This is a genomic window from Streptomyces odonnellii, assembly GCF_000981895.1.
Classification (GTDB): Bacteria; Actinomycetota; Actinomycetes; order Streptomycetales; family Streptomycetaceae; genus Streptomyces; species Streptomyces odonnellii.
The window spans coordinates 1-44,600 of sequence record NZ_LATD01000287.1 but is presented as its reverse complement, the minus strand read 5'-3'; the positions used below and the strand labels follow the sequence as shown (position 1 = coordinate 44,600).

39 protein-coding genes and 1 tRNA gene are annotated in these 44,600 nt (G+C 71.0%); 23 read left to right on the top strand and 17 right to left on the bottom strand.

Going from position 1 to position 44,600, the window contains the following annotated elements; genetic code table 11:
• The first annotated feature begins 153 nt into the window (after nucleotides 1–153).
• Together WH07_RS25180 and WH07_RS25175 are read left to right on the top strand one after the other, a co-directional pair.
• The gene (locus WH07_RS25180; RefSeq protein WP_046504388.1) at nucleotides 154–1,542 is read left to right on the top strand and encodes an NAD(P)/FAD-dependent oxidoreductase; all 1,389 of its coding nucleotides are present in this window, start codon (nucleotides 154–156) and stop codon (nucleotides 1,540–1,542) included.
• Between the two features lie 346 nt (nucleotides 1,543–1,888).
• Nucleotides 1,889–3,235, top strand: a complete 1,347-nt coding sequence (locus WH07_RS25175) for an SAM-dependent methyltransferase (RefSeq protein WP_046504385.1) — start codon at nucleotides 1,889–1,891, stop codon at nucleotides 3,233–3,235.
• 133 nt (nucleotides 3,236–3,368) lie between these two features.
• Here the strand turns inward: WH07_RS25175 and WH07_RS25170 are convergent, their stop codons facing one another.
• Both WH07_RS25170 and WH07_RS25165 read right to left on the bottom strand, forming a co-directional pair.
• Nucleotides 3,369–5,927: an ABC transporter permease gene (locus tag WH07_RS25170; protein WP_046504383.1), complete on the bottom strand. Its 2,559-nt coding sequence runs from the start codon at nucleotides 5,925–5,927 to the stop codon at nucleotides 3,369–3,371.
• Between the two features lie 86 nt (nucleotides 5,928–6,013).
• A complete protein-coding gene (locus WH07_RS25165; protein WP_046504380.1) occupies nucleotides 6,014–6,784 on the bottom strand; it encodes an ABC transporter ATP-binding protein in 771 nt (256 codons plus the stop codon).
• A 439-nt stretch (nucleotides 6,785–7,223) separates the two neighbouring features.
• Here WH07_RS25165 and WH07_RS25160 point away from each other — a divergent pair.
• Nucleotides 7,224–7,306 (top strand) — tRNA-Leu (locus WH07_RS25160).
• A gap of 188 nt (nucleotides 7,307–7,494) precedes the next feature.
• Nucleotides 7,495–8,358 (top strand): Bax inhibitor-1/YccA family protein, encoded by an 864-nt coding sequence (locus WH07_RS25155; RefSeq protein ID WP_046504378.1) that lies wholly within the window; start codon nucleotides 7,495–7,497, stop codon nucleotides 8,356–8,358.
• 82 nt (nucleotides 8,359–8,440) lie between these two features.
• On the opposite strand, the gene WH07_RS25150 is transcribed toward WH07_RS25155, so the two are convergent.
• Complete coding sequence (locus WH07_RS25150) at nucleotides 8,441–8,671, bottom strand: DUF4287 domain-containing protein (protein ID WP_046504375.1); 231 nt, start codon at nucleotides 8,669–8,671, stop codon at nucleotides 8,441–8,443.
• 156 nt (nucleotides 8,672–8,827) lie between these two features.
• Here WH07_RS25150 and WH07_RS25145 point away from each other — a divergent pair, with 156 nt between their 5' ends.
• Nucleotides 8,828–9,148 (top strand): hypothetical protein, encoded by a 321-nt coding sequence (locus WH07_RS25145; protein WP_046504408.1) that lies wholly within the window; start codon nucleotides 8,828–8,830, stop codon nucleotides 9,146–9,148.
• A 68-nt stretch (nucleotides 9,149–9,216) separates the two neighbouring features.
• On the opposite strand, the gene WH07_RS25140 is transcribed toward WH07_RS25145, so the two are convergent.
• The 3 genes from WH07_RS25140 to WH07_RS25130 all read right to left on the bottom strand — a co-directional run bounded on the left by WH07_RS25140 (nucleotide 9,217) and on the right by WH07_RS25130 (nucleotide 13,542).
• The gene (locus WH07_RS25140; protein ID WP_456300499.1) at nucleotides 9,217–10,173 is read right to left on the bottom strand and encodes a hypothetical protein; all 957 of its coding nucleotides are present in this window, start codon (nucleotides 10,171–10,173) and stop codon (nucleotides 9,217–9,219) included.
• 303 nt (nucleotides 10,174–10,476) lie between these two features.
• A complete protein-coding gene (locus WH07_RS25135; protein WP_046504369.1) occupies nucleotides 10,477–11,697 on the bottom strand; it encodes an acetyl-CoA C-acetyltransferase in 1,221 nt (406 codons plus the stop codon).
• An 849-nt stretch (nucleotides 11,698–12,546) separates the two neighbouring features.
• On the bottom strand, nucleotides 12,547–13,542 hold the full coding sequence (locus WH07_RS25130) for an SGNH/GDSL hydrolase family protein (RefSeq protein ID WP_046504365.1): 996 nt from the start codon (nucleotides 13,540–13,542) through the stop codon (nucleotides 12,547–12,549).
• A 184-nt stretch (nucleotides 13,543–13,726) separates the two neighbouring features.
• Between WH07_RS25130 and WH07_RS25125 the strand changes: the two genes are divergently transcribed.
• Nucleotides 13,727–15,115 carry a cystathionine beta-synthase gene (locus WH07_RS25125; protein ID WP_046504362.1) on the top strand — a complete coding sequence of 463 codons (1,389 nt, stop codon included), beginning with the start codon at nucleotides 13,727–13,729 and terminating at the stop codon, nucleotides 15,113–15,115.
• 320 nt (nucleotides 15,116–15,435) lie between these two features.
• Here the strand turns inward: WH07_RS25125 and WH07_RS25120 are convergent, their stop codons facing one another.
• Together WH07_RS25120 and WH07_RS25115 are read right to left on the bottom strand one after the other, a co-directional pair.
• Nucleotides 15,436–15,852 carry a hypothetical protein gene (locus WH07_RS25120; RefSeq protein WP_046504360.1) on the bottom strand — a complete coding sequence of 139 codons (417 nt, stop codon included), beginning with the start codon at nucleotides 15,850–15,852 and terminating at the stop codon, nucleotides 15,436–15,438.
• Nucleotides 15,853–16,005: 153 nt separating this feature from the next.
• Nucleotides 16,006–17,037, bottom strand: a complete 1,032-nt coding sequence (locus WH07_RS25115; RefSeq protein ID WP_079023545.1) for an ABC transporter substrate-binding protein — start codon at nucleotides 17,035–17,037, stop codon at nucleotides 16,006–16,008.
• Here WH07_RS25115 and WH07_RS39950 point away from each other — a divergent pair.
• Nucleotides 17,024–17,179, top strand: a complete 156-nt coding sequence (locus WH07_RS39950) for a hypothetical protein (protein WP_157877429.1) — start codon at nucleotides 17,024–17,026, stop codon at nucleotides 17,177–17,179. The two genes, WH07_RS25115 and WH07_RS39950, sit on opposite strands and share 14 nt — an antisense overlap.
• Here WH07_RS39950 and WH07_RS25110 read toward each other — a convergent pair.
• The 3 genes from WH07_RS25110 to WH07_RS25100 are packed head-to-tail and all read right to left on the bottom strand — an operon-like array spanning nucleotide 17,143 to nucleotide 19,652.
• The gene (locus WH07_RS25110; protein ID WP_046504357.1) at nucleotides 17,143–17,808 is read right to left on the bottom strand and encodes an ABC transporter permease; all 666 of its coding nucleotides are present in this window, start codon (nucleotides 17,806–17,808) and stop codon (nucleotides 17,143–17,145) included. The two genes, WH07_RS39950 and WH07_RS25110, sit on opposite strands and share 37 nt — an antisense overlap.
• A 6-nt stretch (nucleotides 17,809–17,814) precedes the next feature.
• Nucleotides 17,815–18,495 (bottom strand): ABC transporter permease, encoded by a 681-nt coding sequence (locus WH07_RS25105; protein ID WP_046504354.1) that lies wholly within the window; start codon nucleotides 18,493–18,495, stop codon nucleotides 17,815–17,817.
• A complete protein-coding gene (locus tag WH07_RS25100) occupies nucleotides 18,492–19,652 on the bottom strand; it encodes an ABC transporter ATP-binding protein (RefSeq protein ID WP_046504351.1) in 1,161 nt (386 codons plus the stop codon). Before WH07_RS25100 ends, WH07_RS25105 begins: the two co-directional genes overlap by 4 nt.
• Before the next feature lie 141 nt (nucleotides 19,653–19,793).
• Here WH07_RS25100 and WH07_RS25095 point away from each other — a divergent pair, with 141 nt between their 5' ends.
• From WH07_RS25095 to WH07_RS25085, 3 genes are all read left to right on the top strand, one after another.
• Entirely contained in the window at nucleotides 19,794–21,509 is a 1,716-nt protein-coding gene (locus WH07_RS25095; protein WP_046504403.1) for an aromatic amino acid ammonia-lyase, read from the top strand.
• Nucleotides 21,506–22,342 carry a MurR/RpiR family transcriptional regulator gene (locus WH07_RS25090; protein WP_046504349.1) on the top strand — a complete coding sequence of 279 codons (837 nt, stop codon included), beginning with the start codon at nucleotides 21,506–21,508 and terminating at the stop codon, nucleotides 22,340–22,342. The genes WH07_RS25095 and WH07_RS25090 overlap by 4 nt, the downstream gene beginning before the upstream one ends.
• A gap of 197 nt (nucleotides 22,343–22,539) precedes the next feature.
• A complete protein-coding gene (locus tag WH07_RS25085) occupies nucleotides 22,540–23,100 on the top strand; it encodes a hypothetical protein (RefSeq protein ID WP_046504347.1) in 561 nt (186 codons plus the stop codon).
• A gap of 86 nt (nucleotides 23,101–23,186) precedes the next feature.
• Here the strand turns inward: WH07_RS25085 and WH07_RS25080 are convergent, their stop codons facing one another.
• Entirely contained in the window at nucleotides 23,187–24,653 is a 1,467-nt protein-coding gene (locus tag WH07_RS25080) for a type III PLP-dependent enzyme domain-containing protein (RefSeq protein WP_079023544.1), read from the bottom strand.
• 117 nt (nucleotides 24,654–24,770) lie between these two features.
• Here WH07_RS25080 and hutU point away from each other — a divergent pair, with 117 nt between their 5' ends.
• The 4 genes from hutU (at nucleotide 24,771) to hutI (ending at nucleotide 30,680) form a co-directional block, all read left to right on the top strand.
• Entirely contained in the window at nucleotides 24,771–26,483 is a 1,713-nt protein-coding gene (gene hutU / locus WH07_RS25075; protein WP_046504345.1) for a urocanate hydratase, read from the top strand.
• 140 nt (nucleotides 26,484–26,623) lie between these two features.
• The gene (locus WH07_RS25070) at nucleotides 26,624–27,826 is read left to right on the top strand and encodes an allantoate amidohydrolase (protein WP_046504343.1); all 1,203 of its coding nucleotides are present in this window, start codon (nucleotides 26,624–26,626) and stop codon (nucleotides 27,824–27,826) included.
• Nucleotides 27,823–29,388, top strand: coding sequence for a formimidoylglutamate deiminase (locus WH07_RS25065; RefSeq protein WP_232789053.1), 1,566 nt, complete (start codon nucleotides 27,823–27,825; stop codon nucleotides 29,386–29,388). Before WH07_RS25070 ends, WH07_RS25065 begins: the two co-directional genes overlap by 4 nt.
• An 86-nt stretch (nucleotides 29,389–29,474) precedes the next feature.
• Complete coding sequence (hutI, locus tag WH07_RS25060) at nucleotides 29,475–30,680, top strand: imidazolonepropionase (protein ID WP_079023542.1); 1,206 nt, start codon at nucleotides 29,475–29,477, stop codon at nucleotides 30,678–30,680.
• A 107-nt stretch (nucleotides 30,681–30,787) separates the two neighbouring features.
• Here hutI and WH07_RS25055 read toward each other — a convergent pair whose 3' ends face one another.
• Nucleotides 30,788–32,206: a hypothetical protein gene (locus WH07_RS25055; protein WP_046504334.1), complete on the bottom strand. Its 1,419-nt coding sequence runs from the start codon at nucleotides 32,204–32,206 to the stop codon at nucleotides 30,788–30,790.
• Between the two features lie 131 nt (nucleotides 32,207–32,337).
• Here WH07_RS25055 and WH07_RS25050 point away from each other — a divergent pair, with 131 nt between their 5' ends.
• Entirely contained in the window at nucleotides 32,338–32,733 is a 396-nt protein-coding gene (locus WH07_RS25050) for a DUF6415 family natural product biosynthesis protein (RefSeq protein WP_157877428.1), read from the top strand.
• 211 nt (nucleotides 32,734–32,944) lie between these two features.
• Here the strand turns inward: WH07_RS25050 and WH07_RS25045 are convergent, their stop codons facing one another.
• On the bottom strand, nucleotides 32,945–34,231 hold the full coding sequence (locus tag WH07_RS25045; protein WP_046504331.1) for a cytochrome P450 family protein: 1,287 nt from the start codon (nucleotides 34,229–34,231) through the stop codon (nucleotides 32,945–32,947).
• 326 nt (nucleotides 34,232–34,557) lie between these two features.
• Here WH07_RS25045 and WH07_RS25040 point away from each other — a divergent pair, with 326 nt between their 5' ends.
• Nucleotides 34,558–35,505 carry a GNAT family N-acetyltransferase gene (locus WH07_RS25040; protein WP_232789052.1) on the top strand — a complete coding sequence of 316 codons (948 nt, stop codon included), beginning with the start codon at nucleotides 34,558–34,560 and terminating at the stop codon, nucleotides 35,503–35,505.
• Here WH07_RS25040 and WH07_RS25035 read toward each other — a convergent pair.
• A complete protein-coding gene (locus tag WH07_RS25035) occupies nucleotides 35,477–36,475 on the bottom strand; it encodes an RNA polymerase sigma factor SigF (RefSeq protein ID WP_046504329.1) in 999 nt (332 codons plus the stop codon). The two genes, WH07_RS25040 and WH07_RS25035, sit on opposite strands and share 29 nt — an antisense overlap.
• A gap of 248 nt (nucleotides 36,476–36,723) precedes the next feature.
• Between WH07_RS25035 and WH07_RS25030 the strand changes: the two genes are divergently transcribed.
• From WH07_RS25030 to WH07_RS25015, 4 genes are all read left to right on the top strand, one after another.
• Nucleotides 36,724–37,092 carry an STAS domain-containing protein gene (locus WH07_RS25030; RefSeq protein WP_046504326.1) on the top strand — a complete coding sequence of 123 codons (369 nt, stop codon included), beginning with the start codon at nucleotides 36,724–36,726 and terminating at the stop codon, nucleotides 37,090–37,092.
• A 250-nt stretch (nucleotides 37,093–37,342) separates the two neighbouring features.
• Nucleotides 37,343–37,798, top strand: a complete 456-nt coding sequence (locus tag WH07_RS25025) for an ATP-binding protein (RefSeq protein WP_046504324.1) — start codon at nucleotides 37,343–37,345, stop codon at nucleotides 37,796–37,798.
• A gap of 240 nt (nucleotides 37,799–38,038) precedes the next feature.
• Nucleotides 38,039–38,716, top strand: a complete 678-nt coding sequence (locus WH07_RS25020) for a response regulator transcription factor (protein WP_046504321.1) — start codon at nucleotides 38,039–38,041, stop codon at nucleotides 38,714–38,716.
• 42 nt (nucleotides 38,717–38,758) lie between these two features.
• Nucleotides 38,759–40,033: an ATP-binding protein gene (locus WH07_RS25015; protein ID WP_046504318.1), complete on the top strand. Its 1,275-nt coding sequence runs from the start codon at nucleotides 38,759–38,761 to the stop codon at nucleotides 40,031–40,033.
• Between the two features lie 20 nt (nucleotides 40,034–40,053).
• On the opposite strand, the gene WH07_RS25010 is transcribed toward WH07_RS25015, so the two are convergent.
• Nucleotides 40,054–40,593 carry a GtrA family protein gene (locus WH07_RS25010; RefSeq protein ID WP_046504316.1) on the bottom strand — a complete coding sequence of 180 codons (540 nt, stop codon included), beginning with the start codon at nucleotides 40,591–40,593 and terminating at the stop codon, nucleotides 40,054–40,056.
• 205 nt (nucleotides 40,594–40,798) lie between these two features.
• Here WH07_RS25010 and WH07_RS25005 point away from each other — a divergent pair, with 205 nt between their 5' ends.
• The 3 genes from WH07_RS25005 (at nucleotide 40,799) to WH07_RS24995 (ending at nucleotide 43,820) form a co-directional block, all read left to right on the top strand.
• On the top strand, nucleotides 40,799–41,950 hold the full coding sequence (locus WH07_RS25005; protein WP_046504313.1) for a 5-(carboxyamino)imidazole ribonucleotide synthase: 1,152 nt from the start codon (nucleotides 40,799–40,801) through the stop codon (nucleotides 41,948–41,950).
• Complete coding sequence (gene purE, locus WH07_RS25000; protein WP_046504310.1) at nucleotides 41,947–42,522, top strand: 5-(carboxyamino)imidazole ribonucleotide mutase; 576 nt, start codon at nucleotides 41,947–41,949, stop codon at nucleotides 42,520–42,522. The genes WH07_RS25005 and purE overlap by 4 nt, the downstream gene beginning before the upstream one ends.
• A 122-nt stretch (nucleotides 42,523–42,644) precedes the next feature.
• On the top strand, nucleotides 42,645–43,820 hold the full coding sequence (locus tag WH07_RS24995; protein WP_046504389.1) for a dipeptidase: 1,176 nt from the start codon (nucleotides 42,645–42,647) through the stop codon (nucleotides 43,818–43,820).
• A gap of 356 nt (nucleotides 43,821–44,176) precedes the next feature.
• Here WH07_RS24995 and WH07_RS24990 read toward each other — a convergent pair whose 3' ends face one another.
• On the bottom strand, nucleotides 44,177–44,548 hold the full coding sequence (locus WH07_RS24990) for a VOC family protein (RefSeq protein WP_046504307.1): 372 nt from the start codon (nucleotides 44,546–44,548) through the stop codon (nucleotides 44,177–44,179).
• Between the last annotated feature and the right edge of the window lie 52 nt (nucleotides 44,549–44,600).

The following is a 44,600-nucleotide window of genomic DNA, read 5'->3' as shown; positions in this document are numbered from 1 at the left end:
CACAAGGGGTGGGCAACGACCGGGCGGGGGGCGTGGTTCCCCGGGGTCGGCATGATGTCGATCACGTGAGCCGCGCAGTGTAGCACCATAGAGCGATGACCTTGTGAAGGGGCTCACGAGCACCCCCTCCGAGGGGGGTGGATACTCGATGGCATGAGCACCACGGAGCGTCCCAGGATCCTCGTTGTAGGCGGTGGGTACGTAGGCCTGTACGCAGCTCGTCGCATTCTGAAGAAGATGCGCTACGGGGAGGCGACCGTCACGGTCGTGGACCCACGCTCGTACATGACGTACCAGCCCTTCCTTCCCGAAGCCGCCGCCGGCAGCATTTCGCCTCGGCATGTCGTCGTACCGCTGCGACGCGTGCTGCCCAAGGCTGAGGTGCTCACCGGCCGAGTCACCACCATCGACCAGGACCGCAAGGTCGCCACGGTCGCCCCGCTGGTCGGCGAGGCGTACGAGCTGCCCTTCGACTATCTGATCGTGGCGCTCGGCGCGGTCTCCCGTACCTTCCCGATCCCCGGTCTCGCCGAGCAGGGCATCGGTATGAAGGGGATCGAGGAGGCCATCGGGCTGCGCAACCACGTTCTGGAGCAGCTCGACAAGGCCGACTCCACCACCGACGAGGAAGTCCGCCGCAAGGCGCTGACCTTCGTCTTCGTGGGCGGCGGCTTCGCCGGCGCGGAGACCGTCGGCGAGGTCGAGGACCTGGCGCGCGACGCGGCCAAGTACTACACCAGCGTCAAGCGCGAGGACATGCGCTTCCTGCTCGTCGATGTCGCCGACAAGATCCTTCCCGAGGTCGGCCCGAAGCTGGGCACCTGGGGCAAGGAGCACCTTGAGAGCCGCGGTGTCGAGGTCTACCTCAAGACCGGTATGGACTCCTGCGTCGACGGCCACGTCGTGCTGAACAACGGCGTGGAGGTCGACTCCAACACCATCGTGTGGACGGCCGGCGTCAAGCCCAACCCGGCGCTCACCCGGTACGGTCTGCCGCTCGGCCCGCGCGGCCATGTCGACACCAGCGAGAAGCTCCAGGTGCGCGGCACGGACTACATCTGGGCCGCCGGCGACAACGCCCAGGTCCCGGACGCCGCCGCCCGCCGGGCCGGGGTCGAGAACGCCTGGTGCCCGCCGAACGCGCAGCACGCTCTGCGCCAGGCCCGGGTGCTCGGCGACAACGTCATCTCCGGTATGCGGGGCTTCCCGCAGAAGGAGTACAGCCACGCCAACAAGGGCGCCGTCGCCGGTCTCGGTCTGCACAAGGGCGTCGCGATGATCGTCATGGGCAAGATGAAGATCAGGCTCCGCGGCCGTCTCGCGTGGTACATGCACCGCACCTACCACGGTCTGGCCATGCCGACCTGGAACCGCAAGATCCGGGTCTTCGCCGACTGGACGCTGGCGATGTTCCTCAAGCGCGAGGTCGTCTCGCTGGGCGCGATGGAGACTCCGCGCGAGGAGTTCTACGAGGCCGCCAAGCCCAACCCGCCGGCCGTCGCCGCCGTCACGCAGACCCCGGAGAAGGCCAAGGCGTCCTGACGCCTGACGCCGGATCCGGCGATCGCGTACGGCACAGCAGCCAACAGCGCGTACGGCACAACAACCGGCATGCGAGTACGAGAAGGGCCGCCCGCCATCCGTGGTGCGGGCGGCCTTTCTCGTGTCCGCCCCGTATTCCGACTCGCGGCCGCCTCGCATCCGCCTCGGATTCGCCTCGCGTCCGGACGCCGTGGCGGGGGACAAACGGCACACACCACGACGAAAGTGTGTGGTGCGTGCAGCCACTTTGCCCGCCCATTGCGAGCTGCCGGGACTGCATCCGTACCCGACCGGTGTTTACGTGGTGTTGAGCATGTCCGTATTCGCCACCACGGAGGTGTGCGCCATGGCCGACGCCGCGCTGCGGCTGACCACTCTCGCCGAAGAGCTGCTGGGGGCCCCGCTCCCGGTCCGTATCCGTGCCTGGGACGGCAGCGAATCGGGTCCCCCGGACGCCCCGGCCCTGATCATCCGTAACCGCCGTGCGCTGCGCCGGCTCCTGTGGAAGCCGGGCGAGCTGGGGCTCGCCCGCGCCTGGGTGGCCGGTGAGATCGATGTGGACGGCGATCTGTACGTGGTCCTCGACCGGCTCGCCGGGTTCCTCTGGGAGCGCGGCCCGGACTCCAAGGAGGCGGTCCACCCCGTGCGCGACCCCCGGATGCGTGCCGCCGGGGCCGAACTGCTGCGGATCGCGGGACCCTGGCCGCCGCCCGCCCCGCCGGCCGAGGAGGTACGGCGGCGCTCCGGTGCCCTGCACACCAAGCGCCGCGACAAGCAGGCGATCAGCCACCACTACGACGTGGGCAACGACTTCTACGAGCTGGTGCTCGGCCCGTCCATGGTCTATTCGTGCGCCTACTGGGACAACGGCGGCAGTGGCGGCAGCAGCAGCGACGACGGCGGCGAGGGAGCCGGCGGCCGGGAGTTCACCCTCGAAGACGCACAGCGCGACAAGCTCGACCTGATCTGCCGCAAGCTCGCGCTGGTGGAGGGCCGGCGGCTGCTCGACGTCGGCTGCGGCTGGGGCTCGATGGCCATCCACGCCGCCCGCGAGTACGGCGTACGCGTCACCGGGGTCACGCTCTCCCGGGAACAGGCGACCTACGCGCGCAAACGCGTCGCGGAGGAGGGGCTGGCCGACCTGATCGAGATCCGCGTCCAGGACTACCGGGACGTCAGGGACGGCCCGTACGACGCGATCTCCTCCATCGGCATGGCCGAACATGTCGGCTCCGTCCGTTACCGGGAGTACGCCGACGATCTCCACGCCCTCCTCAAGCCGGGCGGACGGCTGCTCAACCACCAGATCGCCCGCCGTCCGGAACCGGACGAAGAGGCCTACCGCATCGACGAGTTCATCGACGCGTACGTCTTCCCCGACGGCGAACTGGCCCCGCTCGGGCGGACCGTGGCCACGCTGGAGGAGGCGGGCTTCGAGGTCCGCGACGTGGAGTCGATCCGCGAGCACTACGCGCTGACCCTGCGCCGCTGGGTGGCGAACCTGGAGAAGCACTGGGACCGAGCGGTACGGACCACCTCCCCCGGCCGCGCCCGGGTCTGGCGCCTCTACATGGCCGCCTCCGCGGTCTCCTTCGAGCACAACAGGATCGGCGTCAACCAGATCCTGGCCGTGAAGACCCCGGAGAGCGGGGTCTCCGGGATGCCGCGGCGCGCCCGCGTCTGGGGGGCTTAGCCAAGGGGGCGCCGGCCGGGGGCACAGCCGGAAGGGCCGGATCCCGCACGGGGATCCGGCCCTTCGTACCGCGCGCGGTCCGTCGGCGCCTGGTACCGGCCGCCGGCTGTTCCGCTGTTCCGCTGTTCCGCGCCTACTCCGTCTTGATCGCCGTCAGCATGTTCAGCTTCGCGGCGCTGCGCGCCGGCCAGAGCGCGGCCAGCACCCCCACGACCCCGGCCAGCACCAGGAAGATCCCGATCCGGTCCCACGGGATGACCAGGGCGTACCCCGGCACATCGTCCTTGAAGGTCTCGCCGACCGCCCAGGCCAGGAAGGACCCGAGCCCCACCCCGATCACCGCGCCGAAGAGCGAGATCACCACGGCCTCCAGCCGGATCATCCGCTTGACCTTGCCGCGGTCCAGGCCGATCGCCCGCAGCATGCCGATCTCCTGCTGCCGCTCGAAGACCGACATCGCCAGGGTGTTGATGACTCCGAGGACCGCGATGATCAGGGCCATGGCCAGCAGGCCGTACATGATGTTCAGCGCGGTGTTGATGAAGCCGCCGAAGGTGTTCCTGATGTCCTGCTGGTCCTTGAAGTCGATGCCCGGGTTGTCGCCCAGCGCGTCCACCAGCGCCTGCTCATGCGCGTCGTTCGCGCCCCCGTCCATCTTCACCCAGACCTCGGGAATGTACGGCTTGGTCTCGTGCGGGGCGATCAGATCGCGGGGGACCAGCACCGGCGAGAGGAACTCGTTCGACTCGTAGACCGCGCCGATCCTCAGCCGGGCGGACTCGCCGTCGCGGTACGTCACTTCGACGGTGTCCCCGGCCTTCCAGCCGTTGGACTCGGCGCTCTTGTCGGCGACCGCGATCGCGCCGTCCTTCAGGGAGTCCAGCGAACCGGAGACGCCGTTGAAGGTGAAGACCTGCTCGATGTCCCCGGGGGTGACCCCGGAGGCGGCGCGGAACTGCCCCTTGATCTCCAGGGAGGTGGCCTGCTGCGGGGAGACCGCGGTCACTCCGGGGGCCTTCTCCAGCGCGGCCACCGCCGACTGGTCCAGCGGGCCGCCGCTCGCCATGGTGACCATGTAGTCGGCCTTGATGTTGTCCGTGGTCATCTTGTCCACGGCCTGGCCGATGGTGACACCGATCACCGTGAGAGCGGTGACGAGGGTGAGCCCGATGGCCAGTGCGGAGGCGGTGGCTCCGGTACGGCGCGGATTGCGGACCGCGTTCTGCCCCGCCAGCTTGCCGGCGACCCCGAACACCCGGTTCAGGAGCGGCTGTACGAGCGCGATGACGGGCCGCGAGAGCAGCGGGATCAGCACGATGACACCGATCATCGTCAGGAACGCGCCGCCGCCGATCAGCAGCCGGCCGTTGTCGGCGCCCGCCGCCGCGCCCCCGACGATCAGGGCCGCGCCGAGCAGGGTCAGCACCCCGCCGATCGAGTTCCGTACCACCAGCGACCGCGTGGTGGCCACCGCGTGCACACTGCTCATCGCCGCCACCGGCGGGATCTTCGCGGCCCTGCGGGCGGGCAGCCATGCGGCGAGCAGGGTGATCAGCACACCGACCGCGAAGGCCGCGCCGACCGCGGTCGGCGAGACCACCAGCGGCCCTGCGGGCATCCGGGCGCCGAACGCGCTCATCACGGACCCCAGTCCGCCGGCCAGACCGAGACCGAGCAGGAAACCGACCGCCGAGGCGATCACGCCGACGACCGCCGCCTCGGCCAGCACCGAGCGCTTGACCTGGCGGCGGGAGGCGCCGACGGCGCGCAGCAGAGCCAGCTCCTTGGTGCGCTGGGCGACCAGCATGGTGAAGGTGTTGGAGATCAGGAACACCCCGACGAACAGGGCGATGGCGGCGAAGGCGAGCAGCATCTGATTGAGGGCGGAGAGCCCCGACTCGATGTCCGCGGCCTGCCGGTCGGCGAGCTCCTTGCCGGTCTGCGCGCTGGCGGTGTCGCCGATCAGGCCCTTGACCTGGCTCAGGATCGCGCTGTCGGAGGCGCCGGGCGCCGCGGTGACCGTGGCGTTCAGGTAGTAGCCGGGCTCCAGATAGAGCTTCTGCGCGACGGCGGTGTCGAAGAGCACGAGGCTGCCGCCCGCGTTGACCGCGCCGTCCTCGGTGGTGAAGATTCCGGCGAGGGTGAACTCCCGTACCGGACCGTTGGTGGCGACACGCACCCGGTCGCCGACCTTGTACTCGCCCTTCGTGGCCGTGGCCTCGTCGAGCGCGATCCGGTCGTCGCGGACGGGGCCCGAGCCGGTGGTGAAGGTGTACGCGGGGTCCTTGCCGTCCGCGCCGGGCGCGAAGTTGCCGCCGGTGGTGGACCAGCCGTTGCCGATGAGCTTGCCGTCCGGGTCGGCGACCCCGGCGAAGCCGTCGACGCGGCCGGTCACCGAGGCGACGCCCTCGACGGCACGCATCTTCTCCAGCGTCTGCTCGCTCAGGCCGGGGCTCTTCTCCTCCTTGCCGTTCTGCTCGCCGTTGACGGGGCTCTTGCCGTTGTCGTGCGACGAGACGGCGACGGCGACGTCCTTGTAGCTCTTGGCCGACTGGTTGCGGAAAGCGTTGCCGATGGTGTCGGTGAAGACCAGCGTGCCGGAGACGAAGGCCACGCCGAGCATCACGGCGAGCACGGTCATCAGCAGTCTGGCCTTGTGCGCGAGCACAGTGCGCAGGGCGGTACGGAACATGGTGGGAGTCCTGGTGGAATGGGCCGGGCGAGTGAGGTACGGGGGAGAGCGCGCGGGTGCGCGAAGGGAGGGCGGGTGACCTGGCGTCAGCTCGTACGGCCCTTGGCGTCGAAGGCCTTCATCCGGTCGAGTACGCCCTCGGCGCTCGGGTGGAGCATCTCGTCGACGATCTGTCCGTCGGCGAGGAAGATCACCCGGTCGGAGTAGGACGCGGCGACCGGGTCGTGGGTCACCACGACGACCGTCTGCCCCAGCTCCCGTACCGAGTTGCGCAGGAAGCCCAGCACCTCGGCACCCGCACGCGAGTCCAGATTGCCGGTCGGCTCGTCGCCGAAGATGATCTCCGGCTGGGAGGCCAGCGCACGGGCGACGGCCACCCGCTGCTGCTGGCCGCCGGAGAGCTGGGTGGGCCGGTGGCTGAGCCGGCCGGCCAGACCGATCATCTCGATCACCTGGTCGAGCCACTGCTTGTCGGGCTTGCGCCCGGCTATGTCCATCGGCAGCGTGATGTTCTCCAGGGCCGTCAGGGTCGGCAGCAGATTGAACGCCTGGAAGATGAAGCCGATCTTGTCCCGGCGCAACTGGGTGAGCTGCTTGTCCTTGAGCGTCGAGAGTTCGGTGTCACCGAGCCGTACGGACCCGCTGCTGAAGGTGTCGAGACCGGCGACGCAGTGCATGAGGGTGGACTTGCCGGAGCCGGACGGCCCCATGATCGCGGTGAACTCGCCCTGGACGAAGTCCACGGTGACCCGGTCGAGGGCGACCACCTGGGTCTCGCCCTGTCCATAGACCTTCGACAGCTCGGAGGCACGCGCGGCCACCGCGGTGGCGCGGTGGGCGATCGGGGTGGTGGTCACGGGGGAACTCTCCTGTCGGATGCGCTGTGGGAACGCCTCCATCCTCTGGGGCGCCGGAGCGCGAGTCGTCCGTCCCGATGCCCGTTCCCGGGGCCCTCTTGGGTCTGACCGCCGGGGCGCCGCCCTCCTCCTGCGGTATGACACCGCCCCTGAGGCACCTTCACCCGGAGTCGCATGCCCCGTCCGGGACCGGCGGCTGCCCCCGGTGGGACCGGTGGCGGACCGGCGACTGTGCCGAATGAGTGACCGGGCGGCGACTTTTCGTCATTCCTGCGGGCCGGAGGACGAGATGACCACCCGCGTCCGGCATGTGCGGATGGCTCCGTACGTGCCCTGACGCACCCTCAGACGTCAATAAAATAAGACAACATCGGGTTGCCGCTCGGCTGTTCGAGTGGTGTGTCCCGATAGGCTCATGTGCCAACGCGGCTTCGCGCGTGCCCGGATGGTGGAATGCAGACACGGCGAGCTTAAACCTCGCTGCCCCTCGGGGGCGTACCGGTTCAAGTCCGGTTCCGGGCACACTTCCGACGTTCCGGACACGCTCCCGGCGGTGTGCCTCCGGCCCCCGGAACGGCCGGTGCGCGGGGCACGCGGGGCCGGTGTGACGTCACGATCCCGGAAAGATCCTCCCCCAGCACTAGGGCGTACCCTTTGCGTCCCTATTACTCTTGTGGCAAGGCCGCGCAGGGTGGCCATGGAGGAGTGAGATGAGGAGCAGCAACCCGGTCTTCTCGCGACGGGGCTTCAGCCGCGACAACGGTCCCGCGGGCTTCAACGCGGCGCCGGCCGGGGGCCCCGCCGTAGGAACCAACCCGTACGCGACCAACCCGTACGCCCCGCAGCAGGGCGCTCCGTACGGTGCGGGCCCGCAGGCGCCCGCGCGCACCGGCGTCATGACGATCGACGACGTCGTGACCCGTACCGGCATGACGCTGGGCACGGTCGTCCTCACGGCGGTTCTCTCGTGGGTCCTTCTGCCGGTCGACGAGGCCAACCTCGGCAAGTCCTACGGCATCGCGATCGGCGCCGCCGTGGTCGCGATGGTCCTCTCGCTGATCCAGTCCTTCAAGCGCCGGCCGACTCCGGCGCTGATTCTCGCGTACGCCGCCTTCGAGGGCGTCTTCCTCGGCGTCATCAGCAGCGCGGTGAGCACGTACATCGCGCCGGGCGTGGTGGTGCAGGCGGTCATGGGCACGATGGCGGTCTTCGCCGGTGTGCTGTTCGCGTACAAGATGCGCTGGATCCGGGTCACCCGCCGCTTCTACGGCTTCGTGATGGCCGCGGCCATGGGCTTCCTGCTCCTGATGGCCGTCAACCTGCTGTTCAGCGTCTTCGGCGGTGGTGACGGCCTCGGCTTCCGCAGCGGCGGTCTGGGCATCATCTTCGGCATCATCGGGATCATCCTCGGCGCGTGCTTCCTGGCGCTCGACTTCAAGCAGGTCGAGGACGGCATCGCGTACGGCGCTCCGCGCGAGGAGTCCTGGCTTGCGGCCTTCGGCCTCACGCTGACGCTGGTGTGGATCTACCTGGAGATGCTGCGGGTGCTGTCGATCCTGCAGGGCAACGACTGACGCGGCAACAGACCAGGAGGAAGGGGCCCGTGGGCGACAAGCCCGCGGGCCCCTTCCGCTGTCTGTCCATTGACCGGCCGGTTCAGAGCAGGCGGCGGGCCGCCCGCCTCAGGTCGTACTCATGGACGATCGCCTTCGCGTGTCCATAGGCGAGGTTGTGCTCGCTCCTCAGCCAGCTCACCTTCTCCTCGAAACGGATGAGGGCGGGGCCTTCCTCGACGGCGCGCAGCCAGTCGGCGATCTCTCGACCGGTGCAATGAGGGATGCGGGAGAGCATGTTGCGATGGGTTTCTTCGGAGAAGACAAGGGACATCGGCGCCTCCGGACGCTCTGCGCGTACTGGTCCTTAACGCCACCGTGCCCGAGCATTGGCCTGTTGGCAACAGTCCCGTAGCCGTTGGCGGCACCGGACGCCATCGGGCGGGACCGGCAGGGGCCCAGCGCGTCCCTGGCGCGTAGGGTCGGCGGCGTGCTCGATACAACGTCGCTGACGGCCGCCGTGGACCGATTCGCCGACCGGTTGCGGGCCGCTCCGCAGAGCCGGCTCCGGCGCGGGGCGGCGGCCGAGGCACTGGCTCTGGCCAGGGAACTGTCCGTACGCGCCCAGCGGCTGGACGCTCCGGGCGAGGAGCCGCGGATCATGCCGGACGCGGGGGTGTTCGCGGTCGCGGACCAGCTCACCGTCGCGGCCGGGGATCTGGCCGAGGCACTGCGGACGGCCCCGTCCGTGGAGGAACTGGACGAGGCCGTACGGTCGGTCGAGCGGGTGGCGCGCCGTGTGACGCTGTGACAGCGGGCCCGACAGCGGGCCGCGGGCCGTGCAGTCGCCCGCGGGCCGTGCACTCGTGCGGGTGATGGTCAGAGCGAGGCGATGACGCGGTCCGCGAGGACGTAGACGTGCTCGCCGGACTCCTCGCCGCCGCCGTCGGCGTGCCGGTCCGAACCGCCGCCGTACGAGAACGTCAGGGTGTACGCGCCGGAGACCCCCGATCCGCCCAGCAGATACGGGGCGTCGCCCGCGCGCACCGCCTCGGCGAGCCGTTCGGCGGTCTCGCGATGGCCGGGGGTCATACAGAGCGTCGTACCGTCGGCGAACACATAGACGTCGAGCGTGCCCAGCGGGCCGGGCCGTACGTCGGCGAGCGCGGTACGGGTCTCCGCCAGCTCTTCGAGCCGGGTGATGGTGCGCTCGTGGTCGGTGACGACGGGCGTCTGCACCGGTACGAAGTCGGGGTGCGAGGGGTGCCTGCGCCGGGCGGCGGCCAGCTCCGGTGAGTCCTCCGTGAACTCGCCGGCCTCGCCGACACCACCCGTACCGCCCACACCACTCACCTCGTTGACCTCGCTCACCTCGTTGATCTCACTGTTGATCCCGCTGAGGTCCGGATAGCCGGTGAACTCGTCCAGCGCCTCGGCGGCTTCGAGGTCCAGGGACTCAAGACCCACGAAGTCCATCTGACGCGGTACGTAGAACGGCCCGTCCTCGGCGCCCAGACCGCCGAGCCCGCCCAGCAGCGAGGGGGTGTCCGCGGCGTCCCGCGCCTCCTGCGCGGCCCAGAAGGCGCGCGCCTCGGCCAGCTCGCGTTCGCGCTCCTCGGCGAGGGCCTCGGCCACGGCGGTGCGTATGGCGTCGGTATGGCTGGCATGGGCGGCGCTTCGGGCCTGCGGTACGGAGGCGGTGGGACCGCCCGGGTTCGCCGCGGCCAGTTCGCCACGCAGGGCACTGACCTGCCTGCGCAGCCCGTGGGCGGCATGGAGGGCGGCGACGCCCACGCCGGTGGCGGCGGCTGTGGTCAGCAGCAGGGCAAGAGACATGGCGCTCACTGACTACTCCCGTTCCGATCGATACCCCCGACTTCCTACCTCAGCTTGTCGTGGGCGGGATCCCACTGTCAGTGCATTACGTCACGAAATGGACAGGTCTTTGGGCCTGCTGTTTAGCCTCATTGTGGCGCTGACCTGGACAAACAAATCACCCCCGGGACTAGGTCACATCCTGGGGGAGATTCAGTCACGACTGGGGATCGGTGTGGTTCATCCATCCGATTCCGGACGGTGCGGCTACTCTCCGCGACCGCGGTGCCGATATGCCCTTCTCCGGTCGGCTCCGGCCGTCGCTCAGCTCAGGCGCTCGATGACCATGGCCATGCCCTGGCCGCCGCCGACGCACATGGTCTCCAGGCCGAACTGCTTGTCGTGGAACTGGAGGCTGTTGATCAGTGTGCCGGTGATCCGGGCGCCCGTCATGCCGAAGGGGTGGCCGACGGCGATGGCCCCGCCGTTGACGTTCAGCTTCTCCAGCGGGATGTCCAGGTCCCGGTAGGAGGGGATCACCTGGGCCGCGAAGGCCTCGTTGATCTCGACCAGATCGATGTCGCCGATGGTCAGCCCGGCGCGGGAGAGTGCCTGCCGGGACGCCTCGACCGGTCCGTACCCCATGATCTCCGGCGACAGGGCGGTGATCCCGGTGGAGACGATCCGGGCCAGCGGGGTGAGCCCCAGCTCGCGGGCCTTGGTGTCGGACATGATCACGAGGGCGGCGGCGCCGTCGTTGAGCGGGCAGCAGTTGCCGGCGGTGACCAGGCCGTCGGGGCGGAAGACGGGCTTGAGGCCCTGTACGCCCTCCATGGTGACGCCCGGGCGGGGTCCGTCGTCCTTCGCGACGACCGTGCCGTCCGGCGTCGTCACGGGCGTGATCTCCCGCTCCCAGAAGCCGTTCTTGAGGGCCTCCTCGGCGAGGTTCTGGGACCGTACGCCGAACTCGTCCATCTCCTGGCGGGTGATGCCCTTGTGGCGGGCCAGGTTCTCGGCGGTCTGGCCCATCGCGATGTACGCGTCGGGTACGAGTCCGTCCTCGCGCGGGTCGTGCCAGTCGGCGCCCTCGCTCTGCGCGACGGCGGCGGTACGGGCCTCGGCGTCGGCGAAGAGCGGGTTGTGGGTGCCGGGCATACCGTCCGAGCTGCCGTTGACCTGGCGGGAGACCATCTCGACACCGGCCGAGATGAAGACGTCGCCCTCGCCGGCCTTGATCGCGTGCAGCGCCATCCGCGAGGTCTGGAGGGAGGAGGAGCAGTAGCGGGTGATGGTGCAGCCGGGGAGGTGGTCCATGCCGAGCTGTACGGCGACGATCCGGCCCAGATTGTGCCCCTGCTCGCCGCCGGGCAGACCGCAGCCGAGCATCAGATCGTCGATGTCGCGCGGATCCAGCTCGGGGATCTTGGCGAGCGCGGCTTGGATGATCGTGGCGGTGAGATCGTCGGGCCGCACCTCCTTGAGCGACCCCTTGAAGGCCCGGCCGATGGGGGAGCGGGCAGCGGAAACGATCACGGCTTCGGGCATCACGGCTCCTGAGGGAGAGAGGGCGGGCTGAGGTGGAAGTTACCGGCCCGTAGATCGGGGGTCACGGGGCGGGTCGTGTGATGAGGACCTCTTTACTGAGCGCTTGCTCAGCGGGTCGGGCGGGGTCGGGACCTGCTGGCGGCCGGGGGTACGGCCTCCGGCCCCGGGGGACCGGTCTTCGGGTTGCGGCCTCCGAGACCGGAGCGAGGGGGCCGGAGGCCCGTGCACCCGGCCCGCCGGCCCGGCGACCGGGTCCCGGTCCGCGGGACCTTCGGCCGGTCGGGGGCCGGACCGATCGGCCCGAGGCCGGGCGTGGAACGCCGGGGCCGAGGGGCGGGCCCCCGGACTCCAACCCCGCACAGGCGGGGCGGCGCTCGGCGCCGGTGCGCAGGCCGTAGCCCGGCGTCCGGTACCAGGGGCCACGCATCGGCGTGCCGACACCCTGGCTGAGCTCTGCGCGGGCGGGCCGACGCCGGGCGTGCGGTACGGGGTCCTGCGTTCCGTATGCCGGGCCGTGCTCGGGCGGGTTGATCCGCTGTGACCCGAGTCCCAGCGGCGGGCGGGTCGGTGCCCAACGTGTGGCACGTGGTCCTGTGTTCCGTATGCCGGGCTGTGCCCGGGCGGGTTGATCCGCTGGGACCCGGACCCTGCGCCCGGCTCGGCGGCCCGGCGACCGGGTCCCGGCCTGCGGGACCTTCGGCCGGTCGGGGCCGGGACCGATCGGCCCGAGGCCCGGGCGCGGAACGCCGGGGCCGAGAAGCGGGCCCACCGGGCTCCGGCCGCGCACGGGCGGGGCGGCGCCCGGCGCGTGTCGGTGGCCCGGGGGTCCGTGCTCGGTCGGCACTTGGCTCATACCTCTCGGGGTACCTCGCTCGGTTTTGTCGGGGTTGCTTCCGTCGGGGTGGGGAGGTGGCGGCGTTTGCGGTGGCGGAGCAGGGCCCAGGGGGCGCGGGCCGCCGTCACCTCCGTACCGGCTTCGGAGGCCGCCGCCGAGGCCGCCTGTGCCACCGGCAGCATGTCCTCGTCGCGCGCCGCGTCCAGGCGGTCCGACTCCGGCCAGACGCCCAGCACCGCGCAGAGCGTGGGCAGGACGGCCATCGCGGCGGTCGCGTATCCCTCCGCCGAGGGGTGGTAGTTGTCCGGGCCGAACAGCTCCCGCGGGTTCGCCGCGAACTCCGGCCCCAGCAGATCGCCCAGCGAGACCGTACGCCCGCCCTGCTCGACCGCCACGATCGTCTGCGCCGCCGCGAGCTGGCGGCTCACCCGGCGCGCCAGCCAGCGCAGCGGCTGGTACACCGGCTCGATCGTGCCGAGATCCGGGCAGGTGCCGACCACCACTTCCGCGCCGGCCGTGCGCAGCCGCCGTACCGCCGCCCCGAGATACCGCACCGAACGCGTCGCCGGCATCCGGTGCGTCACATCGTTCGCGCCGACGATGATCACGCAGACGTCCGGGACCCGTGCCGAGTCCGACAGGAGCTGGGTCACCTGGCGGTCCAGATCGTCCGACTGGGCGCCGGGCAGGGCCACGTTCCGCAGGTCCACGGGCCGCTCCGCGACCGCCGCGAGCCCCGAGGCGAGCAGCGCCCCCGGGGTCTGCCCCGCGCGCCGTACGCCCTGTCCCGCCGCCGTGGAGTCGCCGAGCATGCCCATCCGCAGCGGCTCGGAGTGCCCGTACGCCAGTCCGTACCACCCGTCGCCGCTCGGCGGTACGGGTGCCACCCCGCCGCCCACCGACCGCTTCGCCAGTTGCAGCTCCGCCAGCACCACTCCGACGCCCGCGGCTCCCAGCAGGCCGATGCCGCCCCCGCCGTAGGCCGCGCCCGCGGCGATCCGCCGTGCCACCCTCGCTCTCGACACAGTCCGAGTCACCTCCTCCTCGCCGTACGCACACGTTCGTACGTACTCGCCGTACGTACGAGTATGGGTACGTACGCACACCAGCTAACTGCCCCGCGGGGACTGCCGCCCAATCTCGCCCGCGTACGCATACCCTGGCCGCACCATCACGGAGACCCCGGAGACTACGGTGCAATTCCACGACTCGATGATCAGTCTGGTTGGCAACACCCCCCTGCTGAAGCTCACCAGCGTGACCGCAGGCATTCAGGCGACCGTCCTCGCCAAGGTCGAGTACTTCAACCCCGGCGGCTCGGTCAAGGACCGGATCGCCCTGCGCATGATCGAAGCCGCCGAGGAGAGCGGTGAACTGCGGCCCGGCGGCACGATCGTCGAGCCGACGAGCGGCAACACCGGCGTCGGTCTCGCCATCGTGGCGCAGCGTAAGGGCTACAAATGCGTGTTCGTCTGCCCTGACAAGGTCTCCACGGACAAGATCAACGTCCTGCGGGCGTACGGCGCCGAGGTCGTGGTCTGCCCCACGGCGGTCGACCCCGAGCACCCCGACTCGTACTACAACGTCTCCGACCGGCTGGTCCGGGAGACGCCGGGGGCCTGGAAGCCTGACCAGTACAGCAACCCGAACAACCCGCGCTCGCACTACGAGACGACCGGCCCCGAGCTGTGGACGCAGACGGACGGGCGGATCACCCATTTCGTCGCGGGCGTCGGTACGGGCGGCACGATCTCCGGCACCGGCCGCTACCTCAAGGAGGTCAGTGACGGCCGGGTACGGATCGTGGGCGCCGACCCCGAGGGCTCGGTCTACTCCGGCGGCTCCGGGCGGCCCTATCTGGTCGAGGGCGTCGGCGAGGACTTCTGGCCGACCGCGTACGACCGTACGGTCACGGACGAGATCGTCGCCGTGTCCGACAAGGACTCCTTCCAGATGACCCGGCGGCTGGCCAAGGAGGAGGGCCTGCTCGTCGGCGGCTCCTGCGGAATGGCGGTCGTGGCGGCGCTGCGGGTCGCGGAGGGGCTCGGCCCGGACGATGTGGTGGTCGTCCTGCTGCCGGACAGCGGCCGCGGCTATCTCAGCAAGATCTTCAACGACGAGTGGATGAACGACTACGGCTTCCTGGACCAGGACGGCGGAGCGGCCAGCGTCGGTGATGTCCTGCGGCACAAGGAGGGCGCCATTCCGACGCTCCTCCACATGCACCCGGAGGAGACGGTCGGGCAGGCGGTCGAGGTGCTGCGGGAGTACGGCGTGTCGCAGATGCCGATCGTGAAGCCTGGGGCCGGGCATCCGGATGTGATGGCCGCGGAGGTCATCGGGTCGGTGGTGGAGCGGGACCTGCTGGACGCGCTCTTCACCCAGCGGGCGTCGCTCGGCGACCCGCTGGAGAAGCACATGTCCTCGCCGCTGCCGCAGGTCGGCTCGGGCGAGCCGGTGGCGGATCTGATGGCGGCGCTGAGCGGTTCCGACGGCGCTGACGCGGCGATCGTCCTCGTTGAGGGGAAGCCGACAGGGGTTGTGAGCAGGCAGGATCTGCTGGCGTATCTGTCCAAGGCCTGATCTCGCCGGTTGCGTGGCGGGTGGTGCAATGGGCGGTGGCGCGTATCCGCGAAAGTGGTACGAGCGCGACACGTCCGCGCAGCACCCGCTTAACACGCGTCCTGCACAGTAGTCGTTGTCGGCGTCAAGGACCTCCGGAGCGGCTCCCGGACCTCCATGGACGCCCGGACACGTACACCGGCCCTGACCCGGACCGTGTCCCTCGCGGGGACCGCCGTCGTCCCGCCCCCCGGTAACGGGGGTGCGGCGGTCCCCGCGACTATCTCTTTCGCGCCCGTACCGCGCCCGTTCTTGTGCTCACCTCTGTGCTCACTCCTCGCTCACTCCTCCCAGTCGGAGGAGCGGCGGCGCCTGCGGGGTATCCAGGGCAGGCCACGGGAGGCATGGACGGCGTTGACGCCGAAGATGCCGAGCCAGCAGACGAGCAGGCCCGGGAGGTCGGCGTTCACCGCGGCGATGGCCGAGAGCGGGATGGCGAGGATCAGCGAGATCACGCCGAACCCGAAGCGCTCCCCGAACCCCTCACCGGAGCCGGGCTTGCCCGTACCCCGGGCGGCGGCCATCTGCCGCTCGGCCATCTCACGCCGGACACGGACGTCGACCGTGCCGTCCAGGCGCTGTTCGATCTTCTCCAGGAACGACTCGACGAGCGCGGGCTCGTACTCCGCCCCCAGGTCATGACGCGCCCGTAGGGTGGCGTCGAGTTCCTTCTTCAGCTCAGGGTCGCGGGCTTCCATACCCGCCACGGTACGAACACCCCCGCCCCCGGGTCATTGGGGCTAACCCCCGACATTCCTTCGGGTCCGCACCAGCGCGGCCCGGTGCGCACCAGCCCGGCCCGGTCGGTCCGCACCGGTCCGGCCGGGTCGGTCCGTGCCCGTCCGGGGCGGTCACTTCCTGGTCAGGCCGTGGGCCGTGGCCCAGCTCCGGGCCACGTCCTCGGGGTCCTTCTTGTCCTTGTCCACCTGGCGGTTGAGTTCGGTCAGGGCCTCTGTGGTGAGGGCGTTGCCCAGCCGGGCCAGGGCCTTGCGGACCGTGGGGTCGGCCTTGCGGTCGGCTATGAGAGGGACGACGTGCTGGCCCGGGACGAGGTTCTTGGGGTCGGCCAGGACCACCCAGCCCTCGGTCGCGATGTCGGTGTCCGTGGTGAAGAGGTTGGCGACGTCGACGTCGCCCTTCTTGAGCGCCGCCTTGACCAGCGGGCCCGAGGAGTCCAGCGACTTGAACTCCTTGAACTCCACTCCGTACACGTCCTTGAGCCCGACCACGCCGACCACCCGTGTCTTGACCTCCGGTGCGGCGCCGATGACGAGCTGCCCGTCGCGCTTCTTGAGGTCGGCCAGGGTGGCCAGGCCGTACTTGTCGGCGGTCTCGCGGGTGACGACAAAGGCGTCGGAGTCCTCCGCCTGGCCGTACGGGAGGACCTGGAGGCCGGCCGGGAGGGCGATGGCGAGGGCGTTCTGCATCTCGCCCTCCTCCGTCGCGGTCGCCTTCGGATCGAGGTAGTGGAGCAGCGCGCCCTGGTACTCGGGAAGCAGATCGATGTCGCCGCCCTTGAGCGCGGGGATGAGGATCTCGCGGGTGCCGAGGTTGGGGCGGACGGTCGTCTTCACGCCGGCGGCTTCGAGGACGGCCGCGTAGAGGAAGCCCAGGATCTGGTTCTCGGTGAAGTTGGCCGTGCCGATCGTGACGGCGCCCGCGCTGGAACCGGCCGCGCCGCCGCCACCGGTGTTCTGGCCGTCCAGGGAGGTGATGCCGGTGCTGCACGCGGCCAGTAGGGGTACGGAGGCCGCCGCGAACAGACCGGCCAGGACCGTCCTGCGCGTGGTCGGTGAGTTCGGCGAGTCCGGTGAGTTCCGTGAGTTCGGTGACTTCGGTGTGTTCTGTGGGTCTGCTGATTTCGGAGAGTTGGGCGAGGTCATCGGAGTCGTCTCCCTGAGCGGCGGTACGAACGGCGGTACGGGCAGCGGTACGAACGGCGGTGTGGTGGCGGGCCGGGCCGCGGTGGACCAAGCGGCGGCGGAGGACTACGCGGCGGTGCGGTGGCGGAACAGGAAGCGCTGAAGGCCCGACAGCGCCAGGTCCAGCACGACGGCGACGACCGCCACCAGCACCGCCCCGCCCAGCACCTGGACGAGATCGCGCTGGGCCAGGCCGTCGAAGACGTACCGTCCGAGCCCGCCGAAGCTGACGTACGCGGCGATGGTCGCCGTCGCCACCACCTGGATCAGCGCCAGCCGCAGCCCGGTCATGATCAGCGGCAGCGCGAGCGGGATCTCGACCCGGAACAGCACCTGGTGGCCGCGCATGCCCTGGCCGCGCGCGGCGTCCCGTACCTCGGGATCGACGGCGGACATCCCCGCGTACGTATTGGTCACGATGGACGGGACGGCGAGGGCGACCAGCGCCACGTACACCGGTGTCATGGACAGACCGCTGGCCAGGAAGACCAGCACGACCAGGCCGACCGTGGGCAGGGCCCGCCCGAACGAGGCGAGGTTGATCGCGAGGAACGCGCCCCGGCCCGTGTGCCCGATCAGCAGGCCCAGCGGCAGCGCGATCGCCGCGGCGATCAGGGTCGCGAGGAGGGAGTACTGGAGGTGTTCGGCGAGGCGGTGCCCGATGCCGTCCGGGCCCGTCCACTGTTCGCCCGACACCAGCCAGGCGCCCAGGTCCTTGAGGAGTTCGTACATGGTGTGTCAGGCGCTTCCGCGCGCCGGGCGCGCCTGCCGCCCGGCCCGCCCGGGTTGTCTCCGCCAGGGGGTGAGGACGTACTGCACGGCCACCAGCAGCGTGTCCGCGACCAGTGCGAGCAGCAGGGTCAGCACCACGCCCACCGCCACCGGGGTCGGGAAGTCCCGCTGGAAACCGTCGGTGAAGAGCTGCCCGAGGCCGCCGTCGCCGATGTATGTGGCGACGCTGACGAGCGAGATCGACATGACGGTGGCGATCCGTACCCCGGCCATGATCACCGGGAGCGCCAGCGGCAGTTCGACGGTGAGGAGCGTGCGCAGCGGTCCGGTGCCCATGGCGATCGCGGCCTCGCGGGCCTTGGCGGGCACGGAGTCGAGTCCTTCGACCGTGTTCCGGAGCAGTACGACCAGGGTGTAGATGGTCAGGCCGATGACGGTGGTGGTCCTGGTCAGCCCAGAGACCGGCAGCAGGAGGACGAAGACGGCGATGGACGGGATCGTGAACAGGACGTTGGAGAGCCCGAGGAGAAAGCCGCGCAGGGGGCGCACGCGATGGGCGAGGACGGCGAGGGGGAGGGAGATCAGCAGACCGAGGAGTACGGCGGTGAGGGCGGCCTGGAGATGGGAGAGGGTGAGGGTGGCCAGATCGCCCTCGTGATCGGATATCCAGCCCCATTCGAAGGTCATACGGCCCCGCCCCGGGTCGGGCCGGTGCTGGTGCCGGCCCCCGGGGGCGTGGCTGCTTCCGGGGGTGCGGCTGCTTCCGCCGTCCCCTTCGACGCCTCGCGATGGCTCCGTCCCGCGTGCTCGTGGATCGTTTCGCGCGCGGTGACCCCCGTCAGGACACCCTTGGCGTCGACGCGCGCGATCAGCCCCGTCGGGGACGCGATCGACTCGTTCAGCGCGGCGAGCAGCGAGTCCGTGTCACGCAGTGGCCGCACCGGCACCGGCACCCCGGAGCCGCCCGGCTCCGGATCGAGCCAGCCCAGTGGTTCGTTCCCCGCCGACACCACCAGATACGGCCCGCCGTCCGCCCGCGGCGCCGGCTCCCCCTCCCGTACCACCCGCGCCCGCTCCACCGGCACCTCGGCCAGTGTCGTCAGCGACAGCAGCTTCAGCTCCCGCTCCGCGCCGAGGAAGTCCGCGACGAATCCGTCGGCGGGACGGGCGAGCAGCTCCGCGGGCGAGGCGCACTGGACGAGATGCCCGCCCGTACGGAACACCGCGATCCGGTCGCCGAGGCGTACCGCCTCGTCGATGTCGTGCGTGACGAAGGCGATGGTCTTGTTCAGCTCCTTCTGGAGGCGCAGCAGTTCGTCCTGGAGCTGGGTCCTCACGACGGGATCCACCGCGCCGAACGGCTCGTCCATCAGCAGCACCGGCGGATCGGCCGCCAGCGCCCTGGCCACCCCGACCCGCTGCTGCTGGCCGCCCGAGAGCTGGTGCGGGTAGCGCTTGCCCGCCTCCGCCGTCAGCCCGACCGTCTCCAGCAGCTCCGCCGCTCTCGTACGGGCCTTTCTGCGGCCCCAGCCCAGCAGCAGCGGCACGGTCGCGATGTTGTCGAGGACCGTGCGGTGCGGGAAGAGCCCCGACTGCTGGATGACATAGCCGATACCGCGCCGCAGTTCGGCGGCGTCCTGCTCCAGGACGTCCCGGCCGCCCAGCCGGATGGTGCCCGAGGTGGGCTCGACCATCCGGTTGATCATGCGGAGCGTGGTGGTCTTACCGCATCCGGAGGAACCGACCAGGACGGTGATCCCGCCCTCCGGAAACTCCAGGGTGAGGTCGTGAACCGCCGTGGTGCCGTTGGGGAAGCGTTTGCTCACCGCGTCGAATCTGATCATCAGTCGTCCCTTGCCCGGCCTGCATATAGTCATGCAGAGTTCTTGGTGGCTGAATAGATTGTCAATGCCCCGAGGTAAATCACTCGTTACTGGTGGTCGCGGGGTGAGATGTAACGTCCGGAATGGAGGCGTTCGCGCATGATGTCGTCCCACATGGTGGACCCGTCGAGTGGGCATGCACCTGCCCCGGCAGGGACCTCCCTCGTCGTTCTGGACGGACAGAGCCTCCCGGTCGCCGATGTCGTCCGGCTCGCGGACGGCGCCGCACGTCCCGTACCCGGCACCGAGGCGATGAAGCGCGTCGAGCAGAGCTGGCACGCCGCCCGCGAACTGGCGGCCTCGGGCCGGGTGTACGGGCGCTCCACCGGCGTCGGCGCCAACCGCACCGAGGCCGTGCCCACCGAGGCCGCCGCCGACCACGGGCTGCGGCTGCTGCGCAGCCATGCCGGAGCCATCGGCGAGCCCCTGCCCGCCCGGCAGGTCCGCGCCATGCTCGCCGTACGGGCCAATCAGCTTCTGGCCGGCGGCGCGGGGCTGCGCCCGACCGTCGTCACCGCGCTGTGCGAGGCGCTGGAGTCCGGCGCGTACCCGGTCGTCAACGAGTACGGCTCGGTCGGCACGGGCGACATCGCGGCCCTCGCGCAGATGGGCCTCGCGCTCGTCGGGGAACACCCGTGGGAGCAGGCGTGGGAGTACGGGGAGTACGGGGGATACCGGGAGTACGGCGGGCGGCACGGCCACGCGGCCGGCGGCGGTGGCGAACGGGGCCCGGTCGAACGTGGCGGGCGGGTTCCGGCCGATGGCGGCCGGCAGGTCCCGGCGCCCCAGCCGCTGGACAACAATGACGCCCTCGCTCTGATCAGCAGCAACGCCCTGACCCTCGGTCAGTCCGCCCTCGCCCTGCACGAGCTGCGCGGCCTCGTGGCCGCCACCGAACTGGTCGCCGCGCTCTCCCTGCTGGCCGTCGACGGTTCGTACGAGGCGTACGCGGAGCCCGTGCACGCCGCCCGCCGCCACCCCGGCTCGTACGCCGTCGCCGCCGACATGCGGCGTTATCTCGGCGCCCCCGAGCGGCCGGGCCCGCCGCTGGGCCGGATCCAGGACCCGTACGGCTTCCGCTGCGTGCCACAGATACACGGTCCCGCGCGCGACGCCGCGGACGCGCTGGAGCGCGTCCTCTCCGTCGAGATCAACTCGGCTGCCGAGAACCCGCTGATCTGTCCGGGCACGGAGGCAGACCCGGTGCCCGCCGCGTACCACCACGGCGGTTTCTATCTCGCCCAACTCGCCCTGGCGCTGGACCATTTCAGGCTCTCGCTGGTGCAGACCGCGCGGCTGTCCACCTCCCGGCTCTCCGCGCTGAACGAGCCCGCCCTCACCCGGCTGCGGCCCTTCCTCGCCGACGCCGAGCCGGCCAGCTCCGGTGTGATGATCCTGGAATACGCGGCCGGGGCGGCCCTCGGTGATCTGCGGGCGTACTCGGCGCCCGCCTCGCTGGGCCACGCGGTACTGTCCCGGGGCGTGGAGGAGCAGGCCAGCTTCGCCTCGCTGGCGGCGCGTCAGACGCTGCGGGCGGGGAGTGCGTACCGGCTGGTCGTCGGCTGCGAACTCGTCGCCGCCGTACGGGCCCTGCGCCAGCGCGGACTCCGTCCCGAGCCCGGACTGCCGGCCGGGCAGGCCTTCGCGCTGGCCGAGACCGTACTCGACGAGGAGGTCGGCGACCGTCCGCTGACCGATGATGTGACGGCGGCGGCCGCGCTGCTGGACCGGTTCACCGAACTGGCCGCCGAGTCCGCGCGTACGAGCATCGCCGCCACCACCCGCACGAGTACCGATCAGACAAGGGGGATCGCATGAGCGACAGCCCTGCCGCCCGACTTCAGCAGCTCTTCGAGGGCCACCGGCTGACCCCCACCCAGCGGCGCATCGCGCACAGCATGGTGCGGCGGGCCGGGGACGCGCCGTTCCTGTCCAGCGTCGAACTCGCCGAACTGGCCGGAGTCAGCCAGCCGTCCGTCACGCGCTTCGCGGTGGCCCTCGGCTTCGACGGCTATCCGGCCCTGCGCAGGCATCTGCGCGAGGTCGCGCCCGGCACGCCGACGGCGGGCGAGGCCGACCGCAACGAGTACCAGCAGGCCGTACGCGGCGAGATCGAGAATCTGCGGCAGCTCGCCGAGCTGCTCGCCGACCCCGGTCCCGTCGAACGGGCCGGCCGGCTCCTCGCCGCCTCCCGTCCGCTGCCGGTGCTCGGGCTGCGTGCCGCGTCCTCGCAGGCGCGCGGCTTCGCGTACTTCGCGGCCAAGGTCCATCCGGACGTACGGCTGCTCGACGAGGGCGGCACGATGCTCGCCGACCGGATCGACGGCGCGCGCGGCGCGGGTGCGAGCACCCTGCTCTGCTTCGCGCTGCCGCGCCACCCCAAGGAGGTCGTGGACGCGCTGGCGTACGCCAGGGCGGCCGGGCTGACGGTGGTGACGGTCGCCGACTCGGCCTTCGCGCCCGTCGCCAAGCACAGCGATCTGCTGATCCCGGCGGCCGTCGGCACCGGGCTCGCCTTCGACACGGCGTGCGCGCCGATGCTGCTGGGGCGGATGCTGCTGGAGGCGATGTGCGACGGGCTGCCGGAGGCGCAGGCGCGGTTGGAGGAGTTCGACGCGCGGGCGGCGGCACGGGGGCTGTTCGCGGAGTAGCGGGAGTAGCCGGAGTAGCGGGGGCGGGGCGTCGGCAGGGTGCCGGGTGGTCGGCCGGGTGCCGGACCGGTCCCGGCGTGGCCGAAGCCTGCTGGAATCTCGCCGTTCTCAGGAAATGTTCAGAGAACGTCATTAGTCTGCCCGCCAAACTTGCCAGTACGGGCCGGTACGAGGCTCCAGGTATGAGGAGGCGGGCAGTGGGGCGTGGAGGGCAGTCTCTGGCACGCGTGGCAGTGATCGTACGGGCCGGTGCGGTCCCGTTGTGGTGGCTCGGGGTGGCGGCCGCCGCGGTGGGCGTGCTGCTGCCCGGGCTGACCGGCCGCAGGATCGGCGTCTACGCGGGGGCCGTGCTCTTCGTGGTGTGCGCCGCCGCTGTCGCCCTCGTGCGGCGCGGCCGGTACACCGCGTGGGCGGAGCGTGCCGAGCGGGCCGGCACGTACGACTTCCTCCAGGACCGCGCCGTGACCGCGCGGAACTGGCGGCGGGCGCACCGCTGGTGGCTGCTGGCCGCTTTCCTGGCCGCCGTCGCGAGTTCGCTGGCGCTGCCCGCCGCCGGCGGTCTCGCCCTGGCGGGCGCGGGTGCCGGGCTCTGGCTCAAGGCCGGCTGGCTGGGGCGGCGCGAGCGCCGTGAGGACCAGTTGCTGTGGGTACGGACCGACTGGGCCGGTACGGGCGCGCCGGTCGGCAAGCGTGTCAAGGGCTACCGGGTGACGGGCGTCGGCGCCGGCGACGCGGCCCCGGGCGGCAGCCGCCGCTGAGGCGCCCTCAGGCGTTGGGCGTCAAGGAGCCGACCTCAAGCGGCGCTGGGCGTCAAGCGGCGGCGGGCGTCTAGCGGCGCCGGGCCTCAAGCGCCGGACGCACCCCGAAGCAGCGCGTCCGCGTACGCGCCGCCCGACTCCCCGACGATCTCGTCGGCCGTCTGCGACGCCCGTACGGTCATGAAGCGCACCGCGCCGCCCGGCTCCGCACCGCCGTGCTGCGGCAGGACCGTGAAGCCCTGGACGCCTGGCCTGACAAGGCTGTTGTAGGCGTAGTGGTTGGTGAAGTAGTACGCCCCGGTGTCCAGCGCGGCGACGAGATCGCCCTGCTCCAGCAGCGGCAGCGGGCGGTTCTCGGCCAGCAGGTCGCCCGCGAAACAGGCCGGGCCCGCGATGTCCTGAGCCACGTCGGGCCCCGGCTTGGGCCGTCCCTCCGCGTCGTACGCGGCGATCCGCAGCGGCCAGGACGCGGGGTTGTAGACCGTACGAGCCGCGATCTGCGAGCCCGCGTGCGTCACCGCGATGGGGCGGCCCCCGGCGGACTTGGCGTACTCGACCCGCGCGAGGACCGTGCCGTGCTTGGCGAGCAGGGAGCGGCCGAACTCGGTCACCAGTCCGTACCGCCCGTCCAGCAGTCCGGGGACGGTGTCCTTGAGGAGCCGGGCGTACTCCGCGTACGTCGGCGTCACCTCGTCGGAGGCGAAGTTGACCGGGAGGCCGCCGCCTATGTCGATCGTGTCGATCTGCCGCCGCCCGGCCGCCGCGTTGATCTCCTCGGCCAGGCCGTGGACCTCCCGTACGCCCCGCGCCATCAGCTCCAGCGGCAGACCCTGCGAGCCGGAGTGGGTGTGCAGCCTGGTGAGCCAGGGGCGGTCGAGATATGCCTGTACGACCCAGGCGCGGGCGCCCTCGTCGCGCAGCGCGACGCCGAACTTCGAGGTCGCGGTCGCGGTGGACAGCGCCCCGATCGCACCGCCCCCGATCTGCGGATTGACCCGCAGCCCGAAGGGCGAGGCGACCGGGCCCCGGCCGACCAGGGCGTCGATACGGTCCAGCTCCTGCGGATTGTCGGCGTTGACCGCGATCCCGAGGGCGATGGCCTGGCGCAGCTCGGCGGTGGTCTTGGCGGGGGAGTCGAGGACGGTGCGCCCGGCCGGGATCCCCGCCGCGCGCGCGAGCGCCAGCTCGCCGGGGCTGGCGACCTCGGCTCCGATGCGCTCCTCGTCCAGCAGACGCAGTACGGGCACGAGCGCGGTCGCCTTCACGGCGAAGGCGTGCAGCACGGGGGTGCCGGGCGCGGTGACCTCGTCGAAGGCGGCGCGGAGCGCGGCGGCGGACAAGCGGATTCCGGCCACATCGAGCAGCGCCACGACCGGCTCGGCCTCGCTGACCAGCCCCTGCGCCACGGCGGCCCGTACCGCCAGGTCCCGGCGCGCGGCGGCGCCGGTACGGGCATCCGCGCTGTCGGTACGAGCTTCCGCGCCGGTACGGGTGTCCGCGCCGTGTCGTGTGCCGTGATCCGTGTTCCGGCTGTTGTGCTGAACCGAGGCCATGGGCTCCAGCCAATCATCCGGCGGGCGGCCACGCACCGGTTGACTACAACTATTCATCCGGACAGGATGTGAATAGATCAGCCAACATCCGATCGATATCGAGGAGGCGACATCGCCATGTCGGGACCCCGACCCGTACGGGCACCGCGCGGTACGGAACTGAGCGCCCTGGGATGGCAGCAGGAAGCCGCCCTCCGCATGCTCCAGAACAACCTCGACCCCGAGGTCGCCGAACACCCCGACAAACTCGTCGTCTACGGAGGCACCGGCAAGGCCGCCCGCGACTGGCGCTCCTTCGACGCCATGGTCCGTACGCTGCGCACGCTCAAGCAGGACGAGACGATGCTCGTCCAGTCCGGCCGTCCGGTCGGTGTGATGCAGACCCACGAGTGGGCGCCGCGCGTGCTGCTCGCCAACTCCAATCTGGTCGGCGACTGGGCGAACTGGGAGGAGTTCCGGCGCCTCGAAGCCCTGGGGCTCACCATGTACGGGCAGATGACGGCCGGGTCCTGGATCTACATCGGCACCCAGGGCATCCTCCAGGGCACCTATGAGACCTTCGCCGCCGTCGCCGCCAAGCTGCACGCGAGCGGCAAGGGCGGAGCCGACGGGACGCTGGCGGGCACGATCACCCTCACCGCCGGGCTGGGCGGGATGGGCGGTGCCCAGCCGCTGGCAGTGACCATGAACGGCGGGGTGGCGATCTGTATCGACTGCGACCCGCGCGCCATCGAGCGCCGTATCGGACACCGCTATCTCGATGTGAAGGCCGACAACCTGGCGCACGCCCTCCAGCTCGCGACCGAGGCGCGCGACGCGCGCCGGCCGCTCTCCATCGGACTGCTCGGCAACGCGGCCGAGCTGCTGCCCCGGATGCTCGCCGAGGGCGCCCCGATCGACATCGTCACCGACCAGACCTCGGCGCACGACCCGCTGGCGTATCTGCCGACCGGCGTCGACTTCGACGACATGGCCTCGTACGCCGCCTCGAAGCCCGCCGACTTCACCCGGCGCGCCCGGGAGTCGATGGCCCGGCACGTGGAGGCGATGGTCGGCTTCATGGACGCGGGCGCCGAGGTCTTCGACTACGGGAACTCCATCCGCGGCGAGGCCCAACTCGCCGGATACGACCGGGCCTTCGCCTTCCCCGGCTTCGTACCCGCCTATATCCGGCCGCTGTTCTGCGAGGGCAAGGGACCGTTCCGCTGGGCGGCCCTGTCCGGCGAGGCGTCCGACATCCACAAGACCGACAAGGCGATCCTCGATCTCTTCCCGGAGAACGAGTCGCTGCGCCGCTGGATCACCCTGGCGGGCGAGCGCGTCCACTTCCAGGGCCTGCCCGCCCGGATCTGCTGGCTCGGCTACGGCGAGCGCGACAAGGCGGGCGAGCGCTTCAACGACATGGTCGCCTCCGGTGAACTCGCCGCACCGGTCGTCATCGGCCGCGACCACCTCGACTGCGGCTCGGTCGCCTCCCCGTACCGCGAGACGGAGGCGATGCTCGACGGCTCCGACGCGATCGCAGACTGGCCCCTGCTCAACGCCATGGTCAATGTCGCCTCCGGTGCCTCCTGGGTCTCCCTCCACCACGGCGGGGGCGTCGGCATGGGCCGCTCGATCCACGCGGGCCAGGTCACCGTCGCGGACGGCACGCGGCTCGCGGGCGAGAAGATCCGCCGCGTCCTCACCAACGACCCCGGCATGGGCGTCATCCGCCATGTCGACGCCGGCTACGACCTCGCGGAATCGGTCGCCGAGAACCGCGAGGTCCGTATCCCGATGCGTGAAAGCGCCACCGTCGCGGCCGCGCCCCAGGACGGCCGGGCATGACCTCCGAGGCGATTTCCGGGGCCCCGGGCGGTACGACCCCGGGCGCGGGAGCGGTGGCCGCCGGGACGGCGGCCGGAGCTGGGTCTCGCCATGCCCGTCAGGGCGAGGAGTCAGTGGCACGAGGTGCCTCCTTTCATGAGATGTGGCGCGAACTCGCGCCGCTCGGGCGGGACTCCGGCAGCGGCGGCTACCGCCGTTACGCGTGGACCGGTGCCGATGCCGACTCCCGGGCATGGTTCCGGGCGCAGGCCGAGAGCCGGGGGCTGGGATACGAGGTCGACCGGAACGGCAACCAGTGGGCCTGGCTTGGTGATCCGCTAGCCGGCGACGCCGTCGTCACGGGCTCGCATCTCGACTCCGTACCGGACGGCGGCGCCTTCGACGGACCGCTCGGAGTGGTGTCCTCCTTCGCCGCGCTCGATGAACTGCGCCGCAGGGGAGCGCGGTTCACCAGGCCGGTCGCCATCGCCAACTTCGGCGACGAGGAGGGCGCCCGCTTCGGGCTCGCCTGCGTCGGCTCCCGGCTCACCGCCGGACAGCTCACCGCCGACCGGGCCCAGGAGCTGCGCGACGCCGACGGTGTCCCGCTGCCCCGGGCGATGGAGAGCGCGGGCTACGACCCGTCCGCCATCGGGCCCGACCCCGAACGGCTCGCCCGTATCGGCGCGTTCGTCGAGCTGCATGTCGAACAGGGCCGCGCCCTCGACCTCTCCGGCGATCCCCTCGGTATCGCGTCCGCGATCTGGCCGCACGGCCGCTGGCGGTTCGACTTCCACGGCGAGGCCAACCACGCGGGCACCACCCGCCTCGCCGACCGCCGCGACCCGATGCTGACATACGCCGAGACCGTCCTCGCCGCCCGGCGCGAGGCGGAACTCGCCGGAGCCGTCGCCACCTTCGGCAAGGTCTCCGTCGAGCCCAACGGAGTCAACGCCATCCCCTCCCTCGTCCGTGGCTGGCTGGATTCCCGCGCCGCCGACCAGTCCGTGCTGGACACCGTGGTCGCCGGGATCGAGGCCGCCGCCCGCGACCGTGCCGAGCGGGCCGGTGTCGATCTGCGGGTCGTACGCGAGTCCTTCACCCCCGTCGTCGAATTCGAGCACGCCCTGCGGGACGAACTCGGCCGGATCCTGAGCCACCGCACCGGCGCCCCCGTCCCGGTGCTCGGCACGGGCGCGGGACATGACGCGGGTATTCTGTCCGGCTCCATCCCCACCGCCATGCTGTTCGTACGGAACCCGACCGGCGTCTCGCACTCCCCGGCCGAGTCCGCGGCCGAGGACGACTGCGTGGCCGGGATCCTGGCACTCGCCGACGTACTGGAAGGACTCGCGTGCACATGACGCACCCGGCACCGGCAGCACGAGCGGCGGCACCGGACACCCCCCGGGCGGTGGCCCAGTCCAGGCCCGCGCGGCCCACCGCGGCACCCGGGCGGACCCGGATCACGGTGCCCGGCGAGATCGCCGAGGCCACCCAGGTCACCCAGGTCACCCGGGGCACCGGGGACGCCCCCGACCCCCGCCCGGCCCAGGACACACCCGGCGCGCCCGGAGTCACCTACTGGCTGGAACACGCCTGGCTCGACAGCCATGTCGAACCGGGCGTCGCCGTCCGCGTCAACACCGGGAACGGGCGCATCACCGAGGTACGCACCGGTGTCACCACCCCGCCCCCCGGCGCGGCCGTACTGCGCGGATTGACCGTGCCCGGCCTGGCCAACGCCCACTCCCACGCCTTCCACCGCGCCCTGCGCTCCACCGTCCAGGTCGGCTCCGGCACCTTCTGGACCTGGCGCGATGTCATGTACGGCTTCGCCGCGCGGCTCACCCCCGACTCGTATCACGCGCTGGCCCGCGCCGTGTACGCGGAGATGGCGCTGGCCGGCATCACGGCCGTCGGTGAGTTTCACTATCTGCATCACGCGCCGGACGGCACGCCCTACACCGACCCGAACGCGATGGGCGAGGCCCTGATCGCCGCCGCCGCCGAGGCCGGGATCCGCATCACGCTCCTCGACACCGCCTATCTCTCCTCGGCCATCACCAAGCGGGCCGGCGGGGCACCGCCCGAGCGCCACCAGCTCCGCTTCTCCGACGGCACCGCCGACGCCTGGGCAGAGCGCGCCTCCGCGCTCAAGGACAGCGACCACGCCCTGATCGGCGCGGCCATCCACTCCGTACGCGCCGTCCCCGCGGACCAGCTCGCCACCGTCGCCGCATGGGCGGAGGCACGCCGGGCCCCGCTCCATGTCCATCTCTCCGAGCAGACCGCCGAGAACGAGGCCTGCCTGGCCGTGCACGGCCGTACCCCTGCCCGGCTCCTCGCCGACCACGGTGTCCTGGGCGCCCGCACCACCGGCGTCCACAACACCCATCTCGCCGACGAGGACATCGCCCTGCTGGGCACCGCCCGTACCGGCACCTGTATGTGCCCCACCACGGAACGCGATCTGGCCGACGGCACCGGTCCCGCGGGCCGCCTCCAGCGCGCGGGCTCGCCGCTGTCGCTGGGCAGCGACAGCCATGCCGTGATCGACATCCTCGAAGAGGCCCGTGCCATGGAGCTCAACGAGCGGCTGCGCTCCCGCACCCGCGGCCACTGGACCGCGGCGGCTCTCCTGCACGCCGCCACCGCGGGCGGCCACGCGGCGCTCGGGCGCCCGGAGGCGGGCCGGATCGAGACCGGCGCGCTCGCGGATCTCGCGACGATCGCGCTGGACTCGGTCAGAACAGCGGGACCGCTGCCACGGCTCGGAGCGGAGACCGCCGTATTCGCCGCCTCCGCGGCGGACGTACGCCACACGATCGTGGGCGGCCGCCATCTCGTACGCGACGGAGTCCACTCCCTTGTCCCCGACGTGCCCGCGGCGCTCGCCACGGCCGTCGGAGCCCTGCGCGGCTGACCCCGCCCGTACCGTCCGTACCGCCGACACGCCCCACCGCGCCCGTGACGCGGCTGCCGAAGCCGCCGGAGGAGAGCACCCCCGCCATGAGCAGCCCCACCACGGCCGCCACCACGGCCACGACGACCACCGCCATCACTAACATCGCCACTCTGGTCACCAACGACCCCTCCCTCGGTGACGGAACCCCCATCGGTCTGATCCAGGACGCGGCCGTCGTCATCGACGGCGACCGCATCGTCTGGGTCGGTGAATCAAGCAAAGCACCCGCCACTGACAACGCCGTCGACGCGGGCGGCCGGGCCGCCGTTCCCGGCTTCGTGGATTCCCACTCCCATCTCGTCTTCGCGGGCGACCGCACCCAGGAGTTCAACGCCCGGATGTCCGGACGCGCCTACTCCGCAGGCGGCATCCGCACCACCGTCGCCGCCACCCGTGCCGCCACCGACGCCGAGCTGGACGCTAATGTCGCGCGCTATCTCGGCGAGGCGCTGCGCCAGGGCACCACCACCCTGGAGACCAAGTCCGGCTACGGCCTGACCGTCGAGGACGAGGCCCGCGCCCTCCGTATCGCCCGCGAGCGCACCGAGGAGGTCACCTACCTCGGCGCGCACATCGTCCCGCCCGAGTACGCGGACGACCCCGCCGCGTATGTCGCCCTCGTGACCGGCGAGATGCTCGACGCCTGCGCCCCGCACGCCCGTTGGATCGATGTCTTCTGCGAGGAGGGCGCCTTCGACGGCGACCAGGCCCGCGCGATCCTCGCCGCGGGCCTGGCCAGGGGGCTGCACCCCCGCGTCCACGCCAACCAGCTCTCCTACGGCCCCGGTGTCCGGCTCGCCGTCGAACTGGACGCCGCCTCCGCCGACCACTGCACCCATCTCACCGACGCCGACATCGACGCCCTCGCCCACAGCGGCACCGTGGCCACCCTGCTCCCCGGCGCGGAGTTCTCCACCCGCGCCGCCTGGCCGGACGCCCGCCGCCTGCTCGACGCGGGCGCGACCGTCGCGCTCTCCACCGACTGCAATCCGGGCTCGTCCTTCACCTCGTCCATGCCGTTCTGCATCGCCCTCGCCGTGCGGGACATGGGTATGACCCCGGACGAGGCGGTCTGGTCGGCCACCGCGGGCGGCGCGGCGGCCCTGCGCCGCCAGGACATCGGCCGTATCACCCCCGGCGCCCGCGCCGATCTCGTCCTTCTCGACGCCCCGAGCCATGTCCATCTCGCCTACCGCCCGGGAGTCCCCCTCGTCTCCTCCGTCTGGCAGCGCGGTAACCGTACGCACTGACGCACAGACGCACCGCCGCCGATCTGCCCCCTGGCCCGTCTGCTTCCTGACCCGTCGACGCCGGTCCGCCGACCCGGAACCGGCGTCGTCGGAGCGGCCAATTCAAGTCACCCTTTCAGTACGGCGACCTCGTCGATCCTCGGCCGCAGCCGCTGCACCGCGCGCGTCTTCGCGTACGGCTTCAGCCGCCGCCGCATCGTTTCGAAGTGCTCGTCTCCACGTGCCGAGGACACGTGTTCGTAGTCGTCCAGGAACTGCCACCAGCTTCCGCACGCGGCCTCAAGATGGCCGAGTTCCAACTGGCGCTGGGCCAGCACGGCGAGGAAGTGCACCCTGCCCTGGCGCTCGTTCTTCTGCTGTGCCTTCAACGACTGCTGGAGCGCCGAGATCGACCCCGGCAGATCCTTGAACTCGTAGAGCACGTGCGACACATGGAAGAGATAGGCGGTCTGGTCGTAACCGCCGATCGAATCGCGCCGGTTGTCCGCCTTGGTCAGGGCGGTCTCGGTCTCGCGCAGTCGCGTGAAGGCCTGGCGCTTGTCGCCGACCATCGAGGCGGCATGGGCCTGCTGCCCCGACAGAAACGCCTGAAGGCGCGGCTCCGCCTTCGGGGAGGCCTCGGCGGCCGAGTCGGCGAGTTCCAGGGCGCGTCTTCCGTACCCCAGATTCGACGCCTGGAGTGACATGCCGCGCAGGGTGCGGCAGTACGTGACGTGATCCCCGGCGGCACCCGCCAGTTCGAGCGCCCTGAGGTAGTACCGCTGCCCCAGACCGTGCGCGCGCTCGTACATCGCCATCCACCCCGTCAGGTAGACGAGATCGGACGCGGCGGCCAGCATGTCGTTCCGCACCCCTTCCGCGGCCTCCGCTTTCAGCCATGGCATCACCGTGTTCACCAGGAACGCGGCGGCCATCGGGCGCGCGTGACCGCCCCCGAGTTCATCCAGGATGTTGGCGATCCGGTCCGTCATCGTGCGTACGGCCTGCACTTGCGGCGCGCCGATCCGGACCGTCCGCTTCCCCGGGGCGGCCGGCGGCGGTGTGGCGGCCTGCGCCAGATCGGGAAAAAGCGGTACGACCACGGCGGCCGAGAACAGACCCGCCGCGATCAGGCCACGACGCGACGGATCCATGTCCGCCCGCCCCATGTCCACAAGTTCTTCAAGAGTGTTGACACGGGCCTGGTCGGGGCCCGTCGGCGAGGTGTGAATCGACGTTTCTGCAGAGCTGTGCGAAGCCGTTCGAGCTGCGGAATGGCCGGTCGAAGCCACTACGAGACCGGCTTCCGAGTGGGTCACCGGCCGGTTGAGCTTGCGGGCGAACGCCTCCAGTATCAGGGGCCTGACCTGCTCCTTCGGCATGGTGCCCGCGACCCAGTGAGACACCGCCGACTGGTCGTAACGGAGTTCGAGACCAGCTTCCGCCCCCATGCGGTTGATGATCTGTGCGAATTGTGAACGGGACCACTTCGCCTGCTCAAGCAGGCAGGCCAGCCCGGTATTGGGTGTGCGTGAGTTACTCGCCATGCTCTCAACTCCCCCAGTGCGTTCATGGCTTTCATTCTCAGACCTTCTTCCACGGTACTCGTGAAGGCTGATAACGCGGTTTTCTCTTCGTAGACGCCGATCACACGAAGACGGGGGCCAGGGTGACCACAGTGACAGACCACAGAGCCGGCAGCACAGACGAAAACGCGCACACCGAGGCCATGGCCCACGATGCCATCGCCATAACCGTGGCCTTTGACGCGATCGCCTTTGACGCCGACCGCGCCCTGGCCCCTCACCGTCTGATGCCGCCGCCGGGGGAGATCGCCGATCTCACCGACCGGCTCATCGCCCATGGAGCGCGGCTCGTGGGCGTTGTCAAGACCGTCCCCGAGGCGGAGCACTCGGTACGGGCCAAGGGCGCGCTCAAGGACTGGTACGACCTGACCGAGAGCGGCGCAGGCCACGGGGCCATGGCCAACTGGATGCACATGCGCGCCCTGGCCCGGATGTGCCGCACATTCATGGACTATCTGCGTGAGCGCGAAGGGCGAGGCCGGCCATGACTCCTGAGGCGAAGCACCAGACCTGGTTCGTCGTGGCGGTCTGCACGCTCGGACTGACGATCGCGCTGGCCGTGGGACTGCGGCTATGACGTCCGGGGCCAGGGGTGTCCGCACCTGTCCATGACGTCCATGACCACCCGAGATGAGTACAGTCGGATGAGTACGTGAGCTGACTGATCACCCGGACCGAACTGGGGACCGACTGCCCGGACTACCCCAGCGTCACGGGCAGTTCGCTCACGCTGTTGCCCACGAAGCTCCGCTGACGCGGCAGTTCCGCTTCCTCGGCCGCTACCTTCAGGTGGGGGAAGCGGGTGAACAACCGCCTCAGGGCGATCGTGGTCTCCAGCCTCGCCAGCGGTGCTCCCAGGCAGTAGTGCGCGCCATGCCCCAATGAGAGATGACGGGTCGTGGCGGATGACGGGCGGCCGGTGAGAGTGAAACGGTCCGCGTCGGGCCCATGGGCCGACGGGTCGCGGCCGGCCGCCGAATAACCGGCCAGGACCGGGGTGCCGCGCGGGATCAGCGTGCCGGCCACGGTCAGATCGCGGGTCGGATAGCGGAACGGGAAGTAACTCACCGGACTGTCCCAGCGCAGGGTCTCCTCCACCGCGTCCGCCCAGTCGGCGCGGCCCGTCAGCAGCAGATCGAGCTGCTCGCGATGGGAGCAGAGCGCGCGGACGGCGTTGGTGATCAGGTTCAGGGTGGTCTCATGCCCCGCGACGATCATCAGGAGGAGTGTGCCGAGGAGTTCGGACTCGCTCAGCCGGTCGGCGCCCGCACGTCCGGCCGCATCCGGGGCCGCTTCCAAGGCTTCCTGGGTCTTCGAGGCTTCCGCCGCCTCCGCTGCTTCAGCGCGTACGGCTATCAGCGCACTCGTCAGGTCGTCGCCCGGCTCCGCCCTCCGCGAGGCCAGCACCGCGCCCAGCACCGCCACCATCTCCCGGTTGGCCGTCATCGCCTCCTCGGGGCCTATGTCCGTACGCACCAGGTCGGTCGACAGGGCATGCAGCCGGTCCCTGAACTCCACGTCCACGCCCAGCAGTTCGCTGATCACATTCATGGGCAGCGGAAGCGCGAAGCGTTCACGCAGATCGACCACACCACCGCTCGCGCCGGCCGCCGCCGCGGCCAGGCCGTCCAGCAGCTCGTCGGTCAGCTCCTCGATCCGCGGCCGCAGCGCCTCCACCCGCCGCGCGGTGAACGCCGTGCTCACCAGTGAGCGCAGCCTCCGGTGGTCCGCTCCGTCCGCCGTCGTCATGCCCCGTACGGTCGCGAAGGTCTTCAGCGGCCAGCCGTCCGGAATCCGCCCCTCCCGCAGCGCCGTGAAGTGCTCGGGGCCCTTCGCGACATCCGGGTGGCCGGTGAACTCCTTCAGCGCCTCGTGCCCGAGCACGGCCATCGCGGGTATGCCGCCGGGGAGCACGACCCGGGCCACGGCACCCTCTGTGAGCAGCGCGGCATTGGCGGCATGCGGACAACCGCCCGCCGGATCCATGCGGTGTGGCGCGGTCAAGGGAACCTCCTCCCGGGCGAGCGAGCTGTGCGGTCACGTGAGTCCTGGAACCATTCCTGCGGGTCGATCCTATGAGCGATCGGGCCGCTTCGGACAGTAGTTGTTCGGCCTCTGGCGAATGGCCGCCATGGTCTGTCCGGGAGCGATTTGGGTCGGTACCGTCCTTTCGGTGGGGTTGGGGAACGGGGGGTCGAAATGAGTGAGGTACGCAGTGCCGCGCGCGGTCGGGCGCGCATTCGGATCACCGCGCCGGGGAGCTGGACGAGACCGAGATCGCGGCTTGGCGCGCGTTACGGGCCAGTTCCGGGGTGCCCGCGAGCCCCTTCATGGAACCGGAGTTCGCCCGTGCCGTCGGCAGCGTGCGGCCCACGGCGCGCGTCGCCGTCATACGGGAGGGCGGGGACGGATCCGGACACGGGGTCGCGTACAGGGATGGGTACGGCGGCGCGGACGGGCAGGGGTACGGCGAACCCGTCGGCTTCTTCCCGTATGAGACGGGCCCATTGGGGCAGGGCAGGGCCATCGGCTCCGGAGCGTCCGACGCGCAGGGGGCCGTGTGCCGTGCCGGCCTGCGGCTGCCGGCGCCGGAACTGCTGAAGGCATGCTCGCTCTCCGCCTGGGAGTTCGACAATCTGGAGGCGGGCCAGGAGCTGTTCGTGCCTTCGGCGGCCGAGGAGTTCGAGTCCCCGGTCATCGATGTCCGCGAGGGGTACGAGGCGTATGCGGCGGGGCTGCGCGCCCGGTCGCCCAAGTTCTTCAGGACGACGGCCGCGAAGGAGCGCAGGCTCGGCCGCCAGGCGGGCGCGGTCCGCTTCGTCTTCGACGAACGCGATCCGGCGGCGCTGCGCACCCTCATGGAGTGGAAGTCCGCGCAGTACCGCAGGACGGGTCGGCGCGACCGGTTCGCCAAGGAGTGGATCAGCGCACTCGTACGGCAGTTGGCCCGGACCAGGACACCGGGCTGCTCGGGGGTGCTCTCCGTGCTGTACGCGGCGGAGCGAGCCCCAGACGGCATGAGGGCATGTACACACACTCCCGGCCGAGGCGCTCACGCATCAGCCTCTCCAGCGCGGCGTACGGACCATGTGCCGTCTGCGCGGCATGTGTTGAGCGCACACCAAGAGCCATACGGGTCCCCCCTGCCCCGGGCTCAATGTGTCCCATACCGGACGCCCCGTCAATGGGGCGCCGGGCAGCGGCGGGCGGGGTCCCGGGCAGGCGCCGGTGCTACTCCTCCAGCGTCAGGCCCTCTCTGAGCCTGGTGAGGGTGCGGGAGAGCAGCCGGGACACATGCATCTGCGAGATGCCCAGTTCCTCACCGATCTCCGACTGGGTCATATTGGCGACAAAGCGGAGGGAGAGGATTTTACGGTCCCGTTGCGGAAGGCACGCGATCATCGGCTTCAGCGACTCGACGTACTCGATGCCTTCGAGGCCATGGTCCTCGTAGCCGATCCGGTCGGTGAGCGCGCCCTCGGTCTCGTGCTCCTCCGACTGCGCGTCGAGCGAACTCGCGGTGTACGCGTTGCTCGCCGCCATGCCCTCGACGGCCTCCTCGTGCGAGATGCCGAGGCGGTCGGCGAGTTCGGTGACGGTCGGAGCGCGGTCCAGCCGCTGGGACAGCTCGTCGCCGGCCCGCGCCAGATCGAGCCGGAGTTCCTGGAGTCTGCGCGGCACACGCACCGACCACGAGGTGTCGCGGAAGAAGCGTTTGATCTCGCCGACGATGGTCGGCATCGCGAAGGTGGGGAACTCGACGCCCCTGCTCAGCTCGAACCGGTCGATGGCCTTGATCAGCCCGATCGTGCCGACCTGGACGATGTCCTCCATCGGCTCGCTGCGGCCGCGGAACCGGCCCGCGGCGAACTTGACCAGGGCGACGTTGAGTTCGACCAGGGTGTTGCGGACGTACGCGTACTCGTGGGTGCCCTCTTCGAGGGATTCCAGCCGGGCGAAGAGGGTCTTGGACAGGGCCCGCGCGTCCATGGCGCGGACTTCGTCGAAGGGCGGGATCTCGGGCAGGCCCTCCAGACCGGCCGGATCCTCCGGAGCGGCCGGATTCTCCGGACCGGCGGGATCCTCGGTGGCCGTACCGGTGTCCGTGGACGGATGTCCGGGCGCGGGGGCGTGCTGCGCGGGGATCCGCCGCACGGTGGCCTGTCGTACGGGGAGCTTCGCTGCCGACGGCGCGTGGGGGGTACGCGATGCGTCGAGCCGGGGTGACATGGTCTCCTCCATCGTTCTCGGCGTGTGGGGGCCGCCGATGGTCGGTCGGGTGTGTCTCTCCTGGCCTTCTAGCCCTACCCGCTCCTTCCCGCCGTTGCAAGTGTAAATTGCTTAATTTGTCCGTATTGAGGGGGACTTCGAGTACCGGTGGCCGGATGAAAGGCGTAAAGTTCGATCGGCGATGGCAGGTGACAGACCCCATCCGCGACCCTCATCCGGCACATCCGACAACGGCGAAGAGGACGGGCATGGACCGCCAGACGGTCGGCAGCACGAACCGGGGCCGGCTCCGCGTCGAGGTCAGGACCGAGGGCCGGAGCGAGATAGTGGCCGTGGCGGGTGAGCTGGATCACCACACGGCGGAGCTGTTGCGGGCGCCCCTGGACGACGCCCTCGGGCGCGGCCGGGCGCGGCTGGTCATCGACTGTTCTGAGCTGGAGTTCTGTGATTCCACCGGACTCAATGTGCTGCTCGGTGCCCGCCTGAAGGCGGACGCCGCCGGGGGAGGGGTTCATCTGGCCGGCATGCTGCCCGTCGTGGCGCGGGTCTTCGAGATCACCGGCGCGGATGCCGTTTTCACCGTGCACGACACGCTCGAAGACGCCCTGGCCGACTGAGCCGGGGCCCTTCTTCCCGTCCATCGCGACCGGACACCTTTCTCTCACGGGAGAAGTGGGTGTTGTCACGATTCGGACGGGCAGAAGATCCCGGGCAGGCCGCACGGGAACCCGCACTCTCTGTAGTGATGTACTTCTCTCTGTGCTGATGTCCTGCGCGGATGTGTGGATGTGGCAGATGCGCGGATGTGTGGATGAAGTTCTGTGTCGATGAACTCGCGAACTGGTGAATCGGTGAGGTGAAGCGCTGATGAGCACCACCCGGCAGCCTCAGCCGGGCGACCTCGGCCCCGAGCCGCGGGAGCGGACGCTCGCGCTCTTCGGTGCCAGCGGTGTCGTCCCGCTGTCGCGCGACTTCACCCGCCAGGCGCTGCACGACTGGGGATGGCTCCCCGCCTCGACCGCGGACCGGCGGGCGGCGGCGGAGGACGTCCTGCTGGTCGTGTCCGAGCTGGTGACCAACGCCTGTCTGCACACCGAGGGGCCCGAGGGGCTGCGGGTGAGCTGTACGGCCAAGGTGCTGCGGCTGGAGGTCACCGACCGCGGTACGGGACAGCCGGCGCCCCGTACCCCGCACCGCGCGGGACGGCCCGGCGGGCACGGCATGTTCATCGTCCAGCGGCTCTGCCTGGACTGGGGCGTGCTGAGGACTCCCGGCGCGGCGGGCAAGACGGTGTGGGCGGAGCTGGCCGCGCCTCCGGCGTGACGCGCGTATACGGCCCGGACCGCGCCGGACGGGATGTGCCGGACACGGCCCGGTGAGGGCACGTACGCGAATGTGAACGTGCACACCCGGGCCCGGCCGCGCCGCCCGGGCCGGCGCCGTGGCCGACACCGGGCCGAGTGATCCGTACGGCGATCCGTACACCGACCCGTACCGGGATCGTTCCTGGCCGGCTCGGTACACGCGGCCCGGGGGCTGCCCTCCGCGGACTACCATCACCCCATGACCCGTGTACTGCTCGCCGAGGACGACGCTTCCATCTCGGAGCCGCTGGCCCGTGCCCTGCGTCGGGAGGGTTACGAGGTCGAGGTCCGCGAAGACGGCCCGACCGCGCTGGACGCCGGCCTCCAGGGCGGTGTCGATCTGGTCGTCCTCGACCTGGGCCTGCCCGGTATGGACGGCCTCGAAGTCGCCCGCAGACTGCGTGCCGAGGGCCACGCCGTACCGATCCTGGTGCTGACCGCCCGCGCCGACGAGGTCGACACAGTGGTCGGCCTGGACGCCGGGGCCGACGACTATGTGACCAAGCCGTTCCGGCTCGCCGAACTGCTCGCGCGGGTACGGGCGCTGCTCCGCCGCGGCGCCGCCGACCCCGTACCCGCTCCCGCCACCCATGGCGTACGGATCGATGTCGAGTCCCACCGAGCCTGGATGGGCGACGAGGAACTCCAGCTCACCGCCAAGGAGTTCGACCTGCTGCGGGTCCTCGTGCGGGACGCCGGCCGGGTCGTCACCCGTGACCAGCTCATGCGTGAGGTCTGGGACACCACCTGGTGGTCCTCGACCAAGACCCTGGACATGCACATCTCCTGGCTGCGGAAGAAGCTCGGCGACGATGCCGCGAATCCGCGCTACATCGCCACGGTGCGGGGCGTCGGCTTCCGTTTCGAGAAGAGCTGACGCCTTCGGGCCGTCACCGCACCACCCCGCCCGGAGGGCACCATGCGCCGTCGTCTGATCAGCTCCACGCTCGCCGTCGTCCTGGTGGTCATCGCGGTCTTCGGAGTGTCGCTCGTCATCGTCGAGACCCGGACGATCAGCAGCAGCGCCCAGGAGAGCGTGAACTACGAGGCCGGGCGACTGGTGAGCATCGTCGACAGCCGGCTTCTCGGCGGCGACAGCATCTCCGCCAAGGTCCTGTCCGAGCAGATCGACGCGACCCGGTACGCCAGGATCGAGATCCCCGGGCGGGCCCCCGTCGAGATCGGGGAGCGCCCCGCCGGCAGTGTCATCCGCGGCAGGGCCGTGGGCGAGGAGGGCGAGACCGTCGTCGTCGAGGAGGCGCGCTCCGCCATCACCCGAGAGGTCGGCAGAACCCTGCTGATCATCGGCGCGGTCGCCCTGCTGGCCGTCGTCGCCGCCGTCCTCCTCGCCGTACGGCAGGCCAACAGGCTGGCCTCCCCGCTCACCGATCTCGCGGAGACCGCCGAGCGCCTCGGCTCGGGCGACCCGCGCCCCAGACACCGGCGGTACGCGGTGCCCGAGCTGGACCGGGTCGCCGATGTCCTCGACTCCAGCGCCGAGCGCATCGCCCGCATGCTCACGGCCGAGCGGCGGCTCGCCGCGGACGCCTCGCATCAGCTCCGTACGCCCCTGACCGCGCTGTCCATGCGGCTGGAGGAGATCTCCGCCACCGATGACCTGGACACCGTGAAGGAGGAGGCGATGATCGCGCTGGCCCAGGTGGAGCGGCTGACCGATGTGGTGGAGCGGCTGCTCACCAATGCCCGCGACCCGCGGACCGGCTCGGCCGTCGCCTTCGATCTCGACGAGGTCGTCAAGCAGCAGATCGAGGAGTGGCGCCCGGCCTACCGCAGCGCCGGGCGCGCCATCGTCTGCTCGGGCCGGCAGGGCATGCGGGCCGTCGGCACCCCGGGCGCGGTGGCGCAGGTGCTGGCCGCGCTGATCGAGAACTCACTGATGCACGGCGGCGGTACGGTCGCCCTGCGCACCCGGGTCACCGGAAACCAGGCCGTGATCGAGGTGACCGACGAGGGCCCCGGCGTACCGGCCGACCTCGGGGCGCGTATTTTCGAGCGGACCATCAGCGGGCGCAACTCGACCGGGATCGGGCTGGCCGTGGCCCGCGATCTGGCCGAGGCGGACGGCGGGCGGCTGGAACTGCTCCAGCAGCAGCCGCCGGTCTTCGCGCTGTTCCTGAGCCGGGAGGCCGGTACGCGCAAGGCGCAGAAGGATCAGGACCGCCCGGTCCGCTGAGCCGGCCGGGGTCCGCCGGGTCAGGACCGCCGCTGACGTGCCAGTGCCCGGTCCCTTGCGCGCACATACCTCGTGGGCGTTGCCCCCGATGCCCGGGTCTGCGCGGTGGCCGCCGCCGGCTCCGTACCGGGCAGGGTCCTGAACACCCAGGTGCGGTACGACCAGAAACGGAAGAGCGTGGCGACACCGATGCCCAGGAACTTGAACACGTTGCTCTGGAGCGGGCCGTCCCAGCCGAATCCGTATGTCGCGGTGTACAGCACGCCGTTCTCGATCACCAGACCGGCCGCGCTGAACAGCAGGAAGAGCGAAAGCTCCTTCGTACGGCGGTTCTTGTCACGGTCCCGGTACGTGAAGTAGCGGAAGCCCACGTAGTTGAAGGCGATCGCCACGATCGTGGCCAGGACACTCGCCCGTACCACCGGCAGTTGGGTCGTGTGCCGTACGAGATTGAAGACCAGCAGATTGACCAGCAGGCCCGCGCCGCCCACCGCCCCGAACTTGGCCACCTCGCGTACGAGCCGGTCCAGTCGCACGCGGAGTGCGCCCCGTTCGCTCATATGCCCGCTCAGCCCCGTCCGGTCGACGTCAGTTCCGACCATGCTAACCAGCGCGTCTCACGGCCGCCTGAGCGACCGTACGTTACGTAAAGCGACGGTACGTAACAGCTCGCAGCGGGTGACGAACGGGCTCGTCGGCGCGGTGCCGCGGGGGCCGCGGACGCGCTCGCGGTCCGGTTCCGCCGGCTGCGGATACCCTGGGTGCGTGACGTTCCCGGTAGTCGGCATGGTCGGCGGCGGTCAGCTCGCCCGTATGACCCACGAGGCGGGCATCCCCCTCGGCCTCAGATTCAAGCTCCTCAGTGACACCCCCCAGGACTCCGCGGCCCAGGTGGTGAGCGAGGTCGTCATCGGCGACCATCGCGATCTGGACACGCTGCGTGACTTCGCGCGCGATTGTGACGTGATCACCTTCGATCACGAACATGTCCCGATCGAGCATCTGCGGGCACTGGAGGCGGACGGCATCCCCGTACGACCGGGTTCCGAGGCGCTGGTGCACGCCCAGGACAAGGGCGTGATGCGCGCCCGCCTCACCGAGCTCGGCGCTCCCTGCCCCCGTCACCGGATCGTCGCCGACCCCGCGGATGTCGCTGCCTTCGCGGCCGAGGTGGGCGGCTTCCCGGTGGTCGTCAAGACGGTGCGCGGCGGCTACGACGGCAAGGGCGTCTGGCTCGTACGGTCGGAGAGCGACGCCGAGCAGCCGTTCCGGGCCGGGGTGCCGGTGCTCGCCGAGGAGAAGGTCGACTTCGTACGGGAGCTGGCCGCGAACATAGTCCGCTCCCCGCACGGACAGGCCGTGGCCTATCCGGTGGTGGAGTCGCGGCAGGTCGACGGCGTGTGCGACACGGTCATCGCCCCCGCGCCCGGGCTGCCGGACGAACTGGCCGGCGAGGCCCAGCGGCTCGCGCTGCGGCTCGCCGCCGAGCTGGGGGTCGTCGGCCATCTCGCGGTGGAACTGTTCGAGGTGCGCGGCGAGGACGGGACACCCGGCATCCTCGTCAACGAACTCGCGATGCGCCCGCACAACTCGGGCCACTGGACCCAGGACGGCGCGATCACCTCGCAGTTCGCCAACCATGTACGGGCCGTGCTCGACCTGCCGCTCGGCGATCCGCGCCCGCGCGCGCCCTGGACGGTCATGTGCAATGTCCTCGGCGGCGACTACCCCGACATGTATGCCGCGTATCTGCACTGCATGGCCCGCGACCCGCAGTTGAAGATCCATATGTATGGCAAGGACGTGAAGCCCGGCCGCAAGGTGGGTCATGTCAACACCTACGGCGACGACTTGGACGACGTGCTGGAGCGCGCCCGTCACGCCGCCGGCTACCTCCGAGGAACGATCACAGAATGAGTTCTTCTCTCGCCGGACCTCCGCACCCGGGACCGGCCGTGGAACCGCCGGCCGGGCCGCTCGTCGGCGTCGTCATGGGCTCGGATTCCGACTGGCCCGTCATGGAGGCCGCCGCGAAGGCCCTGCACGAGTTCGAGATCCCGTACGAGGTCGACGTGGTCTCCGCGCACCGGATGCCGCGCGAGATGATCGCGTACGGCGAGGAGGCCGCCGGGCGCGGGCTGAAGGCGATCATCGCGGGCGCGGGCGGCGCGGCGCATCTGCCGGGCATGCTGGCCTCGGTGACCACGCTGCCGGTGATCGGCGTTCCCGTACCGCTCAAGTACCTCGACGGGATGGACTCGCTGCTGTCCATCGTGCAGATGCCGGCCGGGGTGCCGGTCGCGGCGGTCTCGGTGGGCGGCGCCCGGAACGCGGGGCTGCTGGCCGCCCGTATCCTCGCGGCCCACGACCCCGAACTGCGGGTCCGGATGCGGGAGTTCCAGCAGGACCTGAACGATCAGGCGACGGAGAAGGGAAAGCGGCTGCGCGCCAAGGCCGAGGGCGCGGACCACTTCGGATTCGGAAGGTGACGGCTGTGAACGCCCAGGACGCCACGCGGCCCCCCGCTCCCACCTCCGCTGATTCTTCCGCCGCTCCCCCTACCGCCGCTTCCCCTTCCGCCGACCGGTCTTCCGAGTTCCTCGGCGAGGCGATCGCGCTGCTCTCCGAGTACCCCGTGGTCGACGGCCACAACGATCTGCCCTGGGCGCTGCGCGAGCAGGTCCGCTACGACCTGGACGCGCTCGACATCGCCCGCGACCAGTCCGCCCGACTGCACACGGACATCCCCCGGCTGCGGCGCGGCGGCGTGGGCGGCCAGTTCTGGTCCGTGTACGTACGGTCCGACCAGGCCGGCGACGACGCGGTCAGCGCGACGCTCGAACAGATCGACGTCGTCGGCCAGTTGCTCGACCGCTACCCGCGCGAACTGGTCCGCGCGCTGACCGCCGACGACATGGAGGCCGCGCGGCGCGGCGGCAGGATCGCCTCGCTCATGGGCGCCGAGGGCGGCCACTCGATCAACAACTCCCTCGCGACCCTGCGCGCCCTCCACACTCTGGGGGTCCGCTATATGACCCTCACCCACAACGACAATGTGGCGTGGGCGGATTCGGCGACCGACGCCCCGGGCGTGGGCGGGCTCTCCGCCTTCGGGCGCGAGGTGGTCCGCGAGATGAACCGGACCGGCATGCTGGTCGACCTCTCGCATGTCGCCGCCACGACGATGCGGGACGCGCTCGCGGTGACCGAGGCGCCGGTGATCTTCTCGCACTCGTCGGCGCGCGCGGTCTGCGACCACCCGCGCAATGTCCCGGACGACGTACTGGAGTCGCTGCCCGCCAACGGCGGGGTCGCGATGGTCACCTTCGTACCGAAGTTCATCCTGCCCGCGGCGGTCGACTGGACGCGCGCGGCGGACGAGAACATGGCGGCGCACGGGCTGCACCCGCTGGACACCACGCCCGGGGCGATGAAGATCCACGAGGCCTTCGAGGCGGCCAACCCCCGCCCGGTCGCCACGGCGGCCACGGTCGCGGACCACTTGGACCATATGCGCGCGTGCGCGGGGATCGACCACATCGGTATCGGCGGCGACTTCGACGGTACGGCCTTCACCCCGCGCGGGCTGGACGATGTCTCGGGCTACCCGAACCTGATCGCGGAACTCCTCTCCCGCAAGTGGTCCACGGCGGATCTCGCCAAGCTGACGTGGCAGAACGCGGTGCGCGCGCTGCGTGGGGCGGAGGAGGCGGCACGGGGGGCACAGTCGGAACGGGGGCCGTCGATGGCGACGCTGGAGGAACTGGACGGCGGGCGGGCTCTTTAACGGGCTCGGTTCCCCCCTTTTTTGAGGGCTCGGTTCGCCTCCGGGCGCCTCAAGCCCCTGTCGACGGTCGACCGTGCTCGCGCCCCCCTTTTTTTTTGTGGCTCGGTTCGCCTCCGGGGCGCTACATGTCGGCGCCGACGGTCGACCGTGCTCGGGTCACTCGTACCTCGCGACCCTGCGCGCGCTCTCCCTTTCGGCACCGACCGCGCCCCTTCGGCTCACTCGCCGGGCCGACGACAGCAGCCCGGACATGTCCGCACCCCAGGCGGACCGACGGCAGCCCGGGTCATGTTCGTACCCCCGGGCGGTCGGGGTGACCGGGGCGGCTTCGGCGGGCTCGTATTGTCAGCCGGTCGTCAGCCGGCGCAGAGGCAGAAGGGGTGTCCCGCGGGGTCCGCGTAGACGCGGAAGGTGCGCGTACGGTCCGCCGCGTCCAGTACGGTCGCGCCGAGGGCCAGCACCTCCTTCTCCGCCGCGTCCAGATTCGTGACGTCCAGATCCAGATGGAACTGCTGCGAGCCGTTCGGCGAGGGCCAGGCCGGGGGTACGAAGCCGGGCGCGAGCTGGAACGCGAGCGTCGTCCCGCCCGTTCCGTTCAGCTCCACCCATTCCTCGCCGGCGTCCTCGACCTCCTCGATCTCGCCGCCCAGCACCTGGGCGTAGAAACCGGCGAGCGCGACGGGGTCGGGGCAGTCCAGGACGACGGTACCGAGCTTGGCGATGGCCATGGCGTTCTCCGTAAGTTGTTAGGCGGCCCGGGAGGGCCGGGTGTGGCTTATG

Excerpts from the sequence above, each read along its gene's own strand:
- WH07_RS25120 (WP_046504360.1), bottom strand. The coding sequence starts at position 15,852 with ATGGAAGCCCGCGACCCTGAGCTGAAGAAGGAACTCGACGCCACCCTA.
- WH07_RS25025 (WP_046504324.1), top strand. The coding sequence starts at position 37,343 with ATGAGCACCACCCGGCAGCCTCAGCCGGGCGACCTCGGCCCCGAGCCG.
- WH07_RS25100 (WP_046504351.1), bottom strand. The coding sequence starts at position 19,652 with ATGATCAGATTCGACGCGGTGAGCAAACGCTTCCCCAACGGCACCACG.
- WH07_RS25035 (WP_046504329.1), bottom strand. The coding sequence starts at position 36,475 with ATGTCACCCCGGCTCGACGCATCGCGTACCCCCCACGCGCCGTCGGCA.
- WH07_RS25135 (WP_046504369.1), bottom strand. The coding sequence starts at position 11,697 with ATGCCCGAAGCCGTGATCGTTTCCGCTGCCCGCTCCCCCATCGGCCGG.
- WH07_RS25150 (WP_046504375.1), bottom strand. The coding sequence starts at position 8,671 with ATGTCCCTTGTCTTCTCCGAAGAAACCCATCGCAACATGCTCTCCCGC.
- WH07_RS25055 (WP_046504334.1), bottom strand. The coding sequence starts at position 32,206 with ATGGCGAGTAACTCACGCACACCCAATACCGGGCTGGCCTGCCTGCTT.
- WH07_RS24990 (WP_046504307.1), bottom strand. The coding sequence starts at position 44,548 with ATGGCCATCGCCAAGCTCGGTACCGTCGTCCTGGACTGCCCCGACCCC.
- WH07_RS25015 (WP_046504318.1), top strand. The coding sequence starts at position 38,759 with ATGCGCCGTCGTCTGATCAGCTCCACGCTCGCCGTCGTCCTGGTGGTC.
- WH07_RS25170 (WP_046504383.1), bottom strand. The coding sequence starts at position 5,927 with ATGTTCCGTACCGCCCTGCGCACTGTGCTCGCGCACAAGGCCAGACTG.
- WH07_RS25155 (WP_046504378.1), top strand. The coding sequence starts at position 7,495 with ATGAGGAGCAGCAACCCGGTCTTCTCGCGACGGGGCTTCAGCCGCGAC.
- WH07_RS25020 (WP_046504321.1), top strand. The coding sequence starts at position 38,039 with ATGACCCGTGTACTGCTCGCCGAGGACGACGCTTCCATCTCGGAGCCG.
- WH07_RS25105 (WP_046504354.1), bottom strand. The coding sequence starts at position 18,495 with ATGACCTTCGAATGGGGCTGGATATCCGATCACGAGGGCGATCTGGCC.
- WH07_RS25030 (WP_046504326.1), top strand. The coding sequence starts at position 36,724 with ATGGACCGCCAGACGGTCGGCAGCACGAACCGGGGCCGGCTCCGCGTC.
- WH07_RS25010 (WP_046504316.1), bottom strand. The coding sequence starts at position 40,593 with ATGAGCGAACGGGGCGCACTCCGCGTGCGACTGGACCGGCTCGTACGC.
- WH07_RS25110 (WP_046504357.1), bottom strand. The coding sequence starts at position 17,808 with ATGTACGAACTCCTCAAGGACCTGGGCGCCTGGCTGGTGTCGGGCGAA.
- WH07_RS25180 (WP_046504388.1), top strand. The coding sequence starts at position 154 with ATGAGCACCACGGAGCGTCCCAGGATCCTCGTTGTAGGCGGTGGGTAC.
- WH07_RS25115 (WP_079023545.1), bottom strand. The coding sequence starts at position 17,037 with ATGACCTCGCCCAACTCTCCGAAATCAGCAGACCCACAGAACACACCG.
- purE (WP_046504310.1), top strand. The coding sequence starts at position 41,947 with ATGAGTTCTTCTCTCGCCGGACCTCCGCACCCGGGACCGGCCGTGGAA.
- WH07_RS25070 (WP_046504343.1), top strand. The coding sequence starts at position 26,624 with ATGTGGCGCGAACTCGCGCCGCTCGGGCGGGACTCCGGCAGCGGCGGC.
- WH07_RS25065 (WP_232789053.1), top strand. The coding sequence starts at position 27,823 with ATGACGCACCCGGCACCGGCAGCACGAGCGGCGGCACCGGACACCCCC.
- hutI (WP_079023542.1), top strand. The coding sequence starts at position 29,475 with ATGAGCAGCCCCACCACGGCCGCCACCACGGCCACGACGACCACCGCC.
- hutU (WP_046504345.1), top strand. The coding sequence starts at position 24,771 with ATGTCGGGACCCCGACCCGTACGGGCACCGCGCGGTACGGAACTGAGC.
- WH07_RS25095 (WP_046504403.1), top strand. The coding sequence starts at position 19,794 with ATGTCGTCCCACATGGTGGACCCGTCGAGTGGGCATGCACCTGCCCCG.
- WH07_RS25080 (WP_079023544.1), bottom strand. The coding sequence starts at position 24,653 with ATGGCCTCGGTTCAGCACAACAGCCGGAACACGGATCACGGCACACGA.
- WH07_RS25090 (WP_046504349.1), top strand. The coding sequence starts at position 21,506 with ATGAGCGACAGCCCTGCCGCCCGACTTCAGCAGCTCTTCGAGGGCCAC.
- WH07_RS25175 (WP_046504385.1), top strand. The coding sequence starts at position 1,889 with ATGGCCGACGCCGCGCTGCGGCTGACCACTCTCGCCGAAGAGCTGCTG.
- WH07_RS25140 (WP_456300499.1), bottom strand. The coding sequence starts at position 10,173 with ATGTCTCTTGCCCTGCTGCTGACCACAGCCGCCGCCACCGGCGTGGGC.
- WH07_RS25045 (WP_046504331.1), bottom strand. The coding sequence starts at position 34,231 with ATGGATCCGGCGGGCGGTTGTCCGCATGCCGCCAATGCCGCGCTGCTC.